Consider the following 56,995-nt stretch of genomic DNA (forward strand, 5'->3'; position numbering starts at 1 on the left):
GCAGAACATCTTCTTACCCGCCGCGCCGTTTCTCGCGAGATTGGTGAAAAGCTCATTGCCCGTATTCACTGGTGGGAAGAGTATTGCCGCCGCACCGGAAGCGAAATGAACAACAACCCCTCGGCGGGTAACAAAGTCGGCGGACTGACGACAATTCTGGAGAAATCACTTGGTGGTATTGCGAAAGCGGGTACAACCAATCTGACAGAAGTGTATGAGTATGCTGAACCGGTAACTGCGAAAGGTTTTGTCTTTATGGATACCCCTGGATATGACCCTATTGCCGTCACGGGGCAAATCGCCGGAGGAGCAAATCTTCTGTGTTTCACCACAGGCCGCGGTTCTGCCTTTGGTTCCAAGCCAACCCCAAGTTTGAAGCTGGCTACCAATAATGCGCTTTGGCAACGCCAACAGGAGGATATGGATATTAATTGCGGAACCATTGTCGAGGGGGAAGAATCCATTGCAGAAGTCGGTGAACGTATCTACCAGATGATCCTTGAAATGGCATCAGGTAAAAAAACGAAGAGTGAGGAATTTGGCTATGGCAGTCAAGAATTCGTCCCATGGACTGTTGGCTCCATAATGTAACACTCCACAAGATAACAATACCTCGTACCGCCATACTCATTATGAGTATGGCAAGGAGCCCTTATGTCTATTGTTAACGTAAATACTGAAGAAGAAAAATTAAAGGCAACAACAGTAAGGTGGCGCATATTTATTATTATGCTCTTATTAGGTGCTATTAACTATATTGACCGCACCTCTCTTTCTATTGCCATGCCTTATATTACAGATGAATTTGGTATTACCGATACTCGCGTTGTTGGTGTGATTCATAGTGCCTTTTTCTGGGCTTATGCATTAATGCAAATTCCTAGTGGGGTCATTGCTGATAAATTCAAAGCCAGAAATATCATTGCTCTGGCCACTATCTTATGGGGAGCATTTCAAGCCATAGCGGCTCTGTGTCACTCCATTTTCACCCTTTCACTTTCTCGTCTGGGGTTAGGCGTCACTGAATCTCCAATCATGCCCGCCGGCGCGAAGTTAATGGGCACATGGTTAACGCCAACCGAACGTGGACGTGGTTCGATGCTACTTGATGGCGGCGCGCCATTGGGTACGGCGCTGGGTGCGGTGATCATCGCCGGACTTATTGCCTTTTTCGACTCATGGCGTATGGCATTCGTGGTGGCTGGTGTGGGAACAATGATTGTCGGTTTACTGGCCTGGTGGTACATCCGCACTTATCCATCAGAACACCCCAGCATCAATAAAGCTGAACTAGACTATATTGTTGCGGCAAACGGTGCTGAAACCAGTAGCAAGAAATACCGTCTGGCCGATATCAAACCTTACCTGAAACAACGTAATGTGATTGCACTTATCTGTGGCTGGGTCTGCTATAGCTTCGTGTTCTATGGCCTGATGACATGGCTACCGCTCTATTTCCAGGCCTCCTACGGTTTTGATATCAAATCGATGGGCGGAGCAATGGCGCTGATCTTCCTGCTGTGTTTTGTCGGCCAACTGACTGGCGGCTACATTATGGATAAATGGCGCAGCAAAGGGGCAAAAACAAGCCGCGTTATGCATACGATGTTGGCGATTTCGGCTACCACCGCTGGTGTAGGTATTTTCCTTTGCGCACAAAGCTCGACGCCAGCCGTCGCAATTACCTTGCTCACTATTGCCCTTTTTCCCCTGCGATGGGCCAGCGTTTACTGGTCAATACCCGGACTGCTGGGCGCACAATCAGTTGCAGGCACCATTTGTGGAACTATGAACTTCACCAGTAACTTGTTCGCAGCCATCCTGCCTATTTTTATCGGTTTCCTGGTGCAATCCACGGGGAACTATTACGCAGCGATGATGTTCTTTGCGCTGGCTGCGGTGGGTTATCTCATCTGCTCGTTGCTGATCAACTTTGATAAAAAAATGGTCATTACCGACGAATAGTCCACCTGAATCTGGCCCGTTTACGGGCCATCTTTCAACATCAGGAACGATGTATGTTCAATTCAGAGAATTTCATTGCCGTAGACTGGGGCTCAACTAACCTGCGCATTTGGGTCTATCAACATAATCAATGTGTCTGGCAACACGCCAGTCAGAATGGGGTACTCAAACATCAACCAGGTGTATTCAAAGACACCTGGCTCACACTGCTCAGTTTGTGTCCCCGGCCATTAAGCAAAGATACAACCGTCATAATGAGCGGAATGGTGGGCAGTAATATCGGGTGGGTAGATAGCCACTATTTACATTGTCCAACCCCGTTAAGTGCATTATCACAGCATCTAACAAAGGTTGAAGATGCCGGCCCTTTTCCCACTTTCATCGTTCCAGGCCTGCAAATTACCGGGCCAGAAAACTACAACGTCATGCGTGGAGAGGAAACTCAGCTTTTTGGCGCCTTAGCTGATGAGAACTGGTACGTATTCCCTGGAACACACAGCAAATGGGTGCAGGTACAAGAGAGTAACGTCTGCGATTTTCAAACCATCATGACTGGCGAGTTTTTCCACTTACTTTCACGTTACTCCATCGTTGGAAAAAACGCCGGGGAACAAAACACGAACGAACAGGCTTTTTTAGCAGGAGCCGAACGCGGCTGGCAGGAAACATGTTTATCCCGCAGCCTATTTGATCTGAGAGCCCGAATACTCACCCATGCGTTGTTACCTGATTCGCTTTACGAATCTCTGTCAGGGTTATTGATTGGCCATGAAATAGCACAAATGCTACAGCATTATGCCATTAACACTGAAGAAGAAGTCATTCTGGTGGGCAATGACGATTTGCTCAGCCGCTATCAACGCCTGTTTCATCATTTCGGTTATCGCTGTCGGCTCTGTAATGGTGAAAACGCATTTGTTAATGGTATCAGGAGACTTTTAAATGAATAGTCGTAACCCTTTGGTCGCTATTTTACGTGGGGTGAAGCCCGATGAAGTGCTGGCCCATATTGATGCACTTATTACAGCCGGATTCAGCACAATAGAAATACCGCTGAATTCACCAGACTGGCAACGTAGTATTGCTCTTGCCGTGGAACATTATGGTCATACGGTAAAAATCGGTGCCGGAACGGTCACCAATGTCAGTGATGTCAGCACACTCTCTTCGCTGGGATGTGCATTTATCCTTACGCCCAACACCGATCCGGAAGTAATTGATACTGCGCGAGCGGCCAAAATGACGACCTGCATCGGCTGCCAAACAGTCAGCGAAGCATTTGTTGCATTCCGGCATGGCGCGGACGGATTGAAAATTTTCCCTGCGGGGGAACTGGGACCGGATTACATCCGGGCATTAAAAGCCGTTTTGCCTCCTCAAGTCCCTTTGTATGCCGTGGGCGGAATTAGGCCAGACAATTTGTCCCATTACCTGAAGGCAGGTTGTTTCGGTGCCGGCTTAGGCAGCGATCTGTATCGTGCCGGACAATCTATCCACCAAACAGCCGCAAATGCGAAGGCATTTATCGAGGCTTATAATACCTTCTGTCAGTCTCAGGCATAAAAAAGCCCGCCATTATGGCGGGCAAAAGTTACCAATGCACACTTAACTCAAGCAACTTTCAATTGTTGAATCTTTTTCTCGCGGCGAATTTTACGTTCTTCAAACACGGCCACGATGGCCATCAGGCAGATACAGCCAATGGCGGCGGTATCCAGCGCGGCAAAGGTGCCTGCCCAGCCGGTGAGGCCGAAAATCGGTGTGCCGTCGGCGATCATCCCGAGACCCAGCTTGGCAAAGCTGTCGCCAATCAGGTAGGCGAAGGTGCCTTTAATGCCATCGGCCGCGCCGATCGCTTTTTTCGGTACAAATCCGACGGCGGCCACGCCGATTAACAGCTGCGGACCGAACACCAGGAAGCCGAGGGCAAACAGCGACGCCAGATAGACGTACTGGTTGCTGGCGTGCTGGTATACGCCGAGCGTGGCGATAATGAGTGCCAGCGCCACGCAAGCCACCAGCGCGCGACGACCGTTAGCGAGATCGGAGAGCCAGCCCCACAGCAGCGTGCCGACCAGCGCGCCCACTTCAAACAGGGTAAAACCCTGAATCGCCACTTCTTTGGAGAGCTTCAGCTCCTGGAAGGCGTAGACGGTGGACCACTGGTCGATACCGATACGCACCACGTACAGGAAGATGTTCGAGAAACATAGCAGCCAGATCACTTTGTTTTTCAGCACGTACTCAACAAAGATCTGCCATTTGGTCATCTCATTTTCTTCGGTCTCTTTGTCCTCTTCGCTGATCTCCTCGCCGAACAGCTCTTCGGCTTTACCGAGGCCATAAGATTCCGGGGAGTCGCTGCCGTAGCGCAGGCCGATAAAACCGACAATCAGGGCAATAATTGACGGGAAGATAAACATACCGATGACGTGGCCGTCGAACAGGTAATTCGCGCCGAACAGCGCTACGCCCGCCGCCCCCGCGCCGCCGAGGTTGTGGGAGATATTCCACATGCCGAGGTAGGAACCGCGCTTACGGCGCGGCGTCCACTTGGTGATGGTGGAATAGCTGCACGAGCCGCCGGTGCTCTGGAAGAAGCCGCTCAGCGCGTAGAAAGCGATCATCAGGAACAGGCTGGTTGACCCCGCGCCCATGCTGGCGCTGAAGCCAAGCATACAGATGGCGGAGAGGATCAGCATAAACGGCAGGAACTGCTTGGTATTTTTGCCGTCCGCGTAGTAGGAAACCACGGTTTTACCCACACCGTAGGTGATGGAGAATCCCAGGCCAATCATCCCCAGCTGCGTCATGCTCAGCCCGTAGGTGGAGATCATGTCGTTCTGCGCGATGTTGAAGTTCTTGCGGATCAAGTACATGGTCAGGTAGCCGATAAAGACCACCAGATAGGACTGCATGAACGGTTTGAACCACATTTTGCGCCGCACATCGAGCGGCAGATCCAGGGTCGGCTTGCGCACCTGGTTGAGAAAGGCCAGCATTTGACACTCCCGAGCTGATTTTTTTACCTGCGAATGGCAGGCATTGTAAAAATCAGCCGGGAGACACGCCTGAGACAGCGTCCAGGTGAAACCGGGAAAATTTCTTAGTTTTACGCCACTCGGGGCAAAAAGGTGAGGTGCATCACGCTTCGTTGAGATCGCGCGGTGCCTGGGCGTTTAAGAACGGCAGCAACAGCAGTGCTGAGATGCCGGCCGCGATGGCGATCACCACAAAGAATCCGCTCCAGTGCCAGACTTCCATCACCTTCGCCAGCGGCCAGCCGGAGAGCGATGCCCCCAGATAAGCAAACAGGCCGACAAAGCCGGTCGCTGCGCCCGCCGCCTCCTTGTGCGAGCACTCCGCCGCCGCCATGCCAATCAACATCTGCGGGCCAAAGACGAAGAAGCCGGTGGTGAAAAAGCACGCCGCCTGCATCACGTAGCTGGCGAATGGCATCAACCATAGCGAGCCCACGGAGAGCAAAATTCCGGCGGCGAAAATCAGGTTCATCGGCCCACGATTGCCGTTGAATAGCTTGTCCGAGCCCCAACCTGCAACCAGCGCGCCGATAAAGCCGCCCAGCTCGAACATGGTCACGGCGGTATTGGCAGTGACCAAATCGACGCCGAGTGTCTCCGACATATACAGATTGCCCCAGTCGTTGATCGCCGCGCGCACCACGTACACCAGCACATAGCACAGCGACAACAGCCAAATATATGGATTAAGCAACACATATTTGGTGAGGATCTCTTTACGAGTTAACCCCGCGCCCTCCTGCTGCTGGGCAATTTCCAATTCATCGTGCCGCCAGTCGCCAATCGGCGGCAGACCAATCGCCTGCGGCCTGTCGCGCAGCCGCCAGCACAGAAAAACGCCCACCACAATCGCCAGCGTCCCGGCAATCATCATCCCGGCGCGCCAGCCGTAATGCAGCGCCGCCGCCGCCATGACGATCGGAATCAGCGCGCCGCCGACGTTGTGCGCGGTGTTCCAGATAGCCCACCAGCCGCCGCGCTCGTTGCGCGAATACCACGCGGTGAGCAGACGGGCGCACACCGGCGCGCCCCAGCCCTGGAAGAAGGCGTTCAGCGCCCACAGTACGGCAAAGGCCCAGACCGAGGTTGAGAAGCCGAACAGGATGTTAACCACGCCGGTGGCGATAAGCCCGATACCCATAAAATAGCGGGCGTTGGAGCGATCGCTAACAATACCGGAGACAAATTTCGACAGCCCGTAGGTGATGTAAAACAGCGTCGCCAGCAGGCCAATATCGCTGCGGGTCAGCACACCGCTGGTGATAATTTCCGGCACCGCGGCGTTAAAGCTTTTGCGCGTGAAATAAAACAGCGCGTAGCCGAGCCAGATAGTCAGCAAAATATGCCGCCGCCAGTAACGGTAGCGGGCGTCCACTTCCTGCTTGTCGGTGATAAGCGGCGCGCTGGCCGGAGCTTTTAAAAACTGAAACATGGCCGTTCCTTAGGCGTAGCGCTGGGGCAGCGACACGCTGACGCGCGTGCCGTGCATGCAGGATATCGTGAGTGAACCACCGAGCGCCGTCACCCGCTCGCGCATCCCGGTGAGACCAAAACCTTGTGGGTTCGACCCCGGCGGCAAGCCGCTGCCGTCGTCCTCAATGACCAGCATCAGCCGCTCATCCTGCTGCCAGCCCTGGAGTGTCACCGCGCTGGCATTGGCGTGCTTCACAATGTTGTTCAGCCCTTCCTGACAGACGCGAAACAGCGTCACGCGCTGGCTTTCGCTCAGCAATGACTCATCAATTCGCCAGTCAAGGTGGCTGACGATACCGCGGCTTTCCAGCTCCATTTCACGCATCAGCGAACGAATGGCTTGCTCCAGCGTGAGATCGTCCAACTGGCGCGGACGTAAACGCCCCAGCAGACGGCGTACGGCGTCATACACGCCCAGCGAAAGCTGTTCAATGTGCGCCCCGCTTTGCTTAACGCCCGGGTTCTCTGGAGCCAGGCGCTGTACGATACCCGCCTGAGTGCGAATGGCGGTGATGGTCTGGCCGATATCGTCGTGCAGCTCGCGCGCGACGTCGCGGCGCACGCTCTCTTCGGTTTCCAGCAGACGTTCCGCCAGCCGATGATTGCGCGCCAGCTCGTTTTGCAGCGACTGGTTAAGCTCACGCAGGCGCTGAATACCCGCGCCAAGCAGCAGGCCGGTCAGGCTTTGCGCCAGCAGCGAGAGCAGTAAATCGACCGGGTGATCGTGCCAGGTCTGGCTGGCAATCAGCGCGATGGCGTTCATCAGCGTGGCGATCAGCGCCCCCTGCCAGCCGTAGTGCCAGGCGAGCGCGATAATCGGTAAAGCGAGGCAAAATGGCGTAAAGCGCGAAAGTTCGGCGGGCAAACCGAGCTGTAGCCACAAGCTGACGGTGAACAGCAGCAGGTACCAGACCAGATGTCGCCCGCGCCAGTTCACCGGCTGCGACACCAGCGCCGGGCCGAGCGGCAGCCAGGTGGTGCTGGTGAGGTAGTGCCAAAACACCAGGCAGATCGGCGCCAGCGTTAATCCGCCGGTCAGGGTCAGTAGCAGCGCATTCCACGCTTCCTCGCCCTGCCCCAGCCACGGCAGCGATTGTAGCAGCGCCGCCGCTGTCAGCGCCGCGCCCTGCAACAGTAACGTGCGCCAGTCGCGTTGATGGCGATATCGCGAAATCAGCATCACCGGGAGTAGCGTAAGGAAGCTACCGATCATCAAAAGTGGCAAATGGGCCAGCGCCACCTCCTGCGCCAGCCAGTACATCAGCAGCCACTCCGCGCCCAGCAGCACCGGCCAGTAGCTGCGCGGGCATTGCAGCATTAATCCCAGACGCAGGCCGAACGGAAACAGCAGTACCGCCAGTTCCGGGCGCTCAACCAGGTGCAGGCTGATGCTCCACAGGCAAAACCACGCGGCGGAAAAGATAAAGAAACAGGCAACAACGGTAATTAACCGGGAGAAAAGTGCGTTCATTGCCAGCCGTCAAACATCCGGCGCGCCAGCTCAACATCGTTGCTGACGTTCAGCTTTTCCATCAGGTTGGCGCGATGAACGTGCACCGTTTTCGGCGACAACCCCAGCTCGGCGGCAATCTCTTTCACCGCCATCCCCTGTGCCAGCTTCTCCGCCACCTGACGCTCGCGTTTTGTCAACGGATCCTGACGCCCGGCCGCCAGCTTGACGGCGATGTCCGGCGTCAAATAGCAACCGCCGGTCGCCACGGTATGCACGGCGGCAATCAGTTCATCCGGGCTGCAGCGTTTTGAAAGAAAGCCACGCGCGCCTGCGTTGAGCGCCTGCTCGACCAGTGCCGGGCTGTCGTGGACGGAGAGCATGATAATCGCCATCCCTTTTGGCAGTTGGCTGAGTAGCTCAAGGCCCGAGATATCGGGCATAGAGATATCGCAAATACACACCTGCACGCCGCGCCCCGGTAAACCGGCCAGCGCCTCGCGCCCGGAGCCAAATTCCGCCACAACCTGCAAATCAGCTTCCAGCCCCAGCAGTTGGGCAAAGCCGGAGCGGACGATAGTGTGGTCGTCGATAAGGGCGATGGTGATCATGGGTTTGTCCTGGCGCTAAGGCATGCCTGATAAGCGTAGCGCCATCCGGCAAAAGCGCTTACCTTAACGATAAGCGCTTTGGTGTTCAAGCCTTGAGCGATCAGGCTATGCCTGTCGTGACGGTAAATATCCGGGTGTGCTGCGGTTCTATTTCAATCAAGGTGCCATTGCGTTGTGCCGCCAGGAATCCTTCGGGTCGACAGGTTGCAGGCAAGGCGAATGCCGCAACCTGTTGATCACCGTTATACAGGATCCATCGCGTCACATAATTCAGCTCCGCGCTAGAGAAGCGTGTAACGAACGTGGTGCCATCAGATGCGATCATGCTAAATTCCGGCTTATCTGTGTACCTGTCCAGTTGGTCAGCAAAGAAGACAATTTCCGGATCGTAAAAATGCGGTTCATTGAGCCGCGCCAGAGAAGCCTCGCCCTGCACAATCCGCTGATTAAACGCCAGCCATTGCTCAGTCGGCTTAACATGCGCGGGTATCGACTCACGCAGCTTCATGGCCTCATCCGGAATATTCTGGCTGAAGGAGGCTTCCGGTACGTAGGCATAGTTCATATGGCACATGTACTGCAACGGCATTGCCACTGAAGCGAGGTTGGTAACCGCCATCTGAATATCAAACAGCGCGCTCGCTTTGTGCATTACCACCGCAGGATGCGCCTGATAATGATGACCGAACCCCATCACATACTCATAGCGTCCGCCCACGCGCAAATTCTCACCCTCCAGCTCCAGCCAGGCTTCATCCATCGCGGCACAAGCCATTTCACCGTGCAAAGGATGTGAATCTTCTGGTGATGGGCAGCCATTAGCCAACAGACCTGAGTGGAAGGCAAAACAACCGTAGGTCGCCACCACTTCCGTCGCCGGTTTCGGCTGACTGAACATATTACGCATGGTCAGGTCATGGCCATCAAACTGAGCATCCCAGATCATCTGCCCCATCCAGGGCAGAATAACCAGATGTCCACGACTGTTTTCTACCTTCAGCCCTTCCACTCCGCTGGCGTAACGAAATGCGGTAACCGTGAAATCGCTATTCTTCAGTAAGATTCGCGGATGCTCTGCAAAGAGTTCTCGCCACAGCGTTATACGTGTTGTCATGATCGCTCTCCTCAGGAAACTGTCGCTTCAGCCAGGTTGTTGCGCACTTTGCTTTCACGCCAGAAGTAGATGCCGACGTACACGAAACAGAGCATGGAAACCAGGAACGAAAGTTGTAATGAATGGAACATATCAGCCACATAGCCCTGAATCGCCGGAACCACCGCCGCGCCGACAATCGCCATAACAATGACGGCACCTGCCATTTCGGTATGTTCGTTATCCACGGTATCAAGCGTACCAGCATAGATTGTCGCCCAGCAGGGTCCAAACAGGACACTCACCAGCACTGCGACATACACAGCGCTGAAGCTTGGCGCCAGTGCAACATAGACGAGGAACAGGGCACCAATGATGGAATAGAGAATCAGCACTTTTTCCGGATTGAAGCGCGTCATCAAAATGTTGGCGATAAACTTGCCGATAAAGAAGCAGGCGAAGCTATAGACCATGAAGGTTGAGGCGTCGCGCTCGTTGATATCACCTAATTCCAGTGCCAGACGGATGGTAAATGACCACACCGCGACCTGCATCCCCACATAAAGAAATTGCGCCACAATTCCACGACGGAAACGGGCATTGCTGGCCAGATAACGCAGTGTATCCATCGCGGACGGGCGTTTACGACTCGTGGTTTGCGCAACTTTACAGGTCGGGAAGCGGGTCAGCAGGAATAACACCATCACCACAACCAGCACCATAATCATGTACTTATATGGCTCAAGAGTATTTTCCAGCATCAACACTTTAAAGTTATGGATCTGCTCGGCGTTCATCCCGGCCATCTGTTTTTCCAGGCTTTCGCCTTCAGAGAAGACCAGATATTTACCCAGCAGAATACCAGCCGCCGCGCCAATAGGATAAAAAGTTTGACTGATGTTCAGGCGTAAAGTGGCATACGCTTTTGGGCCGATCATTGAGCTGTAGGTGTTGGCCGCTGTTTCCAGGAAGCTCAGACCAATCGCAATCGCGAAAATCGCCGCAAGGAACATGGTGTAGGTGGCCATGTGCGATGCCGGGAAAAAGAGCGTACACCCAACGATATAAAGGGTCAGCCCCATTAAAATGGCGACTTTATAACTGGTCTTTTTAATCACCAGAGATGCCGGAATTGCAATTAAAAAATAACCGCCATAAAAGGCACTCTGAACTAATGCCGAGGCAAAGTTGCTGAGTGAAAATACGCTTTTGAATTGCGTAATCAGAATATCATTTAATGCGGCTGCGCATCCCCATAACGGGAATAAACAGGATAACAAAATAAACTGGAACAGAGGGGTCTTATTCAAATAGCCGTCAGCCATCTGAATGATGTTTTTATCGTTCATAGTGCTACCTTTTACAGTGCAGGAGTATTATTCGTTTAAGGTAAGAAACTCATTAAATTGTTCGATGCTTGGATAAGATGATTGAGTGCCTTTCCCGGTAACGCTGAAAGCAGCGAAGAGAGCGGCTTTTTTCATGGCGACTTCCACATCACCGCTTTGAACGTAATAGTGAGCAAAACAACCGATGAAAGCGTCGCCTGCGCCACTGGTATCGATAGCGTTCACTTTAAACGCCGGAACATGGACTTCCTGGTCACGCGTCATCCACAGCGCACCTTTCTCACCCATGGTGACGATAATATTGTTCAGACCTTTATCAACCAGAGAACGTGCCGCTGCGCGAATATGGTCATAGGTATCTACTGACATACCGGTTAATATTTCCAGCTCGGTTTCGTTCGGCACGAAAAAATCACATTTACAGGCATAAGACATATCTAATTCCCGTAATGCAGGGGCGGGATTTAGTAACACTTCAATACCGTGTTTTTTGCCAAATTCAATCGCGTGATAAACGGTTTCCAGCTGCACTTCCAGTTGCAGGACAATAAGCTGACATTTTTTCAGATCTTCCGCCGCACGATCGATATCTTCCGGGGAGAGAAATTTGTTCGCTCCTTTAATAATCAGGATGCTGTTGCTGGAGTTGGCATTAACAAAGATCGGTGCGACACCGCTGCTGGTGCAGGGTACCTTTTCGACATAGGTGGTATTAATTCCCCAGGATTCGAGATTGCGAATAGTGTTATCCGCAAAAATATCATCACCGACTTTTGTCAGCATCAGCACTTTGGAATTGAGCTTAGCGGCCGCAACGGCCTGATTTGCGCCTTTGCCCCCACAGCCAATTTTGAACGCCGGCGCTTCCAGCGTTTCCCCTTCTTTGGGCATCTGGTTGATGTAGGTGATGAGATCCACCATGTTGGAGCCAATAACCGCGATATCCATTTTACTACCTCTCAGAAACAATCACACAACAATGATATTAAAATAACATTATCATGTTACTTTCGTATCATTTGTGACTAGGATCGCGATTGGAAGATCATTTTATTGTTTATTTATTACGCTAAATGTTGCAGCCCCATCACACTACAAATGATGAAATTGCTTACAATTGACTGAAATTTAACTGTATATAATCAATAAAACGTGAAAAAACACGCTTTTATTTCCGAATAGTCAGACGTATAGTAATGCGGCAATGCCATGTTCTAAGAAACACAAAAATGTTACTGAAGGAACATGGAAACATGATTCGTGGAGAAGCACATGGAAACTAAGCAAAAAGAACGTATTCGACGTCTGATGGAATTGTTGAAGAAGACCGACCGAATCCATCTGAAAGAGGCGGCACGAATGCTGGAAGTTTCCGTGATGACTATTCGTCGGGATCTCAGTCAGGATGACGAGCCGTTACCACTCACGCTGCTCGGTGGTTACATTGTGATGGTGAACAAACCTGCTGCCATCGTTAACACGCCACTCCCCGCGCAAAAGCAGTATCACCGCGATGATTTACCGGTTGCCATTCTGGCTGCGGGACTGGTAAGTGAAAATGATCTGGTCTTTTTTGATAATGGTGCGGAAATGCCGTTGGTGGTCAGCATGATCCCGGACGATATTTCCTTTACCGGGATTTGCTACTCGCACCGGGTGTTCGTAGCGCTAAACGAAAAGCCCAACGCCACAGCGATTCTTTGCGGGGGGACCTACCGGGCGAAAAGTGACGCCTTTTACGACACCAGCAATCCCTCCCCGCTGGATGCACTCAACCCACGAAAAGTCTTTATCTCCGCCAGCGGAGTCCATGAGCATTTCGGCGTTAGCTGGTTCAATCCGGACGATCTGGCCACAAAACGCAAAGCGATGGAACGCGGATTACGCAAAATTCTGCTGACGCGCCACGCCCTGTTCGATGAGGTCGCCCCCGCCAGCATTGGTCCACTCTCCACCTTTGACGTACTGATAAGCGACCGTCCGTTACCGGCAGATTACGCAACCCACTGCCGGAACGGCTCTGTCAAAGTGATCACCCCGGATTCAGACGGCAACTAACTCACTCAAAGAAGACGGTGATTTTGTTAAACATCGACGGGTCGGATTGGTTGCGGGCGACTTTCACCACATCTTCCAGTTTGTCGATCTGGCTTATCATCTGCTCCAGACGCTGATCGTCGTTGACCAGTAGCCAGATGCGGCTCTTATCGCTGTCCTGAATCGGTAGACAGAGAATGCCTTCCACGTTGAACGCGCGGCGGGCAAACAGCCCGCAGACGTGGGTCATTACGCCCGGATGGTTGCGCACGGTGAGTTCCAGGATTACGTTGTCATGAGTCTGCTGTTGCATGGCTTATTCCCCCACCATTTCAGTGTTTGCCGCACCCGGCGGCACCATCGGGTACACTTTTTCTTCGGCGTCGATACGCACGTGGATCAGCGCAGGTCCAGGCCGATTAATCATTTCCTGCAACGCTGCCTGTGGGTCTGCTTCGTTATTCAAATCACAAGTTTCCAGACCAAAACCAGCTGCGATCTGCATAAAGTTAATCATCCCCGGATAGGTCGCAGCAAAAACACCCTGCTTATAGAACAGGCTCTGCTGCTGATATACCAGACCCAACGCTTCGTTATTCATCAGGATGATTTTAATATCCAGCTGATTTTCGCTGGCTGTCGCCATTTCCTGAATATTCATCATCAGGCTACCGTCGCCGGAGAAGCACAGCACTTTTTTATCCGGGTTCGCCAGCGCCGCGCCAATGGCCGCCGGCAGACCAAATCCCATGGTACCAAGACCGCCAGAGGTCAGCCACTGACGCGGACGGTTAAGCGGGTAGGCCTGCGCCGCCCACATCTGATGCTGCCCGACATCGGTGGTGATAATGGCGCTGTCATCCACGCATGCCGCCACCGCATTGATCAGCCCATAGTGACTGAGCGGGTCGCTTTCCTGCGGAATGGCGCAAGGAAACTCACGTTGTAAATCGGCCACCATCTGATGCCATGCCTCTCGCGGCTGGGCCTCAACCAATGGGATCAGTTGCGCCAGAACCTCATCGACATCCGCCTGAATCGCTACATGCGGCTGTTTGATTTTACCCAGCTCCGCACGGTCGATATCCACGTGGATGATTTTGGCGTTCGGGCAGAACTGTTCGGTTTTACCAATCGCCCGGTCATCAAAACGTGCGCCCAGAACAATCAGTAAATCAGCTTCTTGCAGAATAAAGTTGGTGCTGCGCGCGCCGTGCATACCCAGCATGCCTAACGACAGCGGATGCGCCTTTGGCAGCATACCCAGCGCCATCAAGGTCATGGTGGTAGGCAGCATGGCTTTTTCGGCCAGTTCACGCACGCGTGCGGGCGCGTTAATCACGCCGCCGCCGAGGTACAGTACCGGACGCTGTGCGGCGTTAATCATGGCTGCGGCATCGCGAATGCTGTCCTGACTGAACGCCGGCGCCGCCATTTTCTGCGCGGGTTCCGGCATCTCTTCAATTTCAAATACGGCGGTTTGAATATCCTTAGGAATGTCTATCCACACCGGGCCTGGACGTCCGGACTGCGCAATGCGGAACGCATCGCTCATGACCTGAGGTAATTCATTGATATGGCGGACCAGATAGTTGTGTTTGGTGATGGGGATAGAAATACCGTAGGTATCGACTTCCTGGAAGGCATCGGTACCGATCATCGAGGCCGGAACCTGCCCGGTGATACACACCAGCGGGATGGAATCCAGACGAGCATCGGCAATCGCGGTCACCAGGTTGGTGGCGCCCGGCCCGCTACAAGCCATACACACGGCGGGTTTACCATCGGTTCGCGCCATGCCTTGCGCGATAAACCCCGCACCCTGCTCGTGGCGAGCCAGGATATGACGGATTTTCGTGCTTTGGCTTAACGCGTCATAGACGGGAAGGATCGATCCGCCAGGGATACCGGTGACTACCTGGATTCCCTGACGTTCCAGGAAATGAACGATGAATTCTGCGCCCGTAAAACGCGTACGCTTGGATGTTATGCCCGAACTTGCCATGCTCCAGTCCTTTTATTCTGGGCCTTTGCTCCGGGCAGGTCTCTTAAACGAAAAACCCCGCCCGGTTTGCGCCGGCGGGGTTTTGGAATCGTGTGTTGATCCGGACCCTACGGCGCATTGCCGACGACCACCACCACACGCACGACGACCGCTGCGCGAGATGGCGCAGTTTTTAGTAGGGTCGCAGTCAGCATGGAAGGGTTCATTAGGGACCTGTCTGTTTGTTGATTAACTGGATTTATACAAACACAGGTTTTTCAGCGTGACAATGGAAAAATTTTCATCTGCACAAAAATGCGTCAACGATCACATTTCACTATACGGTGTTGAAAAACAAAAAACCCCGCCGGAGCGAGGTTCTTTTCAGCGTTGTGCGGTTGGTAGCCGCCGAGCACACTGTGTTATGTCAACGAGAAAAGTATACGCGCTCCGCGAAGAACACGCAATTTCGGCACGAATTTTGATGATATTGAGTATGGCCTAATGTTGACGTTACGTCCACAAAATACTGTTAATTTATACAGTATTTATCTATAATATTTCAGTACGCAATGTGTTATGCGGGGGCCGCATCGTAAACCGGCGCATCAAAGTCCTGGCTGAAACGGGTGGTGCCGTCAGCGCCTTAACCCCCGTGCGAGCACACTGTGTTATGTCAACAAAGGTGCTGGCAACAGGCAGCGGCGAGGTACGCCAGCACCGTGCTCCTTGTACCAAAAGGAGAGCGTATGAGCCTCGTGGATATCGCTATTCTTATCCTCAAACTCATTGTTGCAGCACTGCAACTACTTGATGCCGTTCTGAAATACGTTAAGTAATTCAGATTCAAGTCGCACCTAAGGGGAGCGGGTAACACTCCGCTCCCCTTTCACCTTTTCCCAGGTGCTTGTCACGCGTCAATATGTTACGTTTTTATGACATTCTCAGGGAAGAATTCCGCCATGACGCTTTCTGTTTTCTGCATTTTGCTGTTCGCCGCGCTGCTGCATGCCAGCTGGAATGCCATTGTTAAGGCTGGAAACGATAAACTGTACTCGGCGATCGGCGTCAGCGGCTCAGCTGCGATTATGGCTTTAATCTGCTTACCCTTTGCGCCTCAACCTTCTGCCGCCAGCCTGCCGTTTTTGGCTGTCTCTACGGCCTTACAAGTGGTGTACACGGTTCTTGTCGCCAAAACCTATCAGGTTTCGGATATGAGTCAGACCTACCCTTTGATGCGCGGCACCGCACCATTGCTGGTTGCGATTATCAGCGTCCTGTTCCTTGGCGATAGTCTCTCTACGCTTGCCTGGGTGGGGATTGCCACCATCTGCCTGGCTATTCTCGGCATGGCATTTAACGGGCGCAGCAGCTCGCAACGCGGGATCGTACTGGCACTCATTAACGCCTGCTTTATTGCCGGTTACACGCTGGTCGACGGCACCGGGGTACGCTTATCTGAAACCGCGCTGGGTTATACGCTGTGGACCTTCTTTCTGAACGGTTCTTGCCTGCTCACCTGGGCGATGATCGCCAGACGCCGGGAAGCGTCACGCTATCTGGTACAGCAGTGGAAGAAAGGCATTCTTGGCGGGATTGGCACAATGGGTTCCTACGGACTGGCGCTGTGGGCCATGACCCAGGCACCGTTGGCGGTGGTCGCTGCGCTGCGTGAAACTTCCATCCTATTTGGCGCGCTGCTCGCCTGGCTGTTGCTGAAAGAAAAGGTTGCCGGAGTGCGTCTTGTCGCGGCCGCAGGTATTGCCATAGGCGCGGTTTTGCTACGCTTGTCATGATTTGTTGGTCGACCTGATGCAATCCGGCAACATTTGTTGCCGTTTTTTGTTTACATTTCCTGCCGTTCATCGCTTAAACATTCCAGCCTACTATCTGGCCTTCTTTTTCTGTTGTGGTAGATTCCACGCGCATTTACGGGAAAGTGCAGCACCTTATTCTTCTTTTTTCACTTTTTTAAAAGTTATCAGCGAAATGAAAAGGCATAGAAGCGTCAATTTGTTGTTGATGTTGGTATTACTGGTGGCGGTTGGACAGATGGCACAAACCATTTATATCCCCGCGATTGCTGATATGGCGCGTGAACTGAACGTTCGCGAAGGGGCAGTGCAGAGCGTGATGGCCGCCTATCTGCTGACCTACGGCCTGTCACAACTGTTTTACGGCCCACTTTCCGATCGTGTTGGCCGCCGTCCGGTGATCCTCGCCGGGATGTCTATTTTTATGCTGGCCACGCTGGTTGCCATTACCACCCATAGCCTGACGGTACTGATTATCGCTAGCGCGATTCAGGGGATGGGGACGGGCGTCGGTGGTGTGATGGCGCGAACCTTGCCACGAGACCTGTATGAAGGTACACAGCTTCGTCACGCCAACAGTTTGCTGAATATGGGGATCCTGGTCAGTCCGCTGCTGGCACCGCTGATTGGCGGTATGCTGGATACCGTGTGGAACTGGCGCGCTTGCTATATTTTTCTGCTGATTCTGTGCGCGGGCGTCACGTTTAGCATGGCGCGCTGGATGCCGGAAACGCGCCCGGCAGGCGCGCCGCGTCCACGGCTTATCGCCAGTTACAAGACACTGTTTGGCAACAGCTCTTTCACCTGTTACGTGCTAATGCTGATCGGCGGTCTGGCGGGCGTTGCGGTCTTCGAAGCCTGCTCTGGGGTATTATTGGGCGCAAGGCTGGGTTTAAGCAGCATGGTGGTCAGTATCCTGTTTATTCTGCCTATTCCGGCGGCGTTTTTCGGCGCCTGGTTCGCCGGTCGCCCGAACAAGCGTTTCTCAACGCTGATGTGGCAGTCGGTTATCTGCTGTCTGGTCGCCGGTTTGATGATGTGGATCCCTGGCCTGTTCGACGTGATGAACGTCTGGACGCTGCTGGTTCCCGCCGCGCTGTTTTTCTTCGGCGCCGGGATGTTGTTTCCGCTGGCAACCAGCGGCGCAATGGAGCCTTTCCCGTTCCTGGCGGGCACTGCCGGCGCGCTGGTCGGAGGATTACAAAACATTGGTTCCGGCGTGCTGGCATGGTTCTCTGCGATGCTGCCGCAGACCGGACAAGCCAGTCTGGGCCTGTTGATGACCCTTATGGGGCTGCTGATTTTTGTGTGCTGGCTTCCGCTGGCGTCACGCGTGTCGCATCAGGGGCAGGCGGTTTAAGCGCATGATGGCCCGGTTTATCGCCGGGCTTGTCACATTCAGGCGCAATCATCGTCGTCAGCAACGGCTCCAGTGCCGGACGCCAGGCTCCCTCCTCGCCATCATAGAACTGCGTATCCGCATTGATAGCATAGGGAATCTTCGCTTTCTTCAGCTCACACGCCATAAAACGGGCGAAGGCCATTTGCGCAGCAGATGGCCCATTTTTAATGGTTTCTCCCGGCGACCAGCCGCCTACCCAACTCACGTGACCGGTTTTCTGCTGCCAGCGAATGGCGGTATTGATACGGGCGCGAATAGCCGTCTTTTCCGCCGCAGTCCCTGACGTCCATGGGTATTTGCCGTTATTTTTCAGCGGCCCCCACGGGAAGATATGCCATTCGGCCAGCACGGTATTCTGGCTTTGCGGCGGCAACTTCAGGTTCGGCAGCTCTTCCGGCGCGGCACGCAGTCGTGGCGCGATGAAGATCATCCGTTGCGGGTCAATAGCGTGGATGGTGCGAATCGTTTTGTCATACACCCGGTTGAGCGATGCCTGATTATGGTTGAGCTTATCCGCAGGTTCATAAATCAGGTCAAAACCCAGTAGCGGCGAACGTTGACCAAAGTAATGCGCCACCGCCACCCACCAGTTAACCACCTCTTTTTCATTACCGGCGCTGGGGTCTTGTTTATATTCATCCGCCTGGTAAGCAATAATCGGGATTACGCCATACTGCTCGCAGGCTTCGACCAGCTTGCGCAGATGAATTAGTCTGGCTTCTGTCGGTTCTCCCGCCACGCGGATACGCACATGAGAAATGCCTTTCGCCCTGAAATCCCGCACCACCAGCGGATCGAACTCACGGATGCCACGCTCGGTTCGCGCCCAATCTACGTCCATCCCGACCCCAAGCTGCTGCGCATACGACGCCGCCGTCAGCGCTGGTGGTGCTGCACACACGGTGGCGCTGGCGAAGAGTAACAGGGAAACAATCGACTTTAACACGCTCGTCCTTACGCAAATCATCAGGAGTGATATCACGTATTTAGCATGCTTTTTCACTTTCCGTGTAGAGAGAAAGCGTAAAAAATATGCATGACCCGCTTATTTAACCTGCTCCTGAAGCCAACCAATAAACGCCTCGATTTTCGGCCACTGCCTGCCGGGCAGCGTGGTGACGTAGTAATGCTGATGGCATTTCAGCGCCATATCGCCAAAAGGCGCGACCAGCTCTCCGCTGTCGAGACGTTTTTGCACCAGCCTCTTTCTCCCCATCGCCACGCCGATATGGTTCATCGCCGCAATCACCGCTAAATCAGAACGATCGAAACCAATACCCGACGATGTCGGCAAATTTGCCGCATAATGCTGCGCCCAGCTGTGCCACTCATCGGTTCCAGAATCGTTACTCCATGCCTGCCTGTCGTGCAGCAGCGTACAGTGCGGCAAGTTCAGCAGTGATCCCATCAGGTCATAGCGACGAGCGTATTCCGGGCTGCATACCGGCAAAATCTCTTCGTCCATCAGAAAATGGTGCGTGAGCTGCGCGGACGGCGCATCATCAAAATAGAGCGCCAGATCGACCCCGGCACGCTGTAAATTGACGTTGTCGTTCCCGGTCAGCATGGTCAGTGAAATGGAGGGGTAGCGGCGGGTAAAGTCGCCGAGCGCCGGAACCAGCCAGCACTGGGCGATAGAGGGCCGCGAGTAGACGGTGAGCGTCCCCGACAGTTCCTGATTCTTGATATCAAGAATTTCCTGGTTGAGCGTGTCCAGCGACGATTTCAGCGCCCAGAACACGCGTTTGCCTTCGTGGGTGAGTTCCACTTTGCGGTGCGAGCGGACAAACAGCTGAATGCCTAACTCCTCTTCCAGCTGATTAATCCGATGGCTGACGGCGCTGGGGCTTAATGACAGCTCGTCCGCCGCCAGCGCAAACGACTGATGGCGGGCCGCCACTTCAAAGGTATACAGCTTCGACAACTGCCAGCCGTTAAGTAGTCGGTTTCGGACTTCGCGTAGGGGATCCATATTCATCTCTGTTATCCTGAATCATGCATCGGAGTGTAAAAAAAACCGCTGTAAAAATCAGCACAAAGATGATTCAGAGTGAACCATATCGCATTGATGACGTGTAATTAGACGTAAATCACTCACTTGATGCAATCTGGCTCATGTGAAAGAGGATTTATATCGTTTGTCAGACCCTGCCTTATTTTTGTCCAATAACCCCAGGTTAATCACAGGGCAAGGTGAGCTATGCACTCTCAAATCTGGGTTGTGAGCACGCTGCTGATAAGCATCGTGTTAATCGTTTTGACCATCGTGAAGTTCAAATTCCACCCGTTTCTGGCGCTGCTGCTGGCCAGTTTCTTCGTGGGTACGATGATGGGTATGGGGCCGCTGGATATGGTCAATGCCATTGAGAGCGGCATCGGCGGCACGCTGGGCTTCCTCGCTGCGGTTATCGGCCTCGGGACCATTCTGGGCAAAATGATGGAAGTGTCCGGCGCGGCAGAACGCATTGGCCTGACGCTACAGCGCTGCCGCTGGCTTTCCGCTGATGTCATTATGGTGCTGGTCGGGCTGATTTGCGGGATCACGCTGTTTGTTGAAGTCGGCGTGGTACTGTTGATTCCGCTGGCTTTTTCGATTGCCAAAAAGACCAATACTTCACTGCTGAAGCTGGCAATCCCACTGTGTACGGCGCTGATGGCGGTGCACTGTGTGGTGCCGCCGCATCCGGCCGCCCTGTTCGTGGCGAATAAGCTGGGCGCAGATATTGGCAGCGTAATTGTTTACGGTTTACTGGTGGGCTTAATGGCCTCGCTTGTCGGCGGGCCGCTGTACCTGAAATTCCTCGGTAACCGTCTGCCGTTTAAACCGGTGCCGGCTGAATTTTCCGACCTGAAAGTGCGCGACGAAAGTACGCTGCCGTCGCTGGGCGCAACGCTGTTTACCGTCCTGTTGCCGATTGGCCTGATGCTGGTCAAAACCGTTGCTGAGTTGAACATGGCGAAAGGCAGCACGCTGTATACGCTGCTGGAGTTTATTGGTAACCCGATCACCGCGATGTTTATTGCCGTCTTCGTGGCCTACTACATTCTCGGTCTGCGTCAGCACATCGGCATGGGCACGCTGCTGACCCACACTGAAAACGGGTTTGGTTCGATTGCCAACATTCTGCTGATTATCGGCGCAGGCGGCGCATTCAACGCTATCCTCAAGAGCAGCGGGCTGGCGGATACCCTCGCGCTAATCCTTTCAAACATGCATATGCACCCGATTCTGCTGGCGTGGCTGGTGGCATTAATTCTGCATGCTGCAGTGGGTTCCGCCACGGTCGCGATGATGGGCGCCACGGCAATCGTAGCGCCGATGCTGCCGCTCTACCCCAACGTTAGCCCGGAGATCATCGCCATTGCGATTGGTTCCGGCGCCATTGGCTGCACGATCGTCACAGATTCCCTCTTCTGGCTGGTCAAGCAATACTGCGGCGCTACCCTGAATGAGACGTTTAAATACTATACGACCGCGACATTTATCGCGTCCGTTATTGCACTGGCTTGCACATTCCTGCTTTCCTTTATTATCTAAGCGCGAAGAGACTGACTATGGAAAACATTCAAACACTTATCGCCCAGTATCCTTTAGTGGAAGATCTGGTGGCTCTCAAAGAGACGGCCTGGTTTAACCCTGGCACCACCTCTCTTGCGGAAGGTTTACCCTATGTTGGCCTGACCGAACACGATGTTCAGGATGCCCATGCCCGGCTGACGCGCTTCGCGCCATATCTGGCGCAGGCATTCCCGGAAACCGCAGCTACTGGCGGCATTATCGAATCCGAGCTGGCCGCAATCCCGGCGATGCAAAAACGGCTGGTAAAAGAGTACGGGCAGCCTATCCGCGGCGAAATCCTGCTGAAGAAAGACAGCCACCTGCCGATTTCCGGCTCAATTAAAGCGCGTGGCGGCATTTATGAAGTCCTGACCCACGCGGAAAAACTGGCGCTGGAAGCCGGAATGCTGACGACAGAAGATGATTACAGCATTCTGCTTTCACCTGAATCTAAACAGTTTTTCAGCCAGTACAGCATCGCAGTAGGCTCTACCGGCAACCTCGGGATGTCGATTGGCATTATGAGCGCCCGCATCGGCTTTAAGGTGACGGTGCATATGTCTGCCGACGCGCGCGCATGGAAAAAAGCCAAACTGCGCAGTCACGGCGTGACGGTCGTCGAATATGAAGAAGATTACGGCGTGGCGGTTGAACAGGGCCGCAAAGCGGCAGAGTCCGATCCGAACTGCTTCTTTATCGATGATGAAAACTCCCGCACGCTGTTTTTAGGTTACGCGGTGGCTGGTCAGCGTCTGAAGGCGCAGTTCGCGCAGCAGGGTCGCGTGGTGGATGCCGATCATCCGCTGTTTGTCTACCTGCCGTGCGGCGTCGGCGGCGGCCCTGGCGGGGTAGCGTTTGGTCTGAAGCTGGCATTTGGCGATAACGTGCACTGCTTCTTCGCCGAGCCAACCCATTCACCGTGCATGCTGCTGGGGATTTATACCGGGCTGCACGATACCATTTCCGTGCAGGATATTGGCATCGACAACCTGACGGCAGCTGATGGGCTGGCGGTGGGGCGCGCGTCCGGCTTTGTTGGCCGGGCGATGGAACGTCTGCTCGACGGTCTGTACACCCTGGACGATCAGACGATGTACGACATGCTGGGCTGGCTGGCGCAGGAAGAAGGGATTCGCCTTGAGCCTTCGGCGCTGGCAGGAATGGCCGGTCCGCAGCACGTTTGCGCCGCTGCTGACTATCAGCAGATGCACGGCTTCAGCGCGGACCAGCTCAATAACGCCACTCATCTGGTGTGGGCGACCGGCGGCGGCATGGTACCAGAAGCCGAAATGGCGCAGTATTTAGCCAAAGGGCGCTAACGCCGCTGAGCTTAACGCAGCATCGCCATCAGTTCCATCGGTGAGCGATGCTGCTTAAGCAGATCGCGCATCACGCGCATATGCGGGGCGGTATGGTTGAAGAAAGCGCTGTACCCGCTGCAAATCGCACTCTTTCCACGGCTGTCGCGATGCTTTGGACAATCGCCATGGCAAAAGCGTAACAGCGAACACGCCTGGCATTCCGCACTCAGCGTAGTCTTCTTGGACTGACCAAACTCCACTGCCCGCGGGCTGGCGTTGAACTCACTCAGCGACGTGTGATGAATATTTCCCAGACGAAAATCAGGGTAGACATAGTGATCGCATTGATACAGATCCCCATTCGCCTCCAGGGCAAACGCATGTCCGCAGGTTGAGCTAAGCGAACACATCTGCGACGGATGCCCGCACCATACGCCCAGAGTTGAATCAAATAACTGGACGAATACGCGACCAATATCTTCTCTGACCCAGATATCAAAGATGGAATTCAGGAAGGTTCCCCACGCCTGCGGCGGGACGGATTCGGCGGTAAGCTCGCCTTTTTCATCATATTCAACCAGCGGAATGAACTGCAAAAACGGCGTGCCAAGCTGGCGAAGGTAGCGATACATCTGCCCGGGCCGCTGACTGTTCAGAGAATTAACCACCACCAGCAGATTGAACTCCACCTGATGCTCACGCAGCCTGGCAATGGCGTCCACCACCTTATGGTGAGTCGGCTTTCCACTGCGGTTAACGCGATACGCATCGTGCAACTCGGCAGGGCCATCCAGGGAAATCCCAACCAGCCAGCCGTTATCGCGTAAAAAATGACACCATTCGTCGTTGAGCAAAATCCCGTTGGTCTGGAAAGCATTATGGATTTGCTTCCCTTGCCCGTACTGTTTTTGTAAGGTCACTACGCGGCGAAAAAAGTCGATACCACAAAGGGTTGGCTCCCCGCCCTGCCAGGCGAACATCACTTCAGACCCTGGCTGCGCGGCAATGTGCTGGCGAATAAACGTCTCTAAGGTGGCATCATCCATTTCGGGTTGAGTGGGTTTATCAATGTAAAAACAGTAACGACAATCAAGGTTACAACGAGAGCTGGCCGGCTTGGCCATGACCTGACATCCTGTCATGCTAAATTCCCGATAAATGCAATAAGTTGGCGAACATGCGTTACAGCAAACAGTATTGCGAGGGATAACACCGCGAGGGAGATCATAAATTTGTCACGCACCGCGCGAGATTCAGAAAAATCACTATGCGTAACGTCCATCAGGGTACGACTACGGGTATAGCGCCAAAGTACGATAGCCGCCATCGCCAGCACCACAATTGAAACCCAAAACAGAAAACCCGCCTGATGCCAGTTATGCTTCAGCGCCAGCGCCATTAGCGCGCCATAGCCCAGCAGCGTACGAAACCAGGCCAGCGATGTTCGCTCCGGTTGTAACCCCGGGTCGGCGATACGTCGCGACTTACGGCTATCCGGCATACAGTACCAGTCCCATGACAATCACCGCGACGATCATCAAAATCAGGCTGATGATTAACAGACTATGGGTATACGGCAAATCCTCTTTCAGACGCATTGCCCTCTCATTACGCAGCCAGCGCAGGTAACCATAAATCGCCAGACCACCGGCAAACAGACACAGTAACAGCGCCAAAAGCTCACGAATGACCGGAGTGGCAAAATCCGGAGCCAGCTGGTCGAGCCCCACGCCCGCCGCCAGAAATCCCAACGCGGTGCGGATCCATGCCAGAAAGGTACGCTCATTTGCCAGCGAGAAGCGATAATCCGGGGCTTCTCCAAGGCGGGAAATCTTCATCTAAACTCCTCTGGCTGTCATTGCCGGATGGCGGCTAGCGCCTTATCCGGCCTACAAGTAAGTGCAAATGTGGGTATTTGCATCAGGTGGCATTGTAGTCAGAACTTCTGCTTTTTCTCCTCCACTTTTACGCCCTGGGTTGGTAAACCGGTGTCGTAATCGCGAACCACCGGCGAATAACCGTCTTGCGGGCGTGGGCGGAAAGCGCCCATCCAGCGTGGTACGGCATCTGAACGCCACGGACGCAAACTCCATTGGTAGGTACGGAACGGGTCGCGGATTTTATCCATATAGTCCAGCAGAGCGTCGTGCATCCTGGAGCGAACGTCGGCTAATTGTGGCGAATCTATCAGGTTGTGTAGCTCATCGGGATCGTTTCGTCTGTCGTAAAGCTCATCGCTGGTAAACAGGTTCAGCACCAGCTTCCAGTCGTCTGTCACCCAGCAGCGTACCGGAATAAATCCGCCAAAACTGTCATGTTCAATCTCATAACGGTTGAACTCCACCATCACGCCGCGTGGCTTTTCAATGTTAAGGACGTTTTCACCCGGCAGGATTTGTGGCTTCTCAATGCCCGCCAGCGCCATCATCGTCGGCAGCAGATCGATATGACTGACCGGCGTGTCTACCTGCATAGGTTCTCCCTGCGGCGGGCGCATAATCAGAGGAATTCGCGTGATGTCGTCATACATCGCCGCCCCCTTACTGATGAGCTTATGCGCCCCCATCATCTCACCGTGATCGGAGGTATAAATAACCCAGGTATTCTCCCGCTGTTCTGGCGTTAAGGCATCAATCACCCGGCCAATCTGATCATCAACAAAGTCGTTACAGGCAAAATAGAGTGGATGGTGATAACGTCCGTCTTCACCCACTGGAGATGGCATCGCCTGCGACCACAGGCGATGATGCTCAGGCTTATCGCACAGAGTATCCTGCGCTTTCGCGCCCAGATCGTAGTAAAAGTCCTGATATTTTTGCAGATAATCCACCGGACAGGTAAACGGGTGATGCGGCTCATCGTAGGAAACCACCATCAGGAAGGGTTCGTCATCACGAGCAGGCTGGTGGAGGAATTCAACCGCCCGGTTGCTGATACGATGCGCCCAGGTGAAGGTTTCATCGATATTGTTGGCCAGCAAATCCTCCACGCTGTTCAGGCCATTACGCCACAAACCAATCTCTTTTTCCGTCAGTTCTGCAAGGTAATTGGCACCGTCATACCAGTAGTCGGCATCCCACTCGGGGGGACACTCGCCGGTACCAAAGTAATCATGCCCGTCGAGATGCCACTTGCCGATGTAGCAGGTGTGATAGCCCGCATCCTTGAAGTAGCGCCCCATGGTGGAAATATTTTTCCCCGGTGCGACGTTATTGGTCCACGGACCGGACTGGTTGGCATAAATACCGGTAAACAGCCCCGCGCGGGCCGGGGTGCACACCGGTGAGCAGGTATAAGCGGAATTAAAGCGAATACCTTCTGCCGCCAGGCTATCGATATTATTGGTATTCAGCGATTTACCACTGTAACAGCCGACCATATTAGTCGCCTGAGTGTCGGTCATGATGAACAGAAAATTAGGGCGGTTCATGCTTTATCCTTAGTGTCAGAGACACTGTGTGCCGTAGAGATACGTCGCGACTGCCAACTGCTGAAAATCAGGTATATCACTACTGCTGCCGTGATGGCGTAGCTGAAGATTGTCAGCCAACGAGAGTTGTAACCACCAAACTGCGCCAGACCTGAATAGACGCCAATCATCGCAAACAGGACGCCAACAGAGGCGATCTTCGCGTTTTTCCACGGCTTCATATCTACCGCGAAAGCATTATGGAATTTAAACGGCGTGGCACGCGGCTTGATAACACCGATAACCAACATGACCACCACGTTAATGCAGAAGGTACAGGCCAAAACGTAAAGGAAGTGAAAGTCAAACTTAACCAGATAGTTAATGGTGATGTAGCTGACGATACCCAGCCCCATCGCGACCTTCGCCGCCAATGCCGGGATGCGGGGGAAAAAGAAGCCCATAATAACGATGGTCACCAACGGTACGTTGTAAATGCCATTGAGTTGTTTCATCCAGCTGTAAAGCCCCTGTGGCGCATACGCAATCCACGGCGCAACCAGCACAGAAATAACCGCGACGATAAAACCAAAACGACGCCCCACGCTGACCAGTTTATCGGGGCTGGCCTGCTCGTTAATCAGACGACGATAAATACCGAGGCTGAATAGTGTCGAGGCGCTGTTGAGAAAACCGCAAAACGCGCTGATGATCGCGCCGAACAATACGGCGCTGAAAAAGCCAATCAGCGGCAATGGCATGACTTTGTTTACCAGCGCCGGGTAAGCCATATCCGCTTTTGGGAGATCCTGGAAAAGGTGAAAGGCGATAACGCCAGGCAATACCAGAATCAGCGGATCCAGCATCTTCAACACCGCCGTCAATAAGGCCCCTTTCTGTCCCTCCGATAAACTTTTGGACGCCAGCGTACGTTGAACAATTCCCTGGTTCGTACACCAGTAGAAGGTATTCACCAGAATAAGCCCGGTCAGCGCCGCGCCGATCGGTACCGGGTCGTTGCTCCCGCCAATCGAATTCAACATCTGGCTGTGATCCTGCGTTAAGCGCGTAATTCCTTCGCTCAGGCTGCCTTTACCCATTGCCATCAGGCCAAATAGTGGCACCATCAGACCGCCAATAACCAGACCGATACCATTGATCACATCAGCAATAGCAATGGCACGCATCCCGCCGACCACGGCGTACAAAATACCACTAATCCCCAATACCACCGCCATCAACCAAATTGCCGTATGCTGGGAAATACCAAAGGTTTCAGTAACATGAAACATACTGTTAAAGGCAAGTGCGCCGGAATACAAAATGATCGGCAGAAAACAAATCCCCGTGGCAATTAAAAAACAGCAGTCGATGATAATGCGGGTCGTTTTGTCATAACGCTCCTCAATAAAGTCCGGAATGGTGGCAATGCCGCGCTGCAGATAGCGCGGCAAAAAAATCAGCGCCAGAAAAATGAGCGGGATCGCTGAGATAACTTCCCATGCCATTACCGACATCCCACTGCGATAAGCCTGGCCGGTTAACCCTACCAGTTGCTCCGTCGAGAGATTCGTTAGCATCAGCGATGCGGCAATAACCGGCGCTTTTAGCGATCGCCCCGCCAGAAAATATCCTTGTTGCGATCCGGTATCCGCTTTCCGTAACTTCCACCAGGTGATTACCGCCACCAGCAGCGTAAAACCCACAAAGCTTAGAATTTGTAGCGTATTCATCTCATAGCCCTTGTTTTTCATTATGTCCCGGCAGCTGTAGGGAGAATGCGAGGTATTGTGCACCGGGTCAGGCAGTCAGATTTCTTAAAATAAAAACGTCATATCCCTGAACAGATTTTTTCTGTTAAGTTCAGGTTGTGGGCATAATTCTCCGGCGGGTAATTAAAATGAATGGAAAGATGCAAAGTTCGCATGTAAAAAACGAAACTACGTACAATATTCCCCTATTGATTAACGAAAATGTGATCTCAAGCGGAATTTCATTGATCTCGCTGTGGCACACCTATGCCGACGAACATTACAGGGTTATTTGGCCACGCGATAAGAAAAAGCCACTGATAGCTAATTCATGGGTTGCTGTCTATACCGTCCAGGGCTGTGGGAAAATCCTGCTAAAAGACGGCGAACACATTACCCTCACCGGGAATTGTATAATCTTTTTAAAACCAACAGATATACAGTCTTATCATTGTGAAGGATTAGTATGGGAACAATACTGGATGGAATTCACGCCAACCAGCGTAATGGATATTCCGTTACGCCAGCAAAGTATTATTTATAATGGTGATATTTATAATCAGGAGCTGGCCGAGGTCTCGCGACTAATTACGTCACAAGACTCAATGAAAAATAATCTGGCCGTCGCTTTTCTCACAAAAATAATTTATCAATGGATTTGTCTTATTTACGCCGAAGGAAAAAAAGACCCACAGCGGATACAAATTGAAAAACTAATTGCCACTCTGCATGCCAGCCTGCAAAGGCGCTGGAGCGTGGCGGATATGGCGGCCACCATCCCCTGTAGCGAAGCCTGGCTACGTCGTCTTTTTTTACGTTACACCGGTAAAACACCTAAGGAATATTATCTCGATGCCCGGCTGGAACTGGCGCTGTCACTGTTAAAGCAGGAAGGGAATACGGTCGGACAGGTGGCAGATATGCTTAACTTTTTTGACTCATTTCATTTCAGCAAAGCGTTTAAACACAAATTTGGCTATGCGCCCTCGGCAGTGCTTAAACATGAGAAGTGAAATCGGCCTGCAGAAGATGCAGGCCGGATACGCGTTCTTTATCCCATTCCCCAGAAGATCACCGCCAGCAGCTGTGGGGTGATAATCCTCAGGAACATCACCAGCGGATAAACGGTAGCATAGGAGAGCGCCGCCGCCCCGCTGGTGGCATGCAGGTTGTTAGCAAACGCCAGCGCGGGGGGATCGGTCATCGAACCCGCCAGCATACCGCACAGCGTCAGATAGTTCATTTTGGCGAAGATACGCGCCAGCAGTCCCACGGTAATCAGCGGAATGGCGGTAATAAAAATACCGTACCCGACCCAGCTCAGCCCATCACCCTGAGTCAGCGTGTTAACAAAATCACCGCCAGATTTCAGGCCAACCACCGCCAGAAACAGTACAATACCTAACTCTCGCAGCGCCAGGTTAGCGCTGGGAGGCATAAACCAGTACAGCTTACCAATGCTGCCAATACGCCCCAGAATTAAGGCCATGATCAGCGGTCCACCGGCCAAACCCAATTTTAACGCTACCGGGAAACCCGGGATGAAAAGCGGGATGGAACCCAATAGGACACCCAGTCCAATACCGATAAATACCGGCAGCATCTGCACCTGCTGCAGTTTTTGCTGGGCGTTGCCGACAACATTGGCAACGGCATCAATGGACGCGGGACGCCCCACCAGATTGAGGATATCCCCGAATTGCAGGCTGGCATCGCTGCTGGCCACCAGCTCAACGCCCGCACGGTTTAAACGGGAGATAACCACGTCATAACGTTCTTTAAAATGCAGGTCGCGGATACGTTTACCCAACACCTGTTCATTAGTCACCACCACGCGTTCAACGCGTAAATCGGTACCTCGCGTCGACAGCGATGTGTCCACCTCCTGCCCAATCACTACCTGCGCGTTGTGCAGATCGCCAGGCTGACCGACCAGGTGTAACAGGTCGCCCATCTGGATAATCGTCCCTGGCGACGGCACCATCAATGTCTCTTCACGCTTCAGACGCGAGCAGATGATTTTATCGCTGTTCAGAATTGGGACATCCTGAATCGCCATATTGTTGAGGTTCGGGTTTTCCACGCGGATGTTCATCGTCTGAATCAGCGCGTGTCCATTGGTCAACGTGGATTCATGCTGCTGAGCTTCAGCATCGACGTTAACGCGGAAAATAAGGCGCATCAGCCACATCGTGAGCAAAATACCGCAGATACCAAAAGGATAAGCCATGGCATAGCTCATCCCCATCTGGTCTACAATATCTGCTGGCGTCCCCAGATCGCGCAGAATTTGCTGCCCCGCCCCCAGCGCCGGCGTATTGGTGACCGCGCCGGAGAATATCCCCAGCACCACCGGAAGGGGAATGGCAAAAATCTTATGCAGGATCGCGGTGACCAGTCCCCCTATGATGACAATCAGTACGGCAAACAGATTCAGCCGCAGTCCGGAAACGCGCAGTGACGCAAAAAAGCCCGGCCCCACCTGAATACCGATGGTGTAGACGAAAAGAATCAGGCCAAATTCCTGAATAAAATGCAGCATGTCGCCGCTCAGGGTCATCCCTGCCTGATCGACAAAATGTCCGACGATAATACCGCCGAACAGCACCCCTCCGATGCCAAAACCAACGCCACGTATTTTTATGTTGCCGATCCATAATCCGACAACCGCCACCAACGCCAGAACGCTGACCGTCAATGCTATATCACTCATTATCCTGTTCCCTGTGAATAACATTTCATTTAACGAGGATTATGACTGAACCGTTCAGGCATGAATGCAGAGTGGCGCACATTATCATGCTACAGAGCGCCAATAAGCGCTTAAGAAGGGCGTTATTTAGCGTTTTTCTTCACGTCGATTTGTAGTTGCTGAATGCTTTTTTCTGGCAATGGCAGCGCTTCCGGCATCGTGCCACCCAGTTCATGAATAGTCTGGCGAACTTTGCGTCCCACCTCGTAATGCGTCTGATTAGCTTGCTGTTTGGTGTTAACAGAGTCTCTGCGCAGTTTGTCTTCCGTTTGCGTTGCCCGAAACAGATTTGCCGCCAGCTCTGTAGACCCCATGTAATCGAGAATTTTCTGGCTTTTCCTCAACCCTTTACGTTCATGAATCGCTCGCTGATCTAAACCACCATAAAGCCCCTTGTAACCATGGTTTTGAAAGATAGCAAAATCGAAAGCGGTCTCTACGCCAGCAAGTTGTGCGGTTTCAACCAGATGCTTATTGTGTTCTTTTAGTTCATTGCGTAAGAACAAACGCTTTTCATCCTCACGCAGAGATTTAAAAGCAGCATCATCGGCCAACTCCTGACGTCGGGTTTGAATGGCAAAGTAGGTTTGCCCGGCCGCGATAACAGGTTTCGCGGGATCACCATTTTGCACGACCAGATAACAGGCGTAGCGGGAGAGTTTTACGTCTTTTAATTCCCGACTAGCTCCTGACCCAATTCGTACCATTGCGAGGATCTCCTCGAAATGGTCACTCTCTAATTGACCACTGGCTACACATGACTCCGCAGCTTTCTTTATCACAGGTAGAAAATGTCGGTACTCTGAATATTCAAGAACCTTAGCCAATTCCCGGGCAGACCAATATTCGATCCCAGCATCATCAAACTGTTTCATAGCTTCAAATGGTTGATGTTCACTCATAAAAACATTCCTTCGTTAAGAGTATTGGTACTGGATATTTTTACAGTGAAACATTCGTTACAACAAGACAGTTTCATGTGTGCTGACGCACAAAAAAGCCCCGTCATTTCTGGCGGGGCAAAGGCATGGAGCTATTTAGCTATTTAATGCGGGACGTTCGCTGATGGCGATACGTTGTGGAGCAATGGTTTCAGGTTCATTACGGGTCAAATCGATATGCAGCAAGCCGTTAGTAAAGCTTGCGCCTGAGACCTCCATATTTTCAGCCAGCGTAAAGCTCAGACTGAACGGCTGAGTAACCAGCCCCTGGTGCAACCATTTTGTCTCTTTTTCCGGCTGCTGCGGTGTACCTTTCACGGTCAGGCGTGTGCCCTCCAGTTGAATATCCAGATCTTCCTGGCGGAAACCGGCTAACGCAAGGGTAATGCGGTAGTGGTTATCATCGCTCTTTTCGATGTTATAGGGTGGGAAGCTCTGGCTTTCACCGGCGTTTTGTAAGGCATTGGCCAGTTTGTCAAAACCGATCCATTGACGCAGCAGTGGGGATAAATCGTAGTTACGCATAATAATCTCCTTCTAAGAAGCGAGTAGGTACCTTTCGGCTCCCTGACGGCAAGCCGATTGCTTAGCAAGGCCGCCTGAAGCGGCCCACAGAATTAGTTGATTTCGATGCGGCGCGGTTTGTTCGCTTCGGGAATAACGCGCTCAAGATCGATATACAGCAGACCATTCACCAGGTTTGCGCCGCGAACATGAATGTTCTCCGCTAACTGGAACTTACGTTCGAAGTTGCGCTCGGCAATACCCTGATACAGGTAAGTACGTTCTTTTTGCTCATCCGCATGAGCGCCTTTTACCACCAGCAGATTGTCCTGAGCGGTAATTTCCAGCTCGCTTTCAGCGAAACCGGCAACAGCAATCGCAATGCGGTAATGGTTTTCGTCTACCAGCTCAACGTTGTACGGAGGGTAGCCGCCATTACTCTGGCTCTGGTTGTTTTCCAGCAGGTTAAACAGACGGTCAAAACCAATAGCAGAACGGTACAGCGGGGATAAATCAAAGTTACGCATAATCAATAGCTCCTGAAATCAGCGAGAATGTGAGACCTTCCATCATGGACAGGTCAGGTAGCCAGGACACCCATCAGGCATGCCCTTCTGTTGTCTACATCCTAAAAATGGGTCTTAAAACAAACTTTTCAAGCGTATTCATCTGACTTTTTTTGCAGTTTGTTGTCTATTGCATACACTGGGGAGAGCAGTTGTTATCGATAAATCGCGATAGCCGCCACAGTGCGACGAAATGGTGATGTTATTTTCGCAACGGATCGCTTTAACTCATCATGCAAACACGATGAAAACAGATGAATAAATGATGATAAAAAAAATGTTGGTAACACTGACAATGTGCAGCGGGATAGCGTTTTTGAGCGGCTGTTCCAGCATAATGTCACATACCGGAGGCAAGGAAGGGACGTATCCTGGCACACGCGCCAGCGCCACTATGATAAGCGAAAGTGATACGAATTGGGGAACGAAGTCGCTGGCAATTCTTGATATGCCTTTTACGGCGGTGCTTGATACCGTATTGCTTCCATGGGATCTCTTTCGTAAAGATAACTCGGTGAGATCCCGCGTAGAAAAGAGCGAGGAGAGAACCCAGGCCACGAACGCCGTTCTCCCCCCGGCGAAAATGCCTGCTCCTTAATTAACGCCCTGTTTCAGTCATCCACAATTGGCGGAAACCTTCGACGTCTTCCATCCACGCAATCCGTCGCCCATCAGGAGAGAAGACGACCGCATCGGCCGAGGGCGGGTTGCCGTGACGATCCGTTAAAAAATCAATCTCTCCCGTCTGAGCATCACAACAGGCGATTCTGTTTTCCAGCACAAACCCCAGCCATTTCCCCGACGGATGCCAGTTGAATGCTGACTGAATACTCGTGGCGCAGCGGGTAAGCTGACGCGGCTCACCACCCTGTGGTGAAATTAACCACAGCTGCACAACGCCATGGTTATCGCGCATTAAAAACGCAATTTCAGACGCCTGTGGATTACTGCGCACCCAGTGGCGCGGCTGATTCACCAGCCCCGGAAAGGCGCGCTCATGAGTAAACGTCAGACGGCGTTGGTGAATGCCGGATGGCGGCGCAGGCATTGTCGCCTCTGTGCCCTCCAGCGGTGCGTCACCCGGCTGTTTCCAGCCGCTTTCATTCTGTGGCAAATCAACGATAAACAGCTCCGGCACTTTCTCACCGGTAACTGACAACGTATCGCCGATAAACGCCAGTGTGCTATCACCCACCCAACCTTCTTCATAGGCTCGGTTTATCTCATCGCTCCCCGGTTTTGGCGCAGGCGTCGTTTGACTCACCAGCACGCACCAGCGGCTCCCGCTATATTCACGCGGATGCTGCGTGGATACGCTCACCGGACCATACGGCGCAGCCACGCCGACGTTACGTAAATCCAGCGCCGGAGAGCGTTCATGCAGCACATGGTCGTTATAAGTGAAACTGACAAACTCACCGCTCGGGCTAAAGACATGCACATGACTGCCGCCACGTAACGCACCAGGCGTGTACGGCGCGGTGATATCCATCGCATCCAAATTCGTTACCTCTGCCTGCGAAACAATCACCCCACGACGATGATGAAAGTTGTAATCCCATGTTTCATCAGGATTTTCTGGTCCATGAATAAAAACATACTTTTCCGACTTTGGATGAACGGTCACCACGCCAACATGTGCCCCTTGAGTGGCCCGGTAAATCACCTCCAGTTCGCCAGTATGAACATTGACGCGTTCAATCGTTTCCCCCGTAAAAGAGGCACCGGAAGGACGCACGTCGAAGACCAGCCAGTTACTGTCCGGGGTCCAGGTGTTGAGATTGGTAAGCTGATGATTACGCGGCGTAAAGGTGATTTGCTTCATGGGATGCCCTGATACAAGACGATTTAAGCAATCATACTTCACAAGCACTTCACTTTCAGGCTTTAGCGTATGTCCATCTTCATTTTTTGCGGACAGAAAGATGGAACATTTTGACGTAGCGATTATCGGATTAGGCCCGGCAGGCGCAGCGCTGGCGCGACAGTTGAGTGGAAAAATGCGCGTGATTGCATTGGATAAAAAGCGCCAGTGCGGCAACGAAGGATTCACGAAACCCTGCGGCGGGCTGCTGGCCCCGGATGCTCAGCGTTCGTTTATCCGCGACGGGATAACCTTGCCCGTTGATATCATCGCCAACCCACAGATTTTTAGCGTTAAAACGGTTGATGTTGCAGCCTCTCTGACCCGTAACTACCAGCGCAGCTACATTAACATCAATCGCCATGCTTTTGATTTATGGATGAAATCTCTCATTCCTGAAGAGGTGCAGGTGTACCACGATAGTCTGTGTCGCAAGATCTGGCGCGAAGGCGATAACTGGCATGTTATCTTTCGCGCCGACGGTTGGGAGCAGCAGATCAGCGCGCGTTATCTGGTGGGCGCCGACGGCGCGAATTCACTGGTACGCCGTCATCTCTATCCCCAGCACCAAATCCGTAAATATGTGGCAATTCAACAATGGTTTGCAGAAAAACATCCCGTGCCGTTCTATTCCTGTATTTTTGATAACGACACAACCGACTGTTATTCATGGAGTATCAGCAAGGATGGTTATTTTATCTTTGGCGGCGCCTACCCAATGAAGGACGGCCAGGCACGCTTTGACGAACTAAAAGAGAAGATGGAAGCGTTCCATTTCCAGTTCGGCAAACCGGTGAAAAGCGAAAAATGTACGGTGCTGTTCCCATCACGCTGGAAAGACTTCGTCTGCGGTAAGGACAATGCGTTTTTGATTGGCGAAGCGGCCGGTTTTATCAGCGCCAGCTCGCTGGAAGGAATTAGTTACGCGCTTGATAGTGCAGAAATCCTCAAATCAGTATTAATACGGGATAGAAAGGATATGAATCTCGCATACAGGAATGCCACTCGCAAGCTACGTCTTAAACTGTATGGCAAGATCCTTAAAAGCCGCATATTAACAGCGGCGTGTATCCGGAAATGGATAATGCAAAGTGGCGTTGCGCATATCCCCCTGACAGGGTCAGAAAAACATCCGCCAATGAAGTTCTGGTGGAGATTTTTAATAAAGGAATGAATGTTCACTCACTTTCGACAGATTATCGCTATCACCTGCAAGCGTAGCCAGCGCAGGGAAATTAGCTTCGCTGTACCAGGATTGTGGTAAAGGTAGCCGCGCCATGTGACTTCCAGGTCGGAGTTGAAGTTGTGCCAGCGTATCAAGGGAGTAATTTCGCCAGTGATGCGGCAGCGACAGGCGTAGCGGCACGGCTTTTTCACCGGGCACTGGCGTTGGCAAACGCGAATCACTCACATCGTAGTTTCTGTGCAGCACCAGATATTTCTCCGGCACCCGACGCTGGCTGTTCCACCACTTGCCATCCAACATATCAAACTGAAAACGGGTTATTGTTTCAGGCTTAGCTCCCAACTGCGTCAACGCCTGATACAGTGCCTTGTTCATTGCTGCATCGTACATTTCTGATGTTGCCAGTTGCCCATCAAGAATCAGCGACACCGCAATTCTTGCCCCCAACAGGTTGGAGTAGAGATCTTCCGGTGAAAATGCGGAAACTTCCTCAGAAAATCCAGGAACTGACTCAAAACCGTACCATTGTGCAATTTCATGCCAGGCCGCGAGCTGAAAGGCCAGATGCGCTGCCAGCCAGGCAGCTAATGCGTAACGATCGCCTGCCGTTTCAGGTGGCGTAAAGGCATTGAAAACAATATGCCGCTCCGCGAGCTCATCTTCCAGACGCAGCGTAAAAGGCTGGCCTAACCGTGGAAGTAGATGGCTAAAAAGCCAGACCGTCATATCTGCGGTATCTCTTACATGCGCGGTATCGATAAAACCGCCGCGTGAGGTATACACAATGCCATTGTGTTCATGCCCGATACCGGCCAGATTCACTAACCCTAACAGCAGGCTGTCGTTATAGCGATGCTCGCCAATACCGTCAGCCGCAACGACGTTATCAAGTTCATAAAACGGTACCGGCATATCCAGCACCTGCGCGTGCAGGTCGTAACCAAAAGCACAGCACGGACGTAACCCTTGAGGCGCGGGGAGCGGCGAAACTACCGGCCAGGCGGTACTTTGAGCCTTATCATCTTCCGTTAGCTGCAAAGGTACAGGTATCGCAGCATGGACCCCGATCGTTGCCAATAACAAGGTCGTCATCAGCAGCACTTTATTGATCAAAACGCCTCTCCTACCTGAAAATAAAAACCGCTGCTCCCTTTTCCAATGCCATAATCCAGACGCACATTCACCCGCGGCTTAAATTCAAAACGATACCCCACCCCCGCCGAGGGTAGCCAGCGTCCATCATCCAGCGCGCTAAATGATGGCCCCATCGTCCCTGCGCCCAGCCAGCCGACCACGCCATGCCGCCAGTCAAGTTTGCGGCGATACTCTACCTGCCCGCTGACGGCGTTTTTATCGCGATAGCGTCCTTCGTAATAGCCACGCATCCGCTGATTGCTTCCAAGCAACGGCATCATGCTCCACGGTACATCACCCTGAGTAAACGCACCGTCCATCTCCCAGGCAAGCACATTCTTCTCGTCCAGAGAGTGGTAGCGGCTGTAGTGCAACTGGTATTCATCAAATCGGGTATCGCTCCCCACATCGGGCGTATAGCGGGTATAGCGTACGTCAGCATATTGTCCCTGGCGCGGGTTAGGAACAAAGTCACGGTCATCCCAGCTAAGTTCTACACTGCTGCCGGAACTCAACACCGACGCGCCCTGCCCGGTATTCTCAATTTTGGGGGGATCATTGTCATCCATTTGCGCAGCATGCTGTGCGTTCAACGACCAGCCGAGTCCCAGATAGACATTAGGCGCTAACCGTCGATACAAGGTGGGGCGTACATCCAGCACCTGAGCCGTATATTGCTGTTTCTGGCTGTCTTTATCTCCTGCGCTAAAACCCTGTCCCCAGTAATAAGTTGGGGTATCGGTTAATGCGCCATTGATAAAAAAACGCCAGCGATCGTCGGCAAAAAAGGCGTAATTTTGCATTGTGACGCCGAAAGCGCCCGTTGAGCTAAAGTAACCGCTGAGGGTCAGCGTCGAATTCTGACTCACCGTGTCGTTTGGGTCCGGGCGATACATCCCCACCACCGCCGTGCCGATCCCCAGTCCCAGTTCGGGAGTGTAGAAAGGCCCTGGCATTACCCCCCAATCGATACCTTTGCTGGCGTTAAAGTTATCGCTGGCGCCCAGTGTATTCAGCCAGCCGTCAACTTCTTCACGGCTGGGGAGCGCGGCCTGCACCGCCGTTCCCAACAGGCTGAATGCACAGAGCAAAAACAGACGAGTTAAACTATTCAAAAGCGATACTCACCGGCGACAAAGAAGCTATTACGCTCAGCAAAGCCAATTTCAGAGGTGATATTAAAGTTGCGGGTCAGCTCATACTGCGCGCCGACCAGGATGTTCCATGGGGATTGCAAATGCTGTTTAACGTCGAAACGGCCATTTCCGTCCTTATTCGCCAAATCAACCATTCTCTGCAGCGTAGCGGAGGGCATGGAGAGATCGTTCAGGCTTCCCTTAAACTCTTGCTGCACATCCTGATACATAGACCCCACCCAAACGTTGAGTTTCCCGGAGGGCAGATGCAGCGTATCCACGCTCGGCGTCGCAAAACGGTAGCCGACTCGCGGAGAAACCGTGAAGGCATCGATACTGCCGTCAAGAATGTCAAACTGCGTCTGGGTATAGTTGGCATCAACAGCGGTAAACCAGTTCCCGACACCGCCGACCAGCGTTGTCCCGATACCGTAGGTGGTGCCTTTGAAATCGAGTTTAAAATCCAGGTTTTGCAGATTCGCCGGATAATGATATTTACGCGCGCCCTTAACCCCGACGCCAATCTGCGAAATCGAATGACCGTCGGTGTAGCCCACCAGCCCGTAGATATTCATAAAGGGCAGCAGCCAGGCATCCAGCTTCAGGGTTTCGGTTTTGCTGCTCTCGCGCGTGTTGCCTACCTTGATTTTGAACGCGTTATCCAGCGAATGGCCGCCCAGAGAAAGGCCATTAAAGTTAATACTGTCTACATTAATATTCTGCCTGATATTCATGTAGTTAATATTCACACCAAACGGCTCAGGCAGATCGTAGCCACGTTTACGCGCCTCGTCACCTAAAAAGGGCAAAACAGAGTGGCTTGCGGCAGGTTTAGCCGCCGGTTTTACCGGCACAGGAGTAGCCTGACCATCGTCCTGATAATCATACAGCGGTGTTAACGTTGAGCCAGAATCCGTCGCAGCCCAGGCTTGAAAAATCAAACAGGAAGACGTCATCAACACCAGGCGAATGCTTGTGTTAGTCATAAGAAAACATAGTTGCAGGCAGGAACCGCCTGAATATAAAAGAAGGTGGGAGAGTATAGAAGTTGTGTACTAAATGGGGGGATTAATGTGCTGTTTCACATCTGATAATACAAACGTGATTTTTATAACATTCTTAATGTTTTATGCCTGGCCGAAGCCAGGCATAACGCACATCAGGAGAGGACGTACTTCTCAATGGCCCAGGCAACACCGTCTTCCAGATTAGATTTCGTCACGAAGTTGGCGATCTCTTTCACCGTTGGAATGGCGTTATCCATCGCAACGCCCACGCCGGCGTATTCAATCATCGCGATGTCGTTTTCCTGATCGCCAATCGCCATGACCTCCTCGGCTTTAATTCCCAACGCCTCGGCCAGCGATTTTACGCCAGTCCCTTTGTTGACGCGTTTATCGAGGATTTCGAGGAAGTACGGCGCACTTTTCAGCACGGTGTATTTTTCTTTCACTTCCGCCGGAATGCGCGAGATGGCCTTGTCGAGGATCTCCGGCTCATCAATCATCATCACTTTCAGGAACTGGGTCGCAGGATCCATTTTTTCGGCTTCACAGAACACCAGCGGAATCGTCGCGACAAACGATTCATGCACCGTGTAATAACTGATATCACGGTTCGCGGTATACAGCGTGTTGCGATCGAGCGCGTGGAAATGCGAGCCAACTTCCCGGGAGAGCTGCTCCAGGTAGCGATAATCATCATAGCTCAGCGCGGTTTGCGCAACGGTACTGCCATCGCCTGCTTTCTGCACCAGCGCACCGTTGTAGGTAATGCAGTAGTCACCGGGTTGTTCCATATGCAGTTCTTTCAGATAGCTGTGAACGCCGGCATACGGGCGTCCCGTGGTCAGCACTACGTTCACGCCACGCGCGCGTGCCGCAGCAATTGCCGTTTTGACCGCAGGTGAAATGGTGTGATCGGGCAGCAGAAGTGTGCCATCCATGTCGATAGCAATAAGTTTGATAGCCATGAGTTCCCCGGATGAAATAAGTCCGTCCTCATGCTAACGCGATTCCGCTCAAAAAACAGCTACGAAAAGGGGGATAGAAAGGGGAATCAAGATTCCCCTTTTGTGGTTCGGTTGTAGGCCGGAAAGGCCTACAGAAGCAGGCCTTGGTGTAGGTTAAATATCGATGTTCGCCGCTTTCAGGGCGTTTTCTTCGATAAACGCGCGGCGTGGTTCGACGGCATCGCCCATCAGGGTGGTGAACAACTGGTCGGCGGCAATCGCATCCTTCACAGTAACGCGCAACATGCGACGGCTTTCCGGATCCATGGTGGTTTCCCACAGCTGTTCCGGGTTCATCTCGCCCAGACCTTTATAACGCTGGATAGCGAGACCGCGACGAGACTCTTTCTGCAGCCATTCCAGCGCCTGCTCAAAGCTGGCCACAGGTTGGCGGCGCTCGCCGCGTTCGATAAACGCATCATCTTCGATCAGCCCGCGCAGCTTCTCACCGAGCGTACAAATACGATGGTACTCGCCACCGGTCACAAACTCATGGTCCAATGGATAGTCAGTATCGACACCGTGGGTACGCACTCGGATCACCGGTTCGAACAGGTTCAGTTCAGCGTCTTTACGCACGAAGCTGTTCCAGGTGCTGCCGTGCATTTCGTTTTCATTAAGCACGTTCACCAACTGGGAAACCCAGGCCGTAACTTTCGCTTCATCAGCCAGATCGCCTTCAGCCAGCGTCGGCTGATAAACCAGCTCTTTCAGCAGCGCTTTCGGGAAACGACGTTCCATACGGCCAATCATTTTCTGCGTCGCGTTGTATTCAGAAACCAGTTTTTCTAACGCCTCACCCGCCAGGGCTGGTGCGCTAGCGTTGGTGTGCAGCGTGGCGCCATCCAGAGCGATAGAGATCTGGTATTGATCCATCGCTTCATCGTCTTTGATGTACTGTTCCTGCTTGCCTTTCTTCACTTTGTACAGCGGCGGCTGCGCAATGTAGACATGGCCACGTTCAACAATTTCCGGCATCTGACGATAGAAGAAGGTCAACAGCAGCGTACGGATGTGCGAGCCGTCGACGTCAGCATCGGTCATGATGATGATGCTGTGGTAGCGCAGTTTGTCCGGGTTGTACTCGTCACGACCGATACCACAGCCCAGCGCGGTGATCAGCGTTGCCACTTCCTGAGAGGAGAGCATTTTGTCGAAACGCGCTTTCTCGACGTTAAGGATTTTACCCTTCAGCGGCAGAATCGCCTGGTTCTTACGGTTACGCCCCTGCTTCGCAGAGCCGCCCGCGGAGTCCCCTTCCACCAGGTACAGTTCAGACAGCGCCGGGTCGCGTTCCTGACAGTCCGCCAGCTTGCCCGGCAGACCGGCTAAGTCCAGCGCGCCTTTACGACGGGTCATTTCACGCGCGCGACGTGCTGCTTCACGGGCACGGGCCGCATCGATAATCTTGCCGACGACGATTTTTGCGTCAGACGGGTTTTCCAGCAGGTATTCGCTCAGCAGTTCGTTCATCTGCTGTTCAACCGCCGATTTCACCTCAGAGGAGACCAGTTTGTCTTTGGTCTGCGAGGAGAATTTTGGGTCCGGCACTTTCACGGAAACCACCGCAATCAGGCCTTCACGGGCATCGTCACCGGTGGCGCTGACTTTGGCTTTTTTGCTGTAACCTTCTTTGTCCATGTAGGCGTTCAGGGTACGGGTCATCGCCGCACGGAAGCCTGCAAGGTGAGTCCCGCCGTCACGCTGCGGAATGTTGTTGGTGAAGCAGTAGATGTTTTCCTGGAAACCGTCGTTCCACTGTAGCGCCACTTCAACGCCGATACCGTCTTTTTCGGTGGAGAAGTAGAAGATATTCGGGTGGATCGGCGTTTTGTTTTTGTTGAGATATTCAACAAACGCCTTGATGCCGCCTTCGTAATGGAAATGATCTTCTTTGCCGTCACGCTTGTCGCGCAGACGAATAGAGACACCGGAGTTCAGGAACGACAGTTCGCGCAGGCGCTTCGCCAGGATGTCGTATTCGAACTCGGTCACGTTAGTGAAGGTTTCATGGCTTGGCCAGAAACGCACCTGGGTCCCCGTAACTTCTGTTTCGCCCGTTACCGCCAGCGGCGCCTGCGGCACACCGTGCACATAAGTTTGCTGATGCACTTTGCCTTCACGACGAATCACCAGCTCCAGTTTCTGCGACAGGGCGTTAACCACGGAGACACCTACGCCGTGCAAACCACCGGAAACTTTATAGGAGTTATCATCGAATTTACCGCCTGCGTGCAGAACGGTCATGATAACTTCCGCCGCCGAAACGCCCTCTTCCGGATGAATACCGGTTGGGATACCACGGCCATCGTCAGTAACAGACACGGAGTTATCAGCGTGAATCGTTACCACAATATCTTTACAGTGACCCGCGAGCGCTTCGTCGATAGCGTTATCTACCACCTCGAATACCATGTGGTGCAGACCGGTGCCGTCATCCGTGTCGCCGATATACATACCCGGGCGCTTACGCACCGCATCCAGCCCTTTCAGGACTTTGATACTGGAGGAGTCATAAGAATTCGACATCAACGTTTCTCGCTCATTTTATCTTGGGTTAATCCGTTATTTTACCCTTTTCCACGGTAAACATCTTCGAATTTTCATCGGACATGTCTATAACGTGTTCAGCGCTGATTGCGCTGACAAAGACCTGTGATTGCGTGGCTTTTAAGCGGCTGGCCAGCAGCCCGCGACGCGCATCATCCAGTTCAGAGGCAAAATCATCTATCAGGTACAGGCAGCGCCGTCCGCTTTCACGGGTCAGGAACTCCCCTTGCGCCAGACGTAAGGCGCACATTAGCAGTTTTAGCTGCCCACGCGACAACGTGTCTTCTACCGGCGCACCGTCGGCACGAATGCGGAAATCCGCCTTATGCGGGCCGTGTGCGGTGTAGGTCAACATGCGATCGCGTTCAAAACTGCGTTCCAGCACCTCGGCATAATCTGTCTCCTTCTCCCAACCACGCTGGAAAGAAAACGAGAGAGAAAACTCGGGAAGAAACTGCTGGCAGGTATCCGCCATATCCTGCGCGATACCCGCGCTGTACTCCGCGCGCCAGGTGCTGATTTGTTCCGCCAGCGGGATAAGTTCTCTATCCCACGGGCGCAGTTGTTCATAACGACTCACCTGACGCAGTGCCGCATTGCGCTGCTTGAGCAGTCGCTTCAGGTTGCTCCAGGCGGTGAAAAATCCGGCTTCATTGTGAAAGCATCCCCAGTCAAGAAATGCTCTTCTGTATTTGGGGCCGCCGTTGAGTAAAGTAAACCCCTCTGGCGTGATCAGCTGCATCGGCATCAGGTGCGCCAGTTCAGCGACCTTGTGCCCGTCAGTGCCATCAATGCGCACTTTGCTGTCGCCCAGTTTGTCTTTCGTCAGACCAATCGACGTCTCACGCTCTTCTCCCTGCAAACGTCCGTGTAAAACAAACGACTCCTGCTCGTGGCGAATCACGCGGCCAATCTGCAAACTGCGAAACGCCCGGCCATGGCCGAGCGTATAGATGGCTTCCAGCACACTGGTTTTGCCGCTGCCGTTCGCGCCAACCAGGAAGTTAAAGCCAGGGGATAAAGCGAGATCCGCGCTTTCGATATTGCGAAAATCGCGGATCAACAGGCGGGTGAGCGACATTACAGTCTCATTGGCATAACAACATAGGCAGCCGACTGTGATGCGGCATCTTCAATCTGTACGCTCGATACGGAATCAGTCAGCAGAATACGCACGTTCTCGCACTTCAGCGCGTTCAGAACGTCCAGCACGTAGCTAACGTTAAAACCGATTTCCAGTTCCGTACCAGGATAGGAGACATCCAGAATTTCTTCTGCTTCTTCCTGCTCCGGGTTGTTGGCGGTGATTTTAAGCTGATTTTCGCTGACATACAGACGCACGCCGCGGAATTTCTCGTTCGAGAGGATCGCCGCACGGGCAAACGCCTGCTTGAGGATATCGCAACCGGCTTCCAGATGTTTGTCCGGATTTTTCGGCAATACGCGGCGATAATCCGGGAAACGACCGTCTACCAGCTTGGAGGTAAAGATGAAATCCCCCACGTGCGCACGAATATTGTTGCTGCCAATCTGCACGCGCAGCGGGTTGTCACCGCCGTCAAGCATACGCATCAGTTCAATCACACCTTTACGCGGTACGATCACCGAATGGCTGGGCAACGGCTGACCGACAGGCATTGAACAAACCGCCAGACGGTGACCGTCGGTCGCCACAGTACGCAGCTCTTCACCTTCGGTTTCAAACAGCATGCCGTTTAAGTAGTAACGCACATCCTGATGCGCCATCGAAAACTGCGTGGCTTCAATCAGGCGCTTCATCGTGGCCTGCGGCAGGGTGAATTCGACTTCGCTCTGCCAGTCATCCAGATTAGGGAAGTCGGCGGCAGGAAGCGTGGACAGCGAGAAACGGCTGCGACCAGAGCGTACCAGCATGCGGTCGCCTTCCAGTTGAACGGCTATTTCCGCGCCTTCTGGCAACCCGCGGCAAATGTCGAAGAATTTACGTGCCGGAACGGTGGTCGCACCAGGTTCATGGGGCTGGATCAACGCCACGCGCGCCACCATCTCCATTTCGAGATCGGTACCGGTCAGAGAAAGCGCACCGTCAGCGACCTGCAGCAGCAGGTTTCCGAGGATCGGCAGTGTAGGACGTCCACCCAGCGGGCCGCTGACCTGCTGAAGCGGTTTTAATAAATGTTCACGTTCAACGGTAAATTTCATAGCGTCACGAAGATAATGTTCTGATTAAATTGGAGAAATCTTCTTTAATATCATGGCTTTCTTCACGCAACTGCTCAATCTTGCGGCAGGCATGAAGCACGGTAGTATGGTCACGCCCACCAAACGCGTCGCCAATTTCCGGCAGACTGTGGTTGGTGAGCTCTTTTGCCAGCGCCATCGCCATCTGGCGCGGACGAGCTACCGAGCGAGATCGACGCTTTGACAGCAGATCCGCAATTTTGATTTTGTAATACTCCGCCACCGTCTTCTGAATATTGTCGATGGTGACCAGCTTTTCCTGCAAAGCCAACAGATCGCGCAGCGCTTCGCGCACGAAATCGATGGTAATCGCCCGGCCGGTAAAATTGGCGTTGGCGATCACGCGGTTCAGTGCGCCTTCCAGTTCACGCACGTTAGAGCGTAGACGCTTGGCAATAAAGAACGCCACTTCCCCCGGCAGACGAATGTCGTTTTCGTCGGCTTTTTTCATCAGGATCGCCACGCGTGTTTCCAGCTCTGGCGGTTCGATCGCAACAGTCAGCCCCCAGCCGAAGCGGGATTTCAGTCGATCTTCAACACCATTGATCTCCTTCGGATAACGATCCGACGTCAGGATGATCTGCTGATTACCTTCCAGCAGGGCGTTGAAGGTGTGGAAGAATTCTTCCTGTGAGCGCTCTTTGTTGGCAAAGAACTGGATGTCATCGATCAGCAGCGCGTCGACGGAGCGGTAGTAGCGTTTAAACTCTTCGATCGCATTGTTTTGCAGAGCTTTAACCATGTCCTGCACAAAACGCTCGGAGTGCATATACACCACTTTCGCGTTCGGTTTACGCGCCATAATGCCGTTACCGACAGCATGCAACAGGTGGGTTTTACCCAGACCCGTACCACCATAAAGGAATAACGGATTGTAGGCGCCGCCAGGGTTGTCCGCCACCTGACGTGCCGCCGCGCGCGCCAGTTGGTTAGATTTACCTTCAACGAAGTTATCAAACGTATGTTTAACGTTGACGTTAGAGCGATAGGTAGGTTCTGCCGGCACCGGGACGTTGTCCCAACCAGGGCGCGCCGCAGGAGCAGCACGTTGCGGTTGTACCTGTTGCGCCACATGGGCAGGCGCGACAACATTATTTACCGGCGTCTTCAGCGTTTGCGTGACGGGTTTAGTTCCGACCTCAAAACGCAGCTGTGGGGCATCCGCTCCACAGAAGTTATTTAGTAATCCATTAATATTATTAAGGTATTTGTCCCTTACCCAATCGAGCACAAAACGGTTTGGCGCATACAAAGCCAGCGTGTTATCGCTCAGTTCCGCCTGCAACGGGCGTATCCACATACTGAATTCTGTGGCTGGTAACTCATCCTGCAATCGGGCAAGACACTGCTGCCAAAGCGAAAGTGACACGGCGGACTCCACTCGAACAAAAGTCGATAAATGACAAAGGCTGAAACATTCATGATTGTTGACGCACACCGACAAGACCCTATGCAAAGGGTGACGTGCGAATTGCTATCTGCAATTTTTCCCCGATCAGGATCCATTGAAACGATCGGGACCGCGGATCATAGCGTAAACTGAGAAAGAGATCTTCTGTTTCTCACAGATTCTTCCCGATTTATCCACAGGATGATCCAGAATCGGCTAAGTGTAAACGATCCTGGAGAAGTGCTGCAGGTTTTAGCGCGCATATTGAAAAAATTAATGAGTAAAGATGCTTTACTGCTTAAACGATCTAATAAAGATCCCGGGCGATCCTTGCGCTTTATCCACCAGCCCGTATAATTCTTACCCCCAGCGAGTAACGGTCGCCTTACGGCGTCAACGCTGCCTGTTTTTCACACAAAACCTTGTGGAAAAAAGCGGGAAATAAGGAAAGAGAATTGACTCCGGAGTGTACAATTATTACAATCCGGCCTCTTTAATCACCCACACTGTGGCGTAAGTCGTTCGAAACTCGTTCGGGTATACGCAAAAGTCAGTGAATTTATTCAAGTTTAGGTAGAAATCGCCATGAAACGCACTTTTCAACCGTCTGTACTGAAGCGCAACCGTTCTCACGGCTTCCGTGCTCGTATGGCTAATAAAAATGGTCGTCAGGTTCTGGCACGTCGTCGTGCTAAAGGCCGTTCTCGTCTGACCGTTTCTAAGTAATAAAAGCTAGCCCCTGAGTGGTTAAGCTCGCATTTCCCAGGGAGTTACGTTTGTTAACTCCCACTCATTTCACATTCGTCTTCCAGCAGCCACAACGGGCTGGCACGCCGCAAATCACCATCCTCGGCCGCCTGAATTCGCTGGGGCATCCCCGTATCGGTCTTACCGTCGCCAAGAAAAATGTTAAACGTGCGCATGAACGCAATCGGATTAAACGTCTGACGCGTGAAAGCTTCCGTTTACGTCAGCACGAACTTCCCGCAATGGATTTCGTGGTGGTGGCGAAAAAAGGGGTTGCTGACCTCGATAACCGTGCTCTCTCGGAAGCGTTGGAAAAATTATGGCGTCGCCATTGTCGCCTGGCTCGCGGGTCCTGATAGCCCTCATTCGGGTCTATCAACGCCTGATCAGTCCGCTGCTTGGGCCGCATTGCCGTTTCACTCCAACCTGTTCGAGCTACGGAATTGAGGCATTGCGCAGGTTTGGAGTGATAAAAGGCAGTTGGTTGACGGTGAAACGCGTATTAAAATGCCACCCTTTACACCCTGGTGGTGACGATCCCGTCCCGCCCGGACCATTTGATACCAGAGAACACTAACGATGGATTCGCAACGCAATCTTTTAGTCATCGCTTTGCTGTTCGTGTCTTTCATGATCTGGCAAGCCTGGGAGCAGGATAAAAACCCGCAACCTCAGGCCCAACAGACCACGCAGACAACGACCACCGCAGCGGGTAGCGCCGCAGACCAGGGCGTACCGGCCAGTGGCCAGGGGAAACTGATTACGGTTAAGACTGACGTGCTTGATCTGACCATCAACACCCGTGGTGGTGATGTGGAACAGGCTTCGCTGCCAGCTTACCCGAAAGAACTTGGTTCTACCGAACCGTTCCAGTTACTGGAAACCACGCCACAGTTCATCTACCAGGCACAGAGTGGCCTGACCGGTCGTGACGGCCCGGATAACCCGGCTAACGGCCCACGTCCGCTGTACAACGTCGAAAAAGACGCATTTGTACTGGCAGACGGTCAGAACGAACTGCAGATCCCGATGACCTATACTGACGCAGCGGGTAACACGTTCACTAAAACGTTTGTCCTCAAGCGTGGTGAATATGCTGTCAACGTTAACTACAGCGTGCAGAACGCCGGCGAGAAACCGCTGGAAATCTCCACCTTTGGTCAGCTGAAGCAATCCATCAATCTGCCATCTCATCGCGACACCGGTAGCAGCAACTTTGCGCTGCACACCTTCCGTGGCGCGGCCTACTCCACGCCGGATGAGAAGTATGAGAAATACAAATTCGACACCATTGCTGAAAACGAAAACCTGAACGTCAACGCTAAAGACGGTTGGGTCGCAATGCTGCAACAGTATTTCGCAACGGCATGGGTTCCGCGTAACGACGGTACCAACAACTTCTATACCGCTAACCTGGGTAACGGCATTGCCGCTATCGGTTATAAATCACAGCCGGTACTGGTACAGCCTGGCCAGACTGGTGCGATGACCAGCACCCTGTGGGTCGGCCCGGAAATTCAGGATAAAATGGCGGCCGTTGCACCGCACCTGGATCTGACCGTGGATTACGGCTGGTTGTGGTTCATTTCTCAGCCGCTGTTTAAACTGCTGAAGTGGATCCATAGCTTCCTGGGTAACTGGGGCTTCTCCATCATCGTTATCACCTTTATCGTTCGTGGCATCATGTACCCGCTGACCAAAGCGCAGTACACCTCCATGGCGAAGATGCGTATGCTGCAGCCGAAGATTCAGGCTATGCGTGAGCGTCTGGGCGATGACAAACAGCGTCAGAGCCAGGAAATGATGGCCCTGTACAAAGCTGAGAAGGTTAACCCGCTGGGCGGCTGCTTCCCGCTGATCATCCAGATGCCAATCTTCCTGGCGTTGTACTACATGCTGATGGGCTCCATTGAACTGCGCCATGCGCCGTTCGCGCTGTGGATCCATGACCTGTCTGCACAGGACCCGTACTACATTCTGCCGATCCTGATGGGCGTGACGATGTTCTTCATTCAGAAGATGTCTCCGACCACCGTGACCGACCCGATGCAGCAGAAGATCATGACCTTTATGCCGGTCATCTTCACCGTGTTCTTCCTGTGGTTCCCGTCAGGTCTGGTGCTGTACTATATCGTCAGCAACCTGGTAACCATTATTCAGCAGCAGCTGATTTACCGTGGTCTGGAGAAGCGTGGGCTGCATAGCCGCGAGAAGAAAAACTCCTGATTCGGTGTAGGCCGGATTAGGCGAAGCCGCCATCCGGCAAACGGAACATAACGTAAAGGGCGGTCATTAGACCGCCTTTTTTATTGCATCACAAAGAGACATATCATGAGCCATAACGACACCATCGTCGCTCAGGCCACGCCACCGGGACGTGGTGGCGTGGGTATCCTGCGTATCTCCGGCCTGAAGGCACGTGAGGTCGCAGAAACCGTACTGGGGAAACTGCCCAAACCGCGTTATGCCGATTATCTGCCGTTTAAAGACGCGGATGGCAGCGCTCTGGATCAGGGGATTGCCCTGTGGTTCCCCGGCCCAAACTCCTTTACCGGCGAAGACGTTTTAGAGCTTCAGGGCCACGGCGGTCCGGTGATTCTTGACCTGCTGCTCAAACGTATTCTGACCATTCCCGGGCTGCGCATTGCCAGACCGGGTGAATTCTCCGAGCGAGCGTTTCTCAATGATAAGCTCGATTTAGCTCAGGCAGAGGCGATTGCCGACCTGATCGATGCCAGCTCAGAGCAAGCCGCTCGCTCAGCGCTGAACTCGTTGCAGGGCGCATTTTCCGCACGGGTAAATCATCTTGTGGAAGCGCTCACTCACCTGCGCATCTATGTTGAAGCAGCGATCGACTTCCCGGATGAAGAAATCGACTTCCTGTCTGACGGCAAGATTGAAGCGCAGCTCAATAGCGTTATCAGCGACCTTGATGCTGTACGTGCCGAAGCGCGTCAGGGCAGCCTGCTGCGCGAAGGGATGAAGGTGGTGATTGCTGGTCGCCCGAACGCCGGGAAATCAAGCCTGCTAAACGCCCTGGCTGGCCGCGAAGCCGCCATTGTCACCGACATCGCCGGCACCACCCGCGACGTACTGCGTGAGCATATCCATATCGACGGCATGCCGCTGCACATCATCGACACCGCCGGTCTGCGCGACGCTAACGATGAAGTTGAACGCATTGGTATCGAACGTGCCTGGCAGGAAATCGAACAGGCCGACCGCGTACTGTTTATGGTTGATGGCACCACCACCGACGCCGTAGACCCGGCAGACATCTGGCCAGACTTTATTGCCCGTCTGCCAGCTAAACTGCCGATTACCGTGGTGCGTAACAAAGCGGATATTACCGGTGAGACGCTGGGCCTTAGCGAAGTAAATGGCCACTCACTGGTTCGTCTCTCCGCACGTACCGGGGAAGGTGTTGATGTGCTGCGCAACCATCTCAAGCAGAGCATGGGCTTTGAAACCAATATGGAAGGCGGCTTCCTGGCGCGTCGTCGTCACCTACAGGCGCTGGCAGAAGCGGCGGAGCATCTCGAGCAGGGCAAAGCTCAATTGCTCGGAGCATGGGCTGGGGAACTGCTGGCAGAGGAGCTACGCCTGGCTCAGCAGAACCTCAGTGAGATCACCGGTGAATTTACCTCCGACGATCTGCTGGGACGGATTTTCTCCAGCTTCTGTATCGGTAAGTAACCTTGTGTTGCCCGGCAGCGCGATGCTAACCGGGCCTACAGGCCCCGTAGGCCGGAGAAGGCGTTTACGCCGCCACCCGGCAACAACAATTTCCCATGTGGAAATCACTGTTGTCCAAATGGCAACTCGTGCAGTTGACTCTCTGCCCGTATGCTTAGCGCCACATTCCTCATGAGGTCGCTATGACACGCTTTCTAATCTGCAGTTTCGCCCTGGTTCTTCTTTATCCTGCCGGTATTGATATGTATCTGGTGGGGCTGCCCCGCATTGCGGCCGATCTACAGGCCAGCGAGGCGCAACTGCATATTGCGTTTTCGGTTTATCTGGCGGGAATGGCGACGGCGATGCTTTTCGCCGGTAAAATTGCCGACCAGTCAGGCCGCAAACCGGTCGCCATAGTCGGCGCACTCATCTTTATTTTCGCCTCTGCGCTATGTTCTTTCGCCGAGAGCGGTACGCCGTTCCTGGTAGGCCGCTTTATTCAGGGAGTGGGCGCTGGCTGCTGCTATGTGGTGGCTTTCGCTATTCTGCGCGATACGCTCGACGATCGCCGCCGCGCAAAAGTGCTGTCGCTGTTGAACGGAATCACCTGTATCGTACCGGTGCTGGCTCCGGTCATGGGACATCTGATTATGCTCAAGTATCCGTGGCAAAGCCTGTTCTACACGATGATGGGTATGGGTGTAGTCGTATGCCTGCTGTCGGTATTTATCCTGCGAGAATCGCGCCCAGCGACCCTCACGACGTCTACACCAAAGAACCACACCAACGAGTCTTTGGTGAACCGTTTTTTCTTAAGCCGCCTGGCCATAACCACCCTCAGCGTGTCGGTGATCCTGACCTTCGTGAATACCTCTCCGGTGCTGCTGATGGAAGTGATGGGCTTCGACCGTGGTGAATACGCCACGACGATGGCTATGACCGCAGGCATCAGTATGGCGGTCTCTTTCTCGACGCCGTTCGCCCTCAGTGTATTCAAGCCTCGCGTTCTGATGCTGACTTCACAGGCGTTATTTCTGGCAGCGGGCGTAGTGTTAACCCTTGCCGCCTCACACGCAGTAACGCTGTTTGGGCTGACTTTAATCTGCGCCGGGTTCTCGGTTGGTTTTGGTGTCGCCATGAGTCAGGCGCTGGGACCGTTCTCGCTGCGTGCAGGGGTTGCCAGCTCGGCGTTAGGTATTGCGCAGGTTTGCGGTTCATCACTATGGATTTGGCTGGCAGCGGTCCTCGGCCTTGATGCGCTGAATATGCTGATCGGGATTCTGATTGGCTGTAGCATAGTGAGTATCATGCTGATTATCATTGTTGCCCCTAACCGGTCCGCGCCAACTCATGAAGAAATCCCTCAGCAGTCTCGATCTTAATTTGTTGCTCTGCCTGCAACTATTGATGCAGGAACGCAGCGTTACCAAAACCGCCAAACGGATGAACGTCACGCCGTCGGCGGTGAGTAAGTCGCTGTCGAAACTGCGGACCTGGTTTGACGACCCGCTGTTTGTAAACACCCCGCTGGGACTTACGCCGACGCCATTAATGGTCAGCATGGAGCAGAATCTGGCAGAGTGGATGCAGATGAGCAATCAATTGCTGGATAAGCCGCACCATGAGGCTCCGCGCGGGTTGAAGTTTGATCTGGTGGCCGAAACGCCGTTGGTCATGATCATGTTTAACGCCCTCTCCCGGCAGATCTATCAGCGTTATCCCCAGGCGACGATCAAAATACGCAACTGGGACTATGATTCGCTGGATGCGATTATTCGCGGCGAGGTGGATATCGGCTTCACCGGCCGCGAAAGTCATCCGCGTTCGCGAGAACTGCTGAGCCTACTGCCGTTGTCGATCGACCATGAAGTGTTGTTTTCCGATCTCCCTTGCGTCTGGCTACGTGAAGATCATCCGGCATTGCAGGAAGAGTGGAGTCTGGACACATTTCTGCGCTATCCCCACATCAGTATTAGCTGGGAGCAAAGCGATACCTGGGCGCTGGACGATGTGCTTCAGGAGATGGGGCGCACACGCAATATCGCGTTATGCCTGCCAGGTTTTGAGCAGTCGCTGTTTATGGCCGCCCAGCCGGATCATGCGCTGATAGCCACAGCGCCGGTCTATTGTCAGCGTTATAACCAACTCCACCAGCTTCCGCTAGTGGCGCGTCCTATGCCATTTGATGCTGCGCAGTTAGAGAAAATGCGCGTACCGTTCACCCTCCTTTGGCATAAACGTAACAGCCATAATCCGAAGATCGTCTGGCTGAAAGAAACGATCAAGGCTCTGTATCGCGATATGTCCTGACGATCCGCCGCCACAGTGTTGCTTAAATGACCATTCTGGCAACAGAAATGTAAATGTCGCGTAATGTATTCCATTTCCGTTTATTTTTTAGCCGGTAAAACCTGCCTGAACGCCGTGTAAATGTTACTCTGGTTATAATCACGGACCATTAATCACGGAGCGAAAAATGGCGACACATTTTGCCAGAGGGATTCTTACGGAGGGACACCTGGTTTCAGTTCGTCTCCCTACTCCATATCACATTGAAGCAAGTAATCTACCCGCTCACCGTCGAACACGCTTCCTGGCCTCCCGAAGTCTTCTCGCAGAACTGATGTTCATGCTTTACGGCACCAGCACGTTGCCTGAGATTGTTACTGAGGCGAAAGGTAAGCCCGTTTTTCGCGATAAAAACCTGCCGGGATTTTCGATTTCTTATGCCGGAAATATTGTTGGCGTTGCACTGACAACAGAAGGTGTTTGCGGCCTGGATATGGAGCTTCAGCGAGCGACACGCGGTTTTCACAATCCGAATTCAACACAAACCTGGCGCTTCTCCAGTAACGAAAATCTGTGGATCAATAACCAAAACGACCCTAACGAAGCGCGTGCGCAGCTCATTACGTTGCGCCAGAGCGTTCTCAAACTCACCGGCGATGTGTGTAATGACGATCCGCGCGAACTCCAGCTTTTACCCGGCGCAGGGCGTCTGAAATGTGCCCATGTTGCGCAGGTTGAAGCCATTTGCGATGCGGAAGATGTGCTGGTGTGGTCGGTTGCGGTTACGCCAACCATTGAAAAACTCAAGGTTTGGGAGTTTGATGGTAAACAGGACTGGAAAAGTTTGCCTGATATCCAGACTCGCGCCAATGAGCCAACGGGTCGCCTGATCCGGTTCTCTCAATTATGCGCAGCGAAAAGCCATACGCTTAACTGATTTAACCTTCATGATGAAACAGGAGTCACCATGTCTGAAACATTGAATGTTGTTACGTTACTGGGAAGTCTGCGCAAAGGTTCGTTTAACGGCATGGTTGCCCGCACGCTGCCTAAAATTGCGCCCGCAGGAATGGAAGTGAGCGCGTTACCGTCGATTGGTGATATCCCGCTGTATGATGCCGACCTCCAGCAGGAAGAAGGTTTCCCGGCCAGCGTAGAAGCGCTGGCAGAGCAAATCAGGAAAGCTGATGGTGTTGTTATCGTGACACCGGAATATAACTATTCTGTTCCTGGCGGACTGAAAAACGCCATCGACTGGCTGTCCCGCCTGCCCGATCAGCCATTATCTGGCAAGCCGGTACTGATTCAGACCAGCTCAATGGGCGCTATTGGCGGAGCGCGCTGTCAGTACCATCTGCGTCAGATCCTGGTGTTCCTCGACGCCATGGTGATGAACAAGCCGGAATTTATGGGCGGCGTCATTCAGAACAAGGTGGACCCGCAGACGGGTGAAGTCATCGACCAAAGCACGCTGGACCATCTGACCGGTCAACTGACCGCATTTGGCGACTACATTCAGCGCGTGAAAGCGTAAACGAAAAAGCCCGGCGATTTGCCGGGCTTGTCTTTCTAAAACCAAATAAACAGCGATCAGTGCGCGTCGATAAACACAATCTTCAGTACAAACAGCAGCGCGACAACGATGACGCACGGGCTGAGATCGCGCAAACGTCCGGTCCCGATTTTCATCACGCAGTAGGAAATAAAGCCCAGCGCGATACCTTCGGTAATCGAGAAGCTAAACGGCATCATCACGGCGGTAATGAACGCTGGAACCGCTTCTGTCAGGTCATCCCACTTCACGCGCGACAAGCTTGATGTCATCAGCACACCGACGTAAATCAGCGCACCGGCCGCGGCATAGCCCGGCACCATTCCCGCCAGCGGCGACAGGAAGATAACCAGCAGGAACAGCAGGCCGACAACCACGGCGGTAAGCCCAGTACGTCCGCCGACAGAAACCCCGGAAGAAGATTCAATATACGCGGTAACGGAAGAAGTACCGATAAACGCGCCGGTGACAGATGACACGCTATCTACATACAACGCCTGCTTCATACGCGGGAACTTGCCCTTCGCATCCGCCAGACCGGCTTTATCCGTAACGCCAATCAGCGTACCGGAAGAGTCGAACAGGTTGACCAGCATGAATGAGAAAATCACCCCCGCCAGGCCAATATTAAACGAACCGGCCAGATCGACATGGCCAATAACGGACATCACGCTCGGTGGCGCAGAGACGATACCGTTGTAATGCACATCGCCCAGCATCCAGCCCAGTAACGTGGTAACAATGATGGAGATCAGCACCGCCGCATGAATGTTGCGTGACGCCAGAATCGCGATAATAAAGAAGCCCAGAATACCGAGCAGCACGCTGTGAGACGTCAGGTTGCCGATGGACACCAGCGTGTCTTTGTTCGCCACGATAACACCAGCGTTTTTCAGCCCCATCATGCCGATGAACAGACCAATACCGCTGGTGATCCCCACGCGCAGGCTAACCGGGATATTTGCAATCATCCAATAACGTACGCGGAAAATTGTCAGCAGCAGCAGACCTACTGCGCCCCAGAAGATAGCGCCCATACCAATCTGCCAGGAGAGGCCCATCGCGCCGACGACCACGAAAGCAAAGAATGCGTTCAGGCCCATTGCAGGCGCAAGTGCGACCGGCAGGTTGGCAAACAGGCCCATCAGGATGCTACCAAAAGCAGCAATAAGACAGGTGGTAACAAAGACAGCGCTGGTATCCATGCCAGCTACGCCAAGAATTTGCGGGTTAACAAAAACGATATACACCATCGTCAGGAAGGTCGTTAAACCGGCGATCACTTCGGTCCGTGCCGTCGTGCCATGTTCGCGCAGTTTGAACACGCGTTCCAGCATCCCCTGGCCAGAAGCCTGGGTTGTGTGTTGTTGACTCATTATCAATTTCCGAACAAGGAGGGAAAATTCGTCGCTATCCTATACCAAAATGCGACAATAGGGTTGAGTTATGAGCAACTTTTTTCATTGATTTTGCTTATACGGCAACGATTGCGTGGCCCAATAATGCATTACGAAAACGTTAAACTTGTTAAAATGGAAATGACATGTCCCAGATAGAAGCCGTATTTTTTGACTGTGACGGTACCCTTGTCGACAGTGAAGTGATTTGTTCTCGCGCGTATATCAGCATGTTCCAGGCGTTCGGCATTACGCTCGATCTTGAAGAAATTTTTAAACGCTTCAAAGGGGTAAAGCTGTACGAGATCATCGACATTATCAACGAAGAGCACGGTGTCGAACTGGCAAAAGCCGATTTAGAACCGGTTTACCGCGCTGAGGTCGCACGTCTGTTCGATACGGAACTGGAAGTGATCGCTGGCGCTAATGCGCTACTGGACAGTATGACGGTGCCCATGTGTGTAGTGTCCAACGGTCCAGTCAGTAAAATGCAGCATTCGCTGGGTAAGCTGGGCATGTTGCACCATTTTCCTGATTTATTGTTCAGCGGTTACGATATTCAACGCTGGAAGCCCGATCCGGACCTGATGTTCCATGCGGCAAAAGCGATGGACGTCAACGTTGAGAACTGCATTCTGGTCGATGATTCCAGTGCCGGCGCGCAGGCGGGGATTGCTGCGGGAATGGAAGTATTCTATTTCTGCGCCGATCCGCACAACAAACCGATCGATCATCCAAAAGTGACGACTTTTACCGATTTGGCCCAGTTGCCGGAATTGTGGAAAGCGCGCGGATGGGATATTACGCGTTAACTGAAATGCCGGATGGCGCTAACGCTG

General features: G+C 53.0%; 55 protein-coding genes and 1 other annotated feature (1 of these 56 cut by a window edge). Of the genes, 24 read left to right on the forward strand and 31 right to left on the reverse strand.

Features of this window, described 5'->3' with window-relative positions; all coding sequences use genetic code 11:
• The 4 genes from FDX14_RS05605 to FDX14_RS05620 all read left to right on the forward strand — a co-directional run.
• Positions 1-591, forward strand: the 3' end of a protein-coding gene (locus FDX14_RS05605) for a UxaA family hydrolase (protein ID WP_170973571.1). The gene continues 927 nt to the left of window position 1, outside the view; 591 of the gene's 1,518 nt are visible here — the last part of the coding sequence; its start codon lies beyond the left edge, outside the window; its stop codon occupies positions 589-591.
• 63 nt (positions 592-654) lie between these two features.
• The gene (locus FDX14_RS05610) at positions 655-1,965 is read left to right on the forward strand and encodes an MFS transporter (protein ID WP_137349161.1); all 1,311 of its coding nucleotides are present in this window, start codon (positions 655-657) and stop codon (positions 1,963-1,965) included.
• Between the two features lie 53 nt (positions 1,966-2,018).
• On the forward strand, positions 2,019-2,915 hold the full coding sequence (locus tag FDX14_RS05615; protein WP_137349162.1) for a 2-dehydro-3-deoxygalactonokinase: 897 nt from the start codon (positions 2,019-2,021) through the stop codon (positions 2,913-2,915).
• Positions 2,908-3,528 carry a 2-dehydro-3-deoxy-6-phosphogalactonate aldolase gene (locus FDX14_RS05620; RefSeq protein ID WP_042311490.1) on the forward strand — a complete coding sequence of 207 codons (621 nt, stop codon included), beginning with the start codon at positions 2,908-2,910 and terminating at the stop codon, positions 3,526-3,528. The genes FDX14_RS05615 and FDX14_RS05620 overlap by 8 nt, the downstream gene beginning before the upstream one ends.
• Before the next feature lie 47 nt (positions 3,529-3,575).
• Here the strand turns inward: FDX14_RS05620 and uhpT are convergent, their stop codons facing one another.
• The 7 genes from uhpT to rbsK form a co-directional block, all read right to left on the reverse strand.
• Positions 3,576-4,967, reverse strand: a complete 1,392-nt coding sequence (gene uhpT, locus FDX14_RS05625) for a hexose-6-phosphate:phosphate antiporter UhpT (RefSeq protein WP_038635654.1) — start codon at positions 4,965-4,967, stop codon at positions 3,576-3,578.
• A gap of 142 nt (positions 4,968-5,109) precedes the next feature.
• Positions 5,110-6,438 carry an MFS transporter gene (locus FDX14_RS05630; protein WP_042311488.1) on the reverse strand — a complete coding sequence of 443 codons (1,329 nt, stop codon included), beginning with the start codon at positions 6,436-6,438 and terminating at the stop codon, positions 5,110-5,112.
• Positions 6,439-6,447: 9 nt separating this feature from the next.
• Positions 6,448-7,950, reverse strand: coding sequence for a signal transduction histidine-protein kinase/phosphatase UhpB (gene uhpB, locus FDX14_RS05635; RefSeq protein WP_137349163.1), 1,503 nt, complete (start codon positions 7,948-7,950; stop codon positions 6,448-6,450).
• A complete protein-coding gene (uhpA, locus tag FDX14_RS05640) occupies positions 7,947-8,540 on the reverse strand; it encodes a response regulator transcription factor UhpA (protein ID WP_038635664.1) in 594 nt (197 codons plus the stop codon). The genes uhpB and uhpA overlap by 4 nt, the downstream gene beginning before the upstream one ends.
• 100 nt (positions 8,541-8,640) lie before the next feature.
• Positions 8,641-9,654 carry an aldose 1-epimerase family protein gene (locus tag FDX14_RS05645; protein ID WP_137349164.1) on the reverse strand — a complete coding sequence of 338 codons (1,014 nt, stop codon included), beginning with the start codon at positions 9,652-9,654 and terminating at the stop codon, positions 8,641-8,643.
• An 11-nt stretch (positions 9,655-9,665) separates the two neighbouring features.
• Positions 9,666-10,982 (reverse strand): L-fucose:H+ symporter permease, encoded by a 1,317-nt coding sequence (gene fucP / locus FDX14_RS05650; RefSeq protein WP_042311481.1) that lies wholly within the window; start codon positions 10,980-10,982, stop codon positions 9,666-9,668.
• Positions 10,983-11,009: 27 nt separating this feature from the next.
• A complete protein-coding gene (gene rbsK, locus FDX14_RS05655; protein WP_137349165.1) occupies positions 11,010-11,930 on the reverse strand; it encodes a ribokinase in 921 nt (306 codons plus the stop codon).
• A gap of 324 nt (positions 11,931-12,254) precedes the next feature.
• Here rbsK and FDX14_RS05660 point away from each other — a divergent pair, with 324 nt between their 5' ends.
• Complete coding sequence (locus FDX14_RS05660) at positions 12,255-13,040, forward strand: DeoR family transcriptional regulator (RefSeq protein WP_137349166.1); 786 nt, start codon at positions 12,255-12,257, stop codon at positions 13,038-13,040.
• A 1-nt stretch (position 13,041) separates the two neighbouring features.
• Here FDX14_RS05660 and ilvN read toward each other — a convergent pair whose 3' ends face one another.
• The 3 genes from ilvN to ivbL form a co-directional block, all read right to left on the reverse strand.
• A complete protein-coding gene (gene ilvN, locus FDX14_RS05665; RefSeq protein WP_003023914.1) occupies positions 13,042-13,332 on the reverse strand; it encodes an acetolactate synthase small subunit in 291 nt (96 codons plus the stop codon).
• 3 nt (positions 13,333-13,335) lie between these two features.
• A complete protein-coding gene (gene ilvB, locus FDX14_RS05670) occupies positions 13,336-15,024 on the reverse strand; it encodes an acetolactate synthase large subunit (RefSeq protein ID WP_042311475.1) in 1,689 nt (562 codons plus the stop codon).
• Between the two features lie 107 nt (positions 15,025-15,131).
• Positions 15,132-15,230 (reverse strand): ilvB operon leader peptide IvbL, encoded by a 99-nt coding sequence (ivbL, locus tag FDX14_RS05675; protein ID WP_003827118.1) that lies wholly within the window; start codon positions 15,228-15,230, stop codon positions 15,132-15,134.
• 522 nt (positions 15,231-15,752) lie between these two features.
• Here ivbL and tisB point away from each other — a divergent pair.
• From tisB to emrD, 3 genes are all read left to right on the forward strand, one after another.
• Positions 15,753-15,842, forward strand: a complete 90-nt coding sequence (tisB, locus tag FDX14_RS05685) for a type I toxin-antitoxin system toxin TisB (RefSeq protein WP_003023909.1) — start codon at positions 15,753-15,755, stop codon at positions 15,840-15,842.
• Positions 15,843-15,965: 123 nt separating this feature from the next.
• A complete protein-coding gene (locus FDX14_RS05690; RefSeq protein ID WP_042311473.1) occupies positions 15,966-16,799 on the forward strand; it encodes an EamA family transporter in 834 nt (277 codons plus the stop codon).
• Positions 16,800-16,992: 193 nt separating this feature from the next.
• A complete protein-coding gene (gene emrD, locus FDX14_RS05695) occupies positions 16,993-18,177 on the forward strand; it encodes a multidrug efflux MFS transporter EmrD (RefSeq protein WP_038635685.1) in 1,185 nt (394 codons plus the stop codon).
• Here emrD and FDX14_RS05700 read toward each other — a convergent pair.
• Positions 18,104-19,186, reverse strand: a complete 1,083-nt coding sequence (locus FDX14_RS05700; protein ID WP_137349189.1) for a cellulase family glycosylhydrolase — start codon at positions 19,184-19,186, stop codon at positions 18,104-18,106. The genes emrD and FDX14_RS05700 overlap by 74 nt on opposite strands.
• 78 nt (positions 19,187-19,264) lie before the next feature.
• Entirely contained in the window at positions 19,265-20,191 is a 927-nt protein-coding gene (dsdC, locus tag FDX14_RS05705) for a DNA-binding transcriptional regulator DsdC (RefSeq protein ID WP_137349190.1), read from the reverse strand.
• 228 nt (positions 20,192-20,419) lie between these two features.
• On the opposite strand from dsdC, the gene dsdX reads away from it, so the two are divergent.
• Entirely contained in the window at positions 20,420-21,757 is a 1,338-nt protein-coding gene (gene dsdX / locus FDX14_RS05710; protein ID WP_042311469.1) for a D-serine transporter DsdX, read from the forward strand.
• A 17-nt stretch (positions 21,758-21,774) separates the two neighbouring features.
• Complete coding sequence (gene dsdA, locus FDX14_RS05715) at positions 21,775-23,097, forward strand: D-serine ammonia-lyase (protein ID WP_137349168.1); 1,323 nt, start codon at positions 21,775-21,777, stop codon at positions 23,095-23,097.
• A gap of 11 nt (positions 23,098-23,108) precedes the next feature.
• Here the strand turns inward: dsdA and FDX14_RS05720 are convergent, their stop codons facing one another.
• From FDX14_RS05720 to FDX14_RS05740, 5 genes are all read right to left on the reverse strand, one after another.
• Complete coding sequence (locus FDX14_RS05720) at positions 23,109-24,221, reverse strand: anaerobic sulfatase maturase (RefSeq protein ID WP_169742017.1); 1,113 nt, start codon at positions 24,219-24,221, stop codon at positions 23,109-23,111.
• Positions 24,218-24,580, reverse strand: coding sequence for a DUF202 domain-containing protein (locus FDX14_RS05725; RefSeq protein WP_042311464.1), 363 nt, complete (start codon positions 24,578-24,580; stop codon positions 24,218-24,220). The genes FDX14_RS05720 and FDX14_RS05725 overlap by 4 nt, the downstream gene beginning before the upstream one ends.
• Positions 24,570-24,917, reverse strand: a complete 348-nt coding sequence (locus FDX14_RS05730) for a YidH family protein (protein ID WP_042311462.1) — start codon at positions 24,915-24,917, stop codon at positions 24,570-24,572. Before FDX14_RS05730 ends, FDX14_RS05725 begins: the two co-directional genes overlap by 11 nt.
• Before the next feature lie 98 nt (positions 24,918-25,015).
• Complete coding sequence (locus tag FDX14_RS05735; protein WP_137349169.1) at positions 25,016-26,509, reverse strand: sulfatase-like hydrolase/transferase; 1,494 nt, start codon at positions 26,507-26,509, stop codon at positions 25,016-25,018.
• The gene (locus FDX14_RS05740) at positions 26,506-28,221 is read right to left on the reverse strand and encodes a solute:sodium symporter family transporter (protein ID WP_042311984.1); all 1,716 of its coding nucleotides are present in this window, start codon (positions 28,219-28,221) and stop codon (positions 26,506-26,508) included. The genes FDX14_RS05735 and FDX14_RS05740 overlap by 4 nt, the downstream gene beginning before the upstream one ends.
• Before the next feature lie 167 nt (positions 28,222-28,388).
• Between FDX14_RS05740 and FDX14_RS05745 the strand changes: the two genes are divergently transcribed.
• On the forward strand, positions 28,389-29,252 hold the full coding sequence (locus FDX14_RS05745; RefSeq protein WP_079225776.1) for an AraC family transcriptional regulator: 864 nt from the start codon (positions 28,389-28,391) through the stop codon (positions 29,250-29,252).
• A 38-nt stretch (positions 29,253-29,290) separates the two neighbouring features.
• Here FDX14_RS05745 and FDX14_RS05750 read toward each other — a convergent pair whose 3' ends face one another.
• The 4 genes from FDX14_RS05750 to ibpA form a co-directional block, all read right to left on the reverse strand.
• Positions 29,291-30,952 carry a putative transporter gene (locus FDX14_RS05750; protein WP_137349170.1) on the reverse strand — a complete coding sequence of 554 codons (1,662 nt, stop codon included), beginning with the start codon at positions 30,950-30,952 and terminating at the stop codon, positions 29,291-29,293.
• A gap of 122 nt (positions 30,953-31,074) precedes the next feature.
• Positions 31,075-31,893: a DNA damage-inducible protein D gene (gene dinD / locus FDX14_RS05755; protein ID WP_061380861.1), complete on the reverse strand. Its 819-nt coding sequence runs from the start codon at positions 31,891-31,893 to the stop codon at positions 31,075-31,077.
• A 135-nt stretch (positions 31,894-32,028) separates the two neighbouring features.
• Positions 32,029-32,457 (reverse strand): small heat shock chaperone IbpB, encoded by a 429-nt coding sequence (gene ibpB / locus FDX14_RS05760; RefSeq protein ID WP_006687721.1) that lies wholly within the window; start codon positions 32,455-32,457, stop codon positions 32,029-32,031.
• 92 nt (positions 32,458-32,549) lie between these two features.
• Positions 32,550-32,963, reverse strand: a complete 414-nt coding sequence (gene ibpA, locus FDX14_RS05765; RefSeq protein ID WP_006687722.1) for a small heat shock chaperone IbpA — start codon at positions 32,961-32,963, stop codon at positions 32,550-32,552.
• Positions 32,957-33,029 (reverse strand) — a sequence feature (ROSE (Repression Of Heat Shock gene Expression) occurs in the 5'-region of heat shock genes and acts as an RNA thermometer to modulate expression.). It overlaps the preceding gene by 7 nt.
• A 235-nt stretch (positions 33,030-33,264) precedes the next feature.
• Here ibpA and FDX14_RS05770 point away from each other — a divergent pair.
• Positions 33,265-33,600, forward strand: coding sequence for a YceK/YidQ family lipoprotein (locus FDX14_RS05770; RefSeq protein ID WP_137349171.1), 336 nt, complete (start codon positions 33,265-33,267; stop codon positions 33,598-33,600).
• On the opposite strand, the gene FDX14_RS05775 is transcribed toward FDX14_RS05770, so the two are convergent.
• On the reverse strand, positions 33,601-34,827 hold the full coding sequence (locus tag FDX14_RS05775; protein WP_137349172.1) for a YidR family protein: 1,227 nt from the start codon (positions 34,825-34,827) through the stop codon (positions 33,601-33,603).
• 100 nt (positions 34,828-34,927) lie between these two features.
• Between FDX14_RS05775 and cbrA the strand changes: the two genes are divergently transcribed.
• On the forward strand, positions 34,928-36,040 hold the full coding sequence (cbrA, locus tag FDX14_RS05780) for a colicin M resistance lipid reductase CbrA (protein WP_137349173.1): 1,113 nt from the start codon (positions 34,928-34,930) through the stop codon (positions 36,038-36,040).
• On the opposite strand, the gene FDX14_RS05785 is transcribed toward cbrA, so the two are convergent.
• The 8 genes from FDX14_RS05785 to dnaA form a co-directional block, all read right to left on the reverse strand.
• Positions 36,026-37,144 carry a DUF4056 domain-containing protein gene (locus FDX14_RS05785; protein WP_170973575.1) on the reverse strand — a complete coding sequence of 373 codons (1,119 nt, stop codon included), beginning with the start codon at positions 37,142-37,144 and terminating at the stop codon, positions 36,026-36,028. The two genes, cbrA and FDX14_RS05785, sit on opposite strands and share 15 nt — an antisense overlap.
• Before the next feature lie 17 nt (positions 37,145-37,161).
• The gene (locus FDX14_RS05790; RefSeq protein ID WP_042311444.1) at positions 37,162-38,301 is read right to left on the reverse strand and encodes a BamA/TamA family outer membrane protein; all 1,140 of its coding nucleotides are present in this window, start codon (positions 38,299-38,301) and stop codon (positions 37,162-37,164) included.
• Complete coding sequence (locus FDX14_RS05795) at positions 38,298-39,308, reverse strand: hypothetical protein (protein WP_079225771.1); 1,011 nt, start codon at positions 39,306-39,308, stop codon at positions 38,298-38,300. Before FDX14_RS05795 ends, FDX14_RS05790 begins: the two co-directional genes overlap by 4 nt.
• Positions 39,309-39,481: 173 nt before the next feature.
• Positions 39,482-40,294: a sugar-phosphatase gene (gene yidA / locus FDX14_RS05800; protein ID WP_042311439.1), complete on the reverse strand. Its 813-nt coding sequence runs from the start codon at positions 40,292-40,294 to the stop codon at positions 39,482-39,484.
• Positions 40,295-40,447: 153 nt separating this feature from the next.
• Positions 40,448-42,862 (reverse strand): DNA topoisomerase (ATP-hydrolyzing) subunit B, encoded by a 2,415-nt coding sequence (gyrB, locus tag FDX14_RS05805; protein WP_137349175.1) that lies wholly within the window; start codon positions 42,860-42,862, stop codon positions 40,448-40,450.
• A 28-nt stretch (positions 42,863-42,890) separates the two neighbouring features.
• Complete coding sequence (gene recF, locus FDX14_RS05810) at positions 42,891-43,964, reverse strand: DNA replication/repair protein RecF (RefSeq protein ID WP_038635725.1); 1,074 nt, start codon at positions 43,962-43,964, stop codon at positions 42,891-42,893.
• The gene (gene dnaN / locus FDX14_RS05815; protein WP_005121477.1) at positions 43,964-45,064 is read right to left on the reverse strand and encodes a DNA polymerase III subunit beta; all 1,101 of its coding nucleotides are present in this window, start codon (positions 45,062-45,064) and stop codon (positions 43,964-43,966) included. The genes recF and dnaN overlap by 1 nt, the downstream gene beginning before the upstream one ends.
• 4 nt (positions 45,065-45,068) lie before the next feature.
• Positions 45,069-46,472 (reverse strand): chromosomal replication initiator protein DnaA, encoded by a 1,404-nt coding sequence (dnaA, locus tag FDX14_RS05820; protein WP_137349176.1) that lies wholly within the window; start codon positions 46,470-46,472, stop codon positions 45,069-45,071.
• A gap of 297 nt (positions 46,473-46,769) precedes the next feature.
• Between dnaA and FDX14_RS25720 the strand changes: the two genes are divergently transcribed.
• The 10 genes from FDX14_RS25720 to FDX14_RS05865 all read left to right on the forward strand — a co-directional run bounded on the left by FDX14_RS25720 (position 46,770) and on the right by FDX14_RS05865 (position 54,741).
• Complete coding sequence (locus FDX14_RS25720; protein WP_420867109.1) at positions 46,770-46,850, forward strand: hypothetical protein; 81 nt, start codon at positions 46,770-46,772, stop codon at positions 46,848-46,850.
• Positions 46,851-47,078: 228 nt separating this feature from the next.
• A complete protein-coding gene (gene rpmH / locus FDX14_RS05825; RefSeq protein ID WP_003023858.1) occupies positions 47,079-47,219 on the forward strand; it encodes a 50S ribosomal protein L34 in 141 nt (46 codons plus the stop codon).
• 17 nt (positions 47,220-47,236) lie between these two features.
• Complete coding sequence (gene rnpA, locus FDX14_RS05830) at positions 47,237-47,596, forward strand: ribonuclease P protein component (protein ID WP_003844432.1); 360 nt, start codon at positions 47,237-47,239, stop codon at positions 47,594-47,596.
• A complete protein-coding gene (gene yidD, locus FDX14_RS05835) occupies positions 47,560-47,817 on the forward strand; it encodes a membrane protein insertion efficiency factor YidD (RefSeq protein WP_003023846.1) in 258 nt (85 codons plus the stop codon). Before rnpA ends, yidD begins: the two co-directional genes overlap by 37 nt.
• A 2-nt stretch (positions 47,818-47,819) precedes the next feature.
• Positions 47,820-49,466 carry a membrane protein insertase YidC gene (gene yidC, locus FDX14_RS05840; RefSeq protein WP_006687746.1) on the forward strand — a complete coding sequence of 549 codons (1,647 nt, stop codon included), beginning with the start codon at positions 47,820-47,822 and terminating at the stop codon, positions 49,464-49,466.
• A gap of 105 nt (positions 49,467-49,571) precedes the next feature.
• On the forward strand, positions 49,572-50,936 hold the full coding sequence (gene mnmE, locus FDX14_RS05845) for a tRNA uridine-5-carboxymethylaminomethyl(34) synthesis GTPase MnmE (protein ID WP_048237057.1): 1,365 nt from the start codon (positions 49,572-49,574) through the stop codon (positions 50,934-50,936).
• A 182-nt stretch (positions 50,937-51,118) separates the two neighbouring features.
• Positions 51,119-52,300, forward strand: a complete 1,182-nt coding sequence (locus tag FDX14_RS05850; RefSeq protein WP_042311432.1) for an MFS transporter — start codon at positions 51,119-51,121, stop codon at positions 52,298-52,300.
• Positions 52,269-53,228, forward strand: a complete 960-nt coding sequence (gene yidZ / locus FDX14_RS05855) for an HTH-type transcriptional regulator YidZ (RefSeq protein WP_042311429.1) — start codon at positions 52,269-52,271, stop codon at positions 53,226-53,228. The genes FDX14_RS05850 and yidZ overlap by 32 nt, the downstream gene beginning before the upstream one ends.
• Positions 53,229-53,394: 166 nt before the next feature.
• Complete coding sequence (locus FDX14_RS05860) at positions 53,395-54,144, forward strand: 4'-phosphopantetheinyl transferase family protein (RefSeq protein ID WP_042311427.1); 750 nt, start codon at positions 53,395-53,397, stop codon at positions 54,142-54,144.
• Positions 54,145-54,174: 30 nt separating this feature from the next.
• Positions 54,175-54,741 (forward strand): NADPH-dependent FMN reductase, encoded by a 567-nt coding sequence (locus FDX14_RS05865; RefSeq protein WP_003023832.1) that lies wholly within the window; start codon positions 54,175-54,177, stop codon positions 54,739-54,741.
• A gap of 56 nt (positions 54,742-54,797) precedes the next feature.
• Here the strand turns inward: FDX14_RS05865 and adeP are convergent, their stop codons facing one another.
• Positions 54,798-56,135, reverse strand: coding sequence for an adenine permease AdeP (adeP, locus tag FDX14_RS05870; RefSeq protein WP_006687753.1), 1,338 nt, complete (start codon positions 56,133-56,135; stop codon positions 54,798-54,800).
• A 167-nt stretch (positions 56,136-56,302) separates the two neighbouring features.
• On the opposite strand from adeP, the gene yieH reads away from it, so the two are divergent.
• Positions 56,303-56,968 carry a 6-phosphogluconate phosphatase gene (yieH, locus tag FDX14_RS05875; RefSeq protein ID WP_042311423.1) on the forward strand — a complete coding sequence of 222 codons (666 nt, stop codon included), beginning with the start codon at positions 56,303-56,305 and terminating at the stop codon, positions 56,966-56,968.
• Positions 56,969-56,995 lie beyond the last annotated feature (27 nt).

Source organism: Citrobacter sp. wls710 (genome assembly GCF_005281115.1).
In the GTDB taxonomy this organism is placed as follows: domain Bacteria; phylum Pseudomonadota; class Gammaproteobacteria; order Enterobacterales; family Enterobacteriaceae; genus Citrobacter; species Citrobacter werkmanii.

What these genes read in the sequence shown, in the direction of transcription:
- FDX14_RS05660 (WP_137349166.1), top strand. Translation starts at nt 12,255, where the DNA reads ATGGAAACTAAGCAAAAAGAACGTATTCGACGTCTGATGGAATTGTTG.
- gyrB (WP_137349175.1), bottom strand. Translation starts at nt 42,862, where the DNA reads ATGTCGAATTCTTATGACTCCTCCAGTATCAAAGTCCTGAAAGGGCTG.
- FDX14_RS05720 (WP_169742017.1), bottom strand. Translation starts at nt 24,221, where the DNA reads ATGACAGGATGTCAGGTCATGGCCAAGCCGGCCAGCTCTCGTTGTAAC.
- FDX14_RS05750 (WP_137349170.1), bottom strand. Translation starts at nt 30,952, where the DNA reads ATGAGTGATATAGCATTGACGGTCAGCGTTCTGGCGTTGGTGGCGGTT.
- FDX14_RS05785 (WP_170973575.1), bottom strand. Translation starts at nt 37,144, where the DNA reads ATGACGACCTTGTTATTGGCAACGATCGGGGTCCATGCTGCGATACCT.
- ilvB (WP_042311475.1), bottom strand. Translation starts at nt 15,024, where the DNA reads ATGGCAAGTTCGGGCATAACATCCAAGCGTACGCGTTTTACGGGCGCA.
- FDX14_RS05700 (WP_137349189.1), bottom strand. Translation starts at nt 19,186, where the DNA reads ATGATTTGCGTAAGGACGAGCGTGTTAAAGTCGATTGTTTCCCTGTTA.
- FDX14_RS05865 (WP_003023832.1), top strand. Translation starts at nt 54,175, where the DNA reads ATGTCTGAAACATTGAATGTTGTTACGTTACTGGGAAGTCTGCGCAAA.
- ibpB (WP_006687721.1), bottom strand. Translation starts at nt 32,457, where the DNA reads ATGCGTAACTACGATTTATCCCCACTGCTGCGTCAATGGATCGGTTTT.
- FDX14_RS05630 (WP_042311488.1), bottom strand. Translation starts at nt 6,438, where the DNA reads ATGTTTCAGTTTTTAAAAGCTCCGGCCAGCGCGCCGCTTATCACCGAC.
- emrD (WP_038635685.1), top strand. Translation starts at nt 16,993, where the DNA reads ATGAAAAGGCATAGAAGCGTCAATTTGTTGTTGATGTTGGTATTACTG.
- uhpA (WP_038635664.1), bottom strand. Translation starts at nt 8,540, where the DNA reads ATGATCACCATCGCCCTTATCGACGACCACACTATCGTCCGCTCCGGC.
- fucP (WP_042311481.1), bottom strand. Translation starts at nt 10,982, where the DNA reads ATGAACGATAAAAACATCATTCAGATGGCTGACGGCTATTTGAATAAG.
- FDX14_RS05775 (WP_137349172.1), bottom strand. Translation starts at nt 34,827, where the DNA reads ATGAAGCAAATCACCTTTACGCCGCGTAATCATCAGCTTACCAATCTC.
- dinD (WP_061380861.1), bottom strand. Translation starts at nt 31,893, where the DNA reads ATGAGTGAACATCAACCATTTGAAGCTATGAAACAGTTTGATGATGCT.
- FDX14_RS05615 (WP_137349162.1), top strand. Translation starts at nt 2,019, where the DNA reads ATGTTCAATTCAGAGAATTTCATTGCCGTAGACTGGGGCTCAACTAAC.
- ilvN (WP_003023914.1), bottom strand. Translation starts at nt 13,332, where the DNA reads ATGCAACAGCAGACTCATGACAACGTAATCCTGGAACTCACCGTGCGC.
- FDX14_RS05645 (WP_137349164.1), bottom strand. Translation starts at nt 9,654, where the DNA reads ATGACAACACGTATAACGCTGTGGCGAGAACTCTTTGCAGAGCATCCG.
- tisB (WP_003023909.1), top strand. Translation starts at nt 15,753, where the DNA reads ATGAGCCTCGTGGATATCGCTATTCTTATCCTCAAACTCATTGTTGCA.
- FDX14_RS05725 (WP_042311464.1), bottom strand. Translation starts at nt 24,580, where the DNA reads ATGCCGGATAGCCGTAAGTCGCGACGTATCGCCGACCCGGGGTTACAA.
- FDX14_RS05770 (WP_137349171.1), top strand. Translation starts at nt 33,265, where the DNA reads ATGATGATAAAAAAAATGTTGGTAACACTGACAATGTGCAGCGGGATA.
- FDX14_RS05620 (WP_042311490.1), top strand. Translation starts at nt 2,908, where the DNA reads ATGAATAGTCGTAACCCTTTGGTCGCTATTTTACGTGGGGTGAAGCCC.
- yidC (WP_006687746.1), top strand. Translation starts at nt 47,820, where the DNA reads ATGGATTCGCAACGCAATCTTTTAGTCATCGCTTTGCTGTTCGTGTCT.
- FDX14_RS05690 (WP_042311473.1), top strand. Translation starts at nt 15,966, where the DNA reads ATGACGCTTTCTGTTTTCTGCATTTTGCTGTTCGCCGCGCTGCTGCAT.
- FDX14_RS05745 (WP_079225776.1), top strand. Translation starts at nt 28,389, where the DNA reads ATGAATGGAAAGATGCAAAGTTCGCATGTAAAAAACGAAACTACGTAC.
- FDX14_RS05740 (WP_042311984.1), bottom strand. Translation starts at nt 28,221, where the DNA reads ATGAATACGCTACAAATTCTAAGCTTTGTGGGTTTTACGCTGCTGGTG.
- dsdA (WP_137349168.1), top strand. Translation starts at nt 21,775, where the DNA reads ATGGAAAACATTCAAACACTTATCGCCCAGTATCCTTTAGTGGAAGAT.
- dsdX (WP_042311469.1), top strand. Translation starts at nt 20,420, where the DNA reads ATGCACTCTCAAATCTGGGTTGTGAGCACGCTGCTGATAAGCATCGTG.
- FDX14_RS05730 (WP_042311462.1), bottom strand. Translation starts at nt 24,917, where the DNA reads ATGAAGATTTCCCGCCTTGGAGAAGCCCCGGATTATCGCTTCTCGCTG.
- FDX14_RS05860 (WP_042311427.1), top strand. Translation starts at nt 53,395, where the DNA reads ATGGCGACACATTTTGCCAGAGGGATTCTTACGGAGGGACACCTGGTT.
- ibpA (WP_006687722.1), bottom strand. Translation starts at nt 32,963, where the DNA reads ATGCGTAACTTTGATTTATCCCCGCTGTACCGTTCTGCTATTGGTTTT.
- FDX14_RS25720 (WP_420867109.1), top strand. Translation starts at nt 46,770, where the DNA reads ATGAGTAAAGATGCTTTACTGCTTAAACGATCTAATAAAGATCCCGGG.
- recF (WP_038635725.1), bottom strand. Translation starts at nt 43,964, where the DNA reads ATGTCGCTCACCCGCCTGTTGATCCGCGATTTTCGCAATATCGAAAGC.
- yieH (WP_042311423.1), top strand. Translation starts at nt 56,303, where the DNA reads ATGTCCCAGATAGAAGCCGTATTTTTTGACTGTGACGGTACCCTTGTC.
- mnmE (WP_048237057.1), top strand. Translation starts at nt 49,572, where the DNA reads ATGAGCCATAACGACACCATCGTCGCTCAGGCCACGCCACCGGGACGT.
- rpmH (WP_003023858.1), top strand. Translation starts at nt 47,079, where the DNA reads ATGAAACGCACTTTTCAACCGTCTGTACTGAAGCGCAACCGTTCTCAC.
- FDX14_RS05850 (WP_042311432.1), top strand. Translation starts at nt 51,119, where the DNA reads ATGACACGCTTTCTAATCTGCAGTTTCGCCCTGGTTCTTCTTTATCCT.
- rbsK (WP_137349165.1), bottom strand. Translation starts at nt 11,930, where the DNA reads ATGGATATCGCGGTTATTGGCTCCAACATGGTGGATCTCATCACCTAC.
- yidA (WP_042311439.1), bottom strand. Translation starts at nt 40,294, where the DNA reads ATGGCTATCAAACTTATTGCTATCGACATGGATGGCACACTTCTGCTG.
- FDX14_RS05610 (WP_137349161.1), top strand. Translation starts at nt 655, where the DNA reads ATGTCTATTGTTAACGTAAATACTGAAGAAGAAAAATTAAAGGCAACA.
- FDX14_RS05735 (WP_137349169.1), bottom strand. Translation starts at nt 26,509, where the DNA reads ATGAACCGCCCTAATTTTCTGTTCATCATGACCGACACTCAGGCGACT.
- dsdC (WP_137349190.1), bottom strand. Translation starts at nt 20,191, where the DNA reads ATGGATCCCCTACGCGAAGTCCGAAACCGACTACTTAACGGCTGGCAG.
- uhpT (WP_038635654.1), bottom strand. Translation starts at nt 4,967, where the DNA reads ATGCTGGCCTTTCTCAACCAGGTGCGCAAGCCGACCCTGGATCTGCCG.
- yidZ (WP_042311429.1), top strand. Translation starts at nt 52,269, where the DNA reads ATGAAGAAATCCCTCAGCAGTCTCGATCTTAATTTGTTGCTCTGCCTG.
- dnaN (WP_005121477.1), bottom strand. Translation starts at nt 45,064, where the DNA reads ATGAAATTTACCGTTGAACGTGAACATTTATTAAAACCGCTTCAGCAG.
- yidD (WP_003023846.1), top strand. Translation starts at nt 47,560, where the DNA reads ATGGCGTCGCCATTGTCGCCTGGCTCGCGGGTCCTGATAGCCCTCATT.
- uhpB (WP_137349163.1), bottom strand. Translation starts at nt 7,950, where the DNA reads ATGAACGCACTTTTCTCCCGGTTAATTACCGTTGTTGCCTGTTTCTTT.
- FDX14_RS05795 (WP_079225771.1), bottom strand. Translation starts at nt 39,308, where the DNA reads ATGACTAACACAAGCATTCGCCTGGTGTTGATGACGTCTTCCTGTTTG.
- cbrA (WP_137349173.1), top strand. Translation starts at nt 34,928, where the DNA reads ATGGAACATTTTGACGTAGCGATTATCGGATTAGGCCCGGCAGGCGCA.
- ivbL (WP_003827118.1), bottom strand. Translation starts at nt 15,230, where the DNA reads ATGAACCCTTCCATGCTGACTGCGACCCTACTAAAAACTGCGCCATCT.
- adeP (WP_006687753.1), bottom strand. Translation starts at nt 56,135, where the DNA reads ATGAGTCAACAACACACAACCCAGGCTTCTGGCCAGGGGATGCTGGAA.